At 70.3% G+C, this 42,869-nt stretch carries 30 protein-coding genes and 3 tRNA genes; 17 read left to right on the plus strand and 16 right to left on the minus strand.

The annotated features are described in order from the left end of the window. Positions 1 to 90: 90 nt before the first annotated feature. On the minus strand, positions 91 to 804 hold the full coding sequence (locus ACFXGX_RS31805) for a vancomycin high temperature exclusion protein (RefSeq protein WP_384797981.1): 714 nt from the start codon (positions 802 to 804) through the stop codon (positions 91 to 93). Between the two features lie 210 nt (positions 805 to 1,014). Between ACFXGX_RS31805 and ACFXGX_RS31810 the strand changes: the two genes are divergently transcribed. The 5 genes from ACFXGX_RS31810 to ACFXGX_RS31830 all read left to right on the plus strand — a co-directional run bounded on the left by ACFXGX_RS31810 (position 1,015) and on the right by ACFXGX_RS31830 (position 8,423). After that, positions 1,015 to 1,944 carry a sirohydrochlorin chelatase gene (locus ACFXGX_RS31810; RefSeq protein WP_384797984.1) on the plus strand — a complete coding sequence of 310 codons (930 nt, stop codon included), beginning with the start codon at positions 1,015 to 1,017 and terminating at the stop codon, positions 1,942 to 1,944. An 82-nt stretch (positions 1,945 to 2,026) separates the two neighbouring features. Continuing rightward, positions 2,027 to 3,481 (plus strand): deoxyguanosinetriphosphate triphosphohydrolase, encoded by a 1,455-nt coding sequence (locus ACFXGX_RS31815; protein WP_384797987.1) that lies wholly within the window; start codon positions 2,027 to 2,029, stop codon positions 3,479 to 3,481. Positions 3,482 to 3,574: 93 nt separating this feature from the next. Next, positions 3,575 to 4,840, plus strand: coding sequence for an NAD(P)/FAD-dependent oxidoreductase (locus tag ACFXGX_RS31820; protein WP_384797990.1), 1,266 nt, complete (start codon positions 3,575 to 3,577; stop codon positions 4,838 to 4,840). 136 nt (positions 4,841 to 4,976) lie between these two features. Beyond that, positions 4,977 to 6,881 carry a DNA primase gene (dnaG, locus tag ACFXGX_RS31825; RefSeq protein ID WP_384797993.1) on the plus strand — a complete coding sequence of 635 codons (1,905 nt, stop codon included), beginning with the start codon at positions 4,977 to 4,979 and terminating at the stop codon, positions 6,879 to 6,881. Positions 6,882 to 7,118: 237 nt separating this feature from the next. Continuing rightward, a complete protein-coding gene (locus ACFXGX_RS31830) occupies positions 7,119 to 8,423 on the plus strand; it encodes an RNA polymerase sigma factor (protein ID WP_384797996.1) in 1,305 nt (434 codons plus the stop codon). Between the two features lie 170 nt (positions 8,424 to 8,593). Here ACFXGX_RS31830 and ACFXGX_RS31835 read toward each other — a convergent pair whose 3' ends face one another. The 4 genes from ACFXGX_RS31835 to ACFXGX_RS31850 all read right to left on the minus strand — a co-directional run bounded on the left by ACFXGX_RS31835 (position 8,594) and on the right by ACFXGX_RS31850 (position 14,451). Continuing rightward, complete coding sequence (locus tag ACFXGX_RS31835) at positions 8,594 to 10,522, minus strand: ABC transporter ATP-binding protein (RefSeq protein ID WP_384797999.1); 1,929 nt, start codon at positions 10,520 to 10,522, stop codon at positions 8,594 to 8,596. After that, a complete protein-coding gene (locus ACFXGX_RS31840; RefSeq protein ID WP_384798002.1) occupies positions 10,522 to 12,255 on the minus strand; it encodes an ABC transporter ATP-binding protein in 1,734 nt (577 codons plus the stop codon). The genes ACFXGX_RS31835 and ACFXGX_RS31840 overlap by 1 nt, the downstream gene beginning before the upstream one ends. 169 nt (positions 12,256 to 12,424) lie before the next feature. After that, positions 12,425 to 13,879: an FGGY family carbohydrate kinase gene (locus ACFXGX_RS31845; RefSeq protein WP_384798005.1), complete on the minus strand. Its 1,455-nt coding sequence runs from the start codon at positions 13,877 to 13,879 to the stop codon at positions 12,425 to 12,427. A 266-nt stretch (positions 13,880 to 14,145) separates the two neighbouring features. After that, the gene (locus ACFXGX_RS31850) at positions 14,146 to 14,451 is read right to left on the minus strand and encodes a YtxH domain-containing protein (RefSeq protein ID WP_355765017.1); all 306 of its coding nucleotides are present in this window, start codon (positions 14,449 to 14,451) and stop codon (positions 14,146 to 14,148) included. Positions 14,452 to 14,595: 144 nt separating this feature from the next. Between ACFXGX_RS31850 and ACFXGX_RS31855 the strand changes: the two genes are divergently transcribed. From ACFXGX_RS31855 to ACFXGX_RS31865, 3 genes are all read left to right on the plus strand, one after another. Beyond that, positions 14,596 to 14,668 (plus strand) — tRNA-Asn (locus ACFXGX_RS31855). Positions 14,669 to 14,673: 5 nt separating this feature from the next. Beyond that, positions 14,674 to 14,746: transfer RNA gene (locus ACFXGX_RS31860), tRNA-Asn, on the plus strand. A 165-nt stretch (positions 14,747 to 14,911) separates the two neighbouring features. Beyond that, a tRNA-Ile gene (locus tag ACFXGX_RS31865) sits at positions 14,912 to 14,988 on the plus strand. A 994-nt stretch (positions 14,989 to 15,982) separates the two neighbouring features. On the opposite strand, the gene ACFXGX_RS31870 is transcribed toward ACFXGX_RS31865, so the two are convergent. The 3 genes from ACFXGX_RS31870 to ACFXGX_RS31880 form a co-directional block, all read right to left on the minus strand. Next, positions 15,983 to 16,480 (minus strand): DUF6234 family protein, encoded by a 498-nt coding sequence (locus ACFXGX_RS31870; RefSeq protein ID WP_384798008.1) that lies wholly within the window; start codon positions 16,478 to 16,480, stop codon positions 15,983 to 15,985. Positions 16,481 to 16,907: 427 nt separating this feature from the next. Continuing rightward, positions 16,908 to 21,014 (minus strand): SGNH/GDSL hydrolase family protein, encoded by a 4,107-nt coding sequence (locus ACFXGX_RS31875; protein WP_384798011.1) that lies wholly within the window; start codon positions 21,012 to 21,014, stop codon positions 16,908 to 16,910. A gap of 554 nt (positions 21,015 to 21,568) precedes the next feature. After that, a complete protein-coding gene (locus ACFXGX_RS31880; RefSeq protein WP_384798014.1) occupies positions 21,569 to 22,525 on the minus strand; it encodes a hypothetical protein in 957 nt (318 codons plus the stop codon). A gap of 446 nt (positions 22,526 to 22,971) precedes the next feature. On the opposite strand from ACFXGX_RS31880, the gene ACFXGX_RS31885 reads away from it, so the two are divergent. The 8 genes from ACFXGX_RS31885 to ACFXGX_RS31920 all read left to right on the plus strand — a co-directional run bounded on the left by ACFXGX_RS31885 (position 22,972) and on the right by ACFXGX_RS31920 (position 30,474). After that, positions 22,972 to 23,127, plus strand: coding sequence for a hypothetical protein (locus ACFXGX_RS31885; protein ID WP_369482498.1), 156 nt, complete (start codon positions 22,972 to 22,974; stop codon positions 23,125 to 23,127). A gap of 393 nt (positions 23,128 to 23,520) precedes the next feature. Then, positions 23,521 to 24,048, plus strand: coding sequence for a hypothetical protein (locus ACFXGX_RS31890; RefSeq protein ID WP_384798017.1), 528 nt, complete (start codon positions 23,521 to 23,523; stop codon positions 24,046 to 24,048). After that, on the plus strand, positions 24,041 to 24,478 hold the full coding sequence (locus ACFXGX_RS31895; protein ID WP_384798020.1) for a hypothetical protein: 438 nt from the start codon (positions 24,041 to 24,043) through the stop codon (positions 24,476 to 24,478). The genes ACFXGX_RS31890 and ACFXGX_RS31895 overlap by 8 nt, the downstream gene beginning before the upstream one ends. Beyond that, on the plus strand, positions 24,475 to 25,158 hold the full coding sequence (locus ACFXGX_RS31900; protein WP_384798023.1) for a peptidase inhibitor family I36 protein: 684 nt from the start codon (positions 24,475 to 24,477) through the stop codon (positions 25,156 to 25,158). The genes ACFXGX_RS31895 and ACFXGX_RS31900 overlap by 4 nt, the downstream gene beginning before the upstream one ends. Before the next feature lie 790 nt (positions 25,159 to 25,948). Beyond that, positions 25,949 to 26,536 carry an RNA polymerase sigma factor gene (locus ACFXGX_RS31905; RefSeq protein ID WP_384798026.1) on the plus strand — a complete coding sequence of 196 codons (588 nt, stop codon included), beginning with the start codon at positions 25,949 to 25,951 and terminating at the stop codon, positions 26,534 to 26,536. Then, positions 26,533 to 27,147, plus strand: a complete 615-nt coding sequence (locus ACFXGX_RS31910) for a hypothetical protein (RefSeq protein WP_384798029.1) — start codon at positions 26,533 to 26,535, stop codon at positions 27,145 to 27,147. Before ACFXGX_RS31905 ends, ACFXGX_RS31910 begins: the two co-directional genes overlap by 4 nt. Positions 27,148 to 28,053: 906 nt before the next feature. Beyond that, positions 28,054 to 29,169 (plus strand): WD40 repeat domain-containing protein, encoded by a 1,116-nt coding sequence (locus ACFXGX_RS31915; protein WP_384798032.1) that lies wholly within the window; start codon positions 28,054 to 28,056, stop codon positions 29,167 to 29,169. 183 nt (positions 29,170 to 29,352) lie between these two features. Continuing rightward, entirely contained in the window at positions 29,353 to 30,474 is a 1,122-nt protein-coding gene (locus ACFXGX_RS31920) for a helix-turn-helix domain-containing protein (protein WP_384798035.1), read from the plus strand. A 192-nt stretch (positions 30,475 to 30,666) separates the two neighbouring features. Here ACFXGX_RS31920 and ACFXGX_RS31925 read toward each other — a convergent pair whose 3' ends face one another. The 8 genes from ACFXGX_RS31925 to ACFXGX_RS31960 form a co-directional block, all read right to left on the minus strand. After that, positions 30,667 to 31,446, minus strand: coding sequence for a D-Ala-D-Ala carboxypeptidase family metallohydrolase (locus ACFXGX_RS31925; RefSeq protein ID WP_384798038.1), 780 nt, complete (start codon positions 31,444 to 31,446; stop codon positions 30,667 to 30,669). A gap of 44 nt (positions 31,447 to 31,490) precedes the next feature. After that, on the minus strand, positions 31,491 to 31,904 hold the full coding sequence (locus tag ACFXGX_RS31930) for a hypothetical protein (RefSeq protein WP_384798041.1): 414 nt from the start codon (positions 31,902 to 31,904) through the stop codon (positions 31,491 to 31,493). Positions 31,905 to 31,936: 32 nt separating this feature from the next. Then, positions 31,937 to 32,332 (minus strand): hypothetical protein, encoded by a 396-nt coding sequence (locus ACFXGX_RS31935; protein ID WP_384798044.1) that lies wholly within the window; start codon positions 32,330 to 32,332, stop codon positions 31,937 to 31,939. A 38-nt stretch (positions 32,333 to 32,370) separates the two neighbouring features. Further along, positions 32,371 to 33,711, minus strand: a complete 1,341-nt coding sequence (locus tag ACFXGX_RS31940; protein WP_384798047.1) for a GH25 family lysozyme — start codon at positions 33,709 to 33,711, stop codon at positions 32,371 to 32,373. A 206-nt stretch (positions 33,712 to 33,917) separates the two neighbouring features. After that, entirely contained in the window at positions 33,918 to 34,154 is a 237-nt protein-coding gene (locus tag ACFXGX_RS31945) for a hypothetical protein (protein WP_384798050.1), read from the minus strand. Positions 34,155 to 34,565: 411 nt separating this feature from the next. Further along, positions 34,566 to 35,876: a hypothetical protein gene (locus ACFXGX_RS31950; RefSeq protein WP_384798053.1), complete on the minus strand. Its 1,311-nt coding sequence runs from the start codon at positions 35,874 to 35,876 to the stop codon at positions 34,566 to 34,568. 144 nt (positions 35,877 to 36,020) lie between these two features. Then, positions 36,021 to 37,499, minus strand: coding sequence for a GAF domain-containing sensor histidine kinase (locus tag ACFXGX_RS31955; RefSeq protein ID WP_384798056.1), 1,479 nt, complete (start codon positions 37,497 to 37,499; stop codon positions 36,021 to 36,023). Between the two features lie 53 nt (positions 37,500 to 37,552). After that, complete coding sequence (locus ACFXGX_RS31960; RefSeq protein ID WP_355765043.1) at positions 37,553 to 38,590, minus strand: rod shape-determining protein; 1,038 nt, start codon at positions 38,588 to 38,590, stop codon at positions 37,553 to 37,555. 437 nt (positions 38,591 to 39,027) lie between these two features. On the opposite strand from ACFXGX_RS31960, the gene ACFXGX_RS31965 reads away from it, so the two are divergent. Further along, the gene (locus tag ACFXGX_RS31965; protein WP_384798059.1) at positions 39,028 to 42,663 is read left to right on the plus strand and encodes a S8 family serine peptidase; all 3,636 of its coding nucleotides are present in this window, start codon (positions 39,028 to 39,030) and stop codon (positions 42,661 to 42,663) included. Positions 42,664 to 42,869 lie beyond the last annotated feature (206 nt).

Here is a 42,869-nt window from a genome sequence, read left to right on the forward strand (position 1 = left end):
CGAGCTCTCGGCTCCGCTCGAGCAGGGGGGACCCCCATGACGCCGCCGGGCCCGCCCTCCGGGCGGACGACGCGACTTTGCGGACACGACCTAGCGGGCCGCCGCCAGGGCCCGGCCCACCCCGTGCTCCTTCGGGCCGAGGAAATGCGGATCCGGCTCGAACACCGCGTCCAGCGCGGCTTTGCCCGCCGCGAAGATCTCCCGGGTGTTGCCGTAGTACCAGGTGACGTCGTGCTTGGCGGCCACGCCGATGCCGTACGAGCGCACGCCCGCCGTCCGGCACAGGGCGAGAGCACGCCGGATGTGGAAGTCCTGGCTGATCAGGACGGCCTCGTGGACACCGAAGATCTTCCGGGCGCGGACGCAGGAGTCCCACGTGTCGAAGCCGGCGTAGTCGCTGACGATCCGCCGGTCGGGCACCCCGTGCGCGGTGAGGTAGGCACGCATCGCGTCCGGCTCGTCGTAGTCCTCGCGGCTGTTGTCGCCGGTGACCAGGACCACCTCGATCCGGCCGGCCCGGTACAGCTTCGCCGCGGCGTCCAGGCGGTGGGCGAGATAGGGGGACGGCTCGCCGTCCCACAGCCCCGCGCCGAAGACGATCGCGACCTCGGTGCGCGGGGCGTCCGCCGTCGTCCGCAGCCGGTCGCCCGTCGACACGTACAGCCAGGTCGCCGGGAGCAGCGCCAGCACGCACAGGACCATCAGCGTCTGCACGGCCCGCCGTTGGGCGCGGCGCGTGCGCGGCAGCGGCGGCAGACGGAGCAGTCGCGGTCTGCGCGGGCTCGGACGCTTCAGGCGCGGCATGGTCGATGTCCCCCAGAGATCGTCACACGGACGAAGACGCATCGTAAGGCCGTCCGGTTCACCCCGACGCGCCGACCCCCGGCCGTCCGGCGGGAGAGAGCCGCAGGTGAGGGCCCCTCACACCGTGCCTCCACCGATCCGTGAACCACTGGAAAACACCCGTGACGCCCACGCAACGGCCCGGCAACCTGCCGCCGCCAGGATCGACGCATGACGGCCTCGAACCCCGCTCGCGACGCGTTTCCCCACCGCTTCGGCGGCCCGCCGCCCCGCGGCGCCCATGTCGAAGGCCACATCGAAGGCCTCGGCAGTGCGGCGCAGCTCATGAACCGGATCGCCGGCCAGCTCGGCAGCCGGCTCGCCCTCGTCGCGCCCGACGGCACCCGCCGTCCGGCACCGCCCGCCCTCGTCCTGGTCGCCCACGGCAGCCGCGACCCACGCGCGCTCGCCACCGTACGGACCCTGATCGAACGCGTCAGCGAGCTGCGCCCGCACCTGAACGTGCACCTCGGTCACATCGAGCTGAACGAACCCCTCCTCGCCGACACGCTCGCGGCCCTCGCCGGCCGGCAGGACACGGTCCTCGTGCCGCTGCTGCTCGGCCGCGGCTACCACGTCCGGCGCGACATCCCCGAGACCGCCGCCGCCGTCCCCGGCCTGCACGCCCGCGTCGCCGGTCCGCTCGGCCCCCACCCGCTGCTCGCGGAAACCCTCTACGCCCGCCTGGTCGAGGCCGGATGGCGCACCCGGATGAGCGACACGGCCCGCCGCGCGAGCGCCGTCGTCCTCGCCTCCGCCGGGTCCCGTGCCCCGGACTCGGCCGCCGACACCCGCCGCACCGCCCAGATGCTCGCCGAACGCCTCGGCGTCCCGGTCGTCCCGGCGTATGCCTCCGCCGCCGCGCCCACCGTCACCGCCGCCGTGCGCGCGCTGGCCGCCCGGGGCCGCCACCGGATCGCCGTCGCCTCGTACTTCACCGCCCCCGGCCGCTTCGCCACTCAGGTCGCCGAGGAGGCCCCCTGGATCTGCGCCGAACCGCTGGGCGACCACCCGGCGATGGCCCGCCTCGTCCTGCACCGCTACGACCAGGCCGTGGCCGCCCCCGAGTCCGCCCCGGAGCGCACCCTGATCCCGGCCTGAACCCGGCGCGTCTCCCCACGCCCGGCACCGTGCCGACGGCGCCCCCGCCCCGATTGTCACCGCCTGCGTCTACTGTCGGGGCATGGAAGGCATGGCACCGAGGACCGAAGACACCGCACCGCAGACACACGAGAATCACACGGCCCACGAGAACCACACGCCACACGAGAACCACACGGCCCCTGACGTGTACGACCTGTCCGCCGTCGAGCGCTGGGCCGCCGAGCCCGACAAACGGCCGGGCCGCACCGCCTTCCAGCGCGACCGCGCCCGCGTGCTGCACTCCGCGGCCCTGCGCCGCCTCGCGGGCAAGACACAGGTCGTCACCCCCGGAACCCTTCCCCAGGTGCTCGGCACGGCCGGGTCCGGCGGCGCGCCCATCCAGGTGTGGGACGCCAGTCCGCGCACCCGGCTGACCCACTCCCTGGAATGCGCCCAGGTGGGCCGCGAGCTGGGTGCCGCCCTCGGCTGCGATCCGGACCTGGTCGAGGCGGCCTGCCTCTCGCACGACCTGGGCCACCCGCCCTTCGGGCACAACGGCGAGCAGGCGCTCAACGAATTCGCCGAGGACTGCGGCGGGTTCGAGGGCAACGCCCAGTCGCTGCGCCTGCTCACCCGGATCGAGCCGAAGCGCTTCGTGCGCAGCGACATGGTGACCCCGGCCTCCGCCGCCGCGGGCGACGACCTCGTCAGCGTCGGCCTCAACCTCACCCGTGCCGCCCTCGACGCCGCCACCAAGTACCCGTGGCCGAGAGACGCCCGTCCCACCGATCCGAAGTCGCCGAAATTCGGGGTCTACGAGGACGACCGGCCGGTGTTCGACTGGATCCGCGAGGGCGCCCCCGGCACGCGCACGTGCTTCGAGGCCCAGGTGATGGACTGGGCCGACGACGTGGCGTACTCGGTGCACGACGTCGAGGACGGCCTGCACGCGGGCCACATCGACACCGCCAGCCTGCACGCCGGACCGGAACGCCGGGAGATCTTCGCCGTGGCCGGCGGAAGGTACGCGCCCGAGGACACCGATCCGGCCGAGCTGGCCGAGGCCCTCGACCGGCTCCTCGGCCAGGAGTGGTGGCCGCACGGGTACGACGGATCGGCCGTCGCGCAGGCCCGTCTGAAGGACGCCACCAGCCAGCTCATCGGCCGTTTCTGCCTGGCCGCGGAGGGTGCCACCCGCGCGCGGTACGGCAGCGGACGCCTCACCCGGTACGGGGCGGAACTGGTCGTGCCGCGCGCCGCCAGGCTGGAGTGCGCCGTCCTCAAGGCGGTCGCCGACCGGTACGTGATGCAGCGCGCCGAACAGGAGCGGCTCCGCGCCGACCAGCGGATCGTCGTCGCCGAACTCGCCGAGGCGCTCACCGCCCGCGCCCCCGAGGTCCTGGATCCGCAGTTCCGGGCGCTGTTCGACCAGGCGGCCGACGACCGGGCCCGCAAGCGCGTGATCGTGGACCAGATCGCATCTCTCACCGACGCCTCGGCGCGTTCCCTGCACCTCAGACTCACCACGCGTTCCCATGGGGGCGGAGAAGTGTGACCCTGCGTGGCCTGATCGGGCCACTACCCCTTCCCGCATCACGCTCCGTGCGGGAGGCTCGCATATGGCGACATCCTTACGAGGAGGCATCAAGTGGTCGACGCGGATCAGACATTCGTCATCGTCGGAGGAGGCCTGGCAGGCGCCAAGGCGGCCGAGACGCTCCGAGCGGAGGGCTTCACCGGCCGCGTGATACTGATCTGCGACGAACGCGACCACCCCTACGAACGGCCGCCGCTGTCCAAGGGCTACCTCCTCGGCAAGGAGGGGCGCGACAGCGTCTTCGTGCACGAGCCCGCGTGGTACGCGCAGAACGACATCGAGCTGCACCTCGGCCAGACCGTGGACAAGATCGACCGCGCGGCCAGGACCGTCCGCTTCGGTGACGACGGCACCCTTGTCCACTACGACAAACTGCTCATCGTGACCGGCGCCGAGCCGCGCCGCCTCGACATCCCGGGCACCGGGCTCGCCGGCGTGCACCACCTGCGCCGCCTCGCCCACGCCGAGCGCCTCAAGGGCGTCCTCGGCGCGCTGGGCCGGGACAACGGCCACCTCGTCATCGCCGGAGCCGGCTGGATCGGCCTGGAGGTCGCCGCCGCGGCCCGCGAGTACGGCGCGGAGGTCACCGTCGTCGAACCCGCGCCGACCCCGCTGCACAACGTGCTCGGCCCCGAGCTGGGCGAGATCTTCACCGAACTGCACCGCGAGCACGGGGTGCGCTTCCACTTCGGCGCCCAGCTCACCGAGATCGTCGGCCAGGACGGCATGGTGCTGGCCGCCCGCACCGACGACGGCGAGGAGCACCCCGCCCACGACGTCCTCGCGGCCATCGGCGCCGCCCCGCGCACCGGCCTCGCCGAGGCCGCCGGCCTCACGATGGCCGACCGCGCGGACGGCGGCGGCATCGCGGTCGACGAGCTGCTCCGTACCTCCGACCCCGATGTGTACGCCGCCGGTGACGTCGCCTCCTTCCACCACGGCCTCTTCGACACCCGGCTGCGCGTCGAGCACTGGGCCAACGCCCTCAACGGCGGACCGGCCGCCGCCCGCTCGATGCTGGGCCGCGGGGCGGCGTACGACCGGGTGCCCTACTTCTTCTCCGACCAGTACGACCTGGGCCTGGAGTACTCGGGCTGGGCGCCCCCGGGGACGTACGACCAGGTGGTGATCCGCGGCGACGCCGCCAAGCGGGAGTTCATCGCCTTCTGGGTGAAGGACGGCAGGCTGCTGGCCGGGATGAACGTGAACGTGTGGGATGTCACGGACCCGATCCAGCGGCTGATCCGCTCCCGGGCCCAGGTGGACACGGAAGCGCTCGCCGACCCGCACGTCCCGCTGGAGAGCCTGGCCCCCTGACCGCCTCGCGGGAGCCGCCAGGGCCGGCTCCCGTACCGTCCGCCGTGCCGGGAATTCCGGGGTGTGCCCCCCGGACCCGGCACGGTGGAGGTCCACCTGCCCCGGGAGTGTCGGTGCGGCCCCGTAGAATCACCTCGTGGCAGGCAGGATCAATGACGAGGACGTGAAGGCTGTTCGGGACGCGGTCCCGATCGACGCCGTGGTGTCCGAGTACCTCCAGCTGCGCAACGCCGGCGGCGGAAACCTCAAGGGACTCTGCCCCTTCCACGACGAGAAGTCACCGTCGTTCCAGGTCAGCCCCAGCAAGGGCCTCTTCCACTGCTTCGGCTGCCAGGAGGGCGGCGACACCATCACGTTCGTGATGAAGGTCGACCACCTCACCTTCTCCGAGTCGGTCGAGCGCCTCGCCGCCCAGGCCGGCATCACCCTGCGCTACGAGGAGGGCGGGTACAACCCCGCCCACCAGCGCGGCGAGCGCATCCGTCTGGTCGAGGCGCACAAGGCCGCCGCCCAGTTCTACATCGAGCAGCTCGGCAACAGCCCGGAGGCCGACGCGGGACGCTCGTTCCTCGCCGAGCGCGGCTTCGACCAGGCCGCCGCCGCCCACTTCGGTGTCGGCTACAGCCCCCAGGGCTGGGACCACCTCACCCGCCATCTGCGCGGCAAGGGCTTCACCGACAAGGAGCTGGTCCTCTCCGGCCTCGCCCAGGAGGGCCGCCGCGGCCCCATCGACCGCTTCCGCGGCCGACTCATGTGGCCGATCCGCGACATCGGCGGCGAGGTCGTCGGCTTCGGCGCCCGCAAGCTGTACGAGTCCGACAACGGACCGAAGTACCTGAACACCCCCGACACCGGGATCTACAAGAAGTCCCAGGTCCTGTACGGGATCGACCTCGCCAAGAAGGACATCGCCAAGAGCAGCCGGGCGGTCGTCGTCGAGGGCTACACGGACGTCATGGCCTGCCACCTGGCCGGCATCACCACGGCCATCGCGACCTGCGGTACGGCGTTCGGCGGCGACCACATCAAGATCCTCCGCCGGCTGCTGATGGACAACGGCTCGGCACGGGTGATCTTCACCTTCGACGGCGACGCGGCCGGGCAGAAGGCCGCGCTGCGCGCCTTCGAGGACGACCAGAAGTTCGCCGCCGAGACCTACATCGCCATCGCGCCCGACGGCATGGACCCCTGCGAGCTGCGCCTCGCCAAGGGCGACGCGGCCGTCGCCGACCTGGTCGAACCCCGCACCCCCCTCTTCGAGTTCGCGCTGCGCCAGATCGTCCTGCGCTACGACCTGGAGACCCCGGCCGGGCGCGCCGCCGCCCTCGACGAGGCCGCCCCGATCGTCGCCCGCATCAAGAACAGCGGCGCGCAGCACGAGGTCGCGGTGCAGCTGGCCGGCATGCTCGGCATCCTCGACACCCAGTTCGTCGTCAAAAGGGTTTCCCAGCTGGCTCGTTGGGCCCGCGACCGGGGCGGCATGGGGCCCGCGCCCGCCGGCGGCCGCCCCCAGCAGACCTATGCCGTCGCCGCCCAGGGACGCACCGGCGGCCCCGCCCTCACCCTGCGCAACCCCGTCTTCGCCACCGAGCGCGAACTGCTCAAACTCGCCCTTCAGCGGCCCGAGTTGGTCGCCCCGGCGTTCGACGCCTACGGCATGGACGAGTTCACCGCACCGCCGTACGCCGCCGTGCGCCAGGCCGTCATGGACGCGGGCGGCACGGAGTACGGCGTCGAGGACCCCCAGGAGTTCCTGATCCGGGTCCGCGACGCCGCCCCGGACGACGCCGTGCGCGCGATGGTCACCGAGCTGGCCGTCGAGGCGATCCTGCGCAAGACCGTCGACGAGACGTACGCGGGCGACCAGCTCGTCATGGTCCGCCGCCGCGCCGTCGACCGCCGCATCCGGGACGTCCAGGGTTCCCTGTCCCGCCTCAGCGCGGGCGGCGACCCGGCCCAGCTCGCCGCCGTGCAGAACGAGCTGTGGGTGCTCCAGCAGTACGGCCAGGCACTGCGCGAGCGGGGCGCCGAAGCCCTCTGAGGCGCGGCGACGGCCCTTCCGGCGCATGTTCCGGGAGGGGCCCCGCGAAGCCGCCGGGGCGCGACGGGCGGTCGAAGCGGCCCGGCACATGCCAATCCCGCAGCCGGATCCGCAGGTTTCGTCTCCGCTGAGCTGCGCACTCGTCCGGAGCGGTAACCAGGCGGTCACGGACCGGACGCAAAAAGTCACCGCACGCCCCTCGTGGCGGCGATGTGTCGTACTCCACACTGGGTTCCGGTGCCTGAGTCCTCGGAGCGCGGCCGACCCGCACGCGACGGGTTCCCCATCCCCGCGGTTCCGCCAAACGACTGTGGGATGGACAGCGGCGAGACCGTCGACCCCATCCCCGACACACCGCTGCCGCACGACTCAGCAGCGACATTCCTGGAGGTCGCCCCCGTGCAGACCCAGACCCTCGCTCAGACCGACAACACCACCGACACGGACGCGGATCCCGGCGTCGTCGGGGCGGTCCCCGCGCAGCGGCGTGCCGCGCACCACCCCGAGGGCGGGCCGGAGAGCCCTCCCGAGACCCTCGAAGAGGCTCCCGGGGCGGAGGTCGAGGTGGAGGTGGAGACCGAGGCCCCCGAACCGGTGGAGCCGGCCCGGAGCCGCGCCGCCGACACCGGTGGCCCCTCGTCCGACCTGTTCCGCCAGTATCTGCGCGAGATCGGGCGGATCCCGCTGCTCACGGCGGCCGAGGAGGTCGAACTCGCCCGCCGGGTCGAGGCCGGGCTGTTCGCCGAGGAGAAGCTCCGGCTCACGCCCGACCTGGACAGCCAGCTCGCCATGGACCTGGACAAGATCGTCGTCATGGGCCGGATGGCGAAGCGCCGGCTCATCGAGGCGAATCTGCGGCTCGTCGTCTCCGTCGCCAAGCGCTACGTGGGCCGCGGTCTGACCATGCTCGACCTGGTCCAGGAGGGCAACCTCGGCCTGATCAGGGCCGTCGAGAAGTTCGACTACGCCCGCGGCTACAAGTTCTCCACGTACGCCACCTGGTGGATCCGGCAGGCCATGTCGCGCGCGCTCGCCGACCAGGCGCGCACCATCCGCGTCCCCGTGCACGTGGTCGAGCTGATCAACCGGGTGGTCCGCGTCCAGCGGCGGATGCTCCAGGAGCGCGGCTACGAGCCCACACCCGAAGAGGTCGCGGCGCAGCTCGACCTGTCCGGCGAACGGGTGAGCGAGGTCCTGCGGCTGGCCCAGGAGCCGGTGTCGCTGCACGCCCCCGTGGGCGAGGAGGACGACGTGGCCCTCGGTGACCTCATCGAGGACGGCGACGCGACATCTCCGGTGGAGTCCGCCGCATTCCTGCTGCTCCGGCAGCATCTGGAGGCGGTGCTGTCCACGCTCGGGGAGCGGGAGCGGAAGGTGGTCCAGCTTCGGTACGGGCTCGCGGACGGGCGTCCGCGGACGCTGGAGGAGATCGGGCGCATCTTCGGTGTCACGCGTGAGCGCATCCGGCAGATCGAGTCCAAGACCCTGAACAAGCTGCGGGACCATGCTTTTGCGGACCAGCTCCGGGGCTATCTGGACTGACGGGGCTGGCCGGGGCAACGACCTTCTTCGCCCCCTCCGCCCCTTCCCTCCCCCAAGGTCTCGACTTCGCTCGACCAGGGGGGACCCCCATCGTAGCGGGGGCGCTGCCCCCGGACCCCCGCTCCTCGAACGTCGGAGGGGCTGAATTTGGGGTCCGGGGAGGCGGATGGCTAGTCGACCTCGGCGACCGCCTGGGCGAACTGGGCCTGGTAGAGGCGGGCGTAGGCGCCGCCGGACTCCAGCAGGTCCGCGTGGGCGCCCTGTTCCACGATGGACCCGTTCTCCATCACGAGGATGGTGTCCGCGTCCCGGATGGTCGACAGACGGTGGGCGATCACGAACGAGGTCCGCCCGTGCGCCAGCTTCGCCATCGCCTTCTGGATCAGCACCTCGGTCCGGGTGTCCACGGAGCTGGTCGCCTCGTCGAGCACCAGGATCACCGGGTCCGACAGGAAGGCCCGGGCGATCGTGATGAGCTGTTTCTCGCCCGCGCTGACCCCCGTCCCCTCGTCGTCGATCACCGTGTCGTAGCCGTCGGGCAGGGTGCGGATGAACCGGTCGGCGTGCGCGGCGCGCGCCGCCTCCTCGATCTCCCCGCGCGTGACGTCCCGCGAGGCCCCGTACGCGATGTTGTCGGCGATCGAGCCACCGAACAGCCAGGTGTCCTGGAGCACCATGCCGATCCTCGACCGCAGGTCGTCACGGGACATGGACGTCACGTCGACCCCGTCGAGGGTGATCCGGCCGCCCGTGACGTCGTAGAACCGCATCAGCAGGTTCACCAGGGTCGTCTTGCCGGCGCCGGTCGGGCCGACGATGGCCACCGTGTGGCCCGGCTCCACCTTCAGCGAGAGATCCTCGATGAGCGGCTTCTCCGGGTCGTACCGGAAGGAGACGTGCTCCAGCGCCACCCGGCCGCGCAGTTCCTCGGGACCGGCCGACACCGTCGGGTCCGCCTCCTGCTCGTCCGCGTCCAGGACCTCGAAGACCCGCTCCGCCGACGCGACACCCGACTGCACCAGGTTCGCCATCGACGCGACCTGCGTCAGAGGCATCGAGAACTGGCGGGAGTACTGGATGAAGGCCTGCACGTCACCGATCGACAGCGAGCCCGAGGCCACCCGCAGCCCGCCGACCACCGCCACCAGCACGTAGTTCAGGTTCGACACGAACATCATCAGCGGCTGCATGACGCCGCTGTTGAACTGCGCCCGGAAACCGGCCTCGTACAGCTTCTCGTTCTGCTCGGCGAACTGCGCCGCCGACTCGTCCGCCCGCCCGAACACCTTCACCAGGGTGTGGCCGGTGTACATCTCCTCGATGTGGGCGTTGAGCTTGCCGGTGGTGCGCCACTGCTGCACGAAGTGCGGCTGCGAGCGCTTGCCGATCCGGGTGGCCACGACGAAGGACAGCGGCACCGTGACCAGCGCGACGAGCGCGAGCAGCGGCGACACCCAGAACATCATCGCGAGCACACCCACGATGGTCAGCAGCGAGTTGACGAGCTGGCCCATCGACTGCTGGAGCGTCTGCTGGATGTTGTCCATGTCGTTCGTCGCGCGGCTGAGCACCTCACCGCGCTGGCGCTTGTCGAAGTACGACAGCGGCAGCCGCGACAGCTTCGCCTGCAGGTCCTCGCGCATGCGGTAGACGGTCTTGTTCACGGCCCGGTTCACGAGCCGTGTCGCCACCGCCATCAGCAGGCCGGCCAGCAGGAACGTACCGAGCGCGAGCAGCAGGACGTGGCCGACGGCGGTGAAGTCGATGCCCTGGCCGGGGGTGAAGTCCGTCCCCGAGAGCATGTCGGCGACACCGCCCTTGCCGCTCGCGCGCAGCGAGTCGAGGGCCTGCTCCTTGGTGGCCCCGGCCGGCATCTGCCGCCCGACGATCCCCGCGAAGACCAGGTCGGTGGCCCGGCCGAGGATCTTCGGGCCGACCACCGAGAGGCCCACGCTGAGCACGACGGCGACCAGCATCACGTACAGCGTGGCGCGCTCGGGTTTGAAGTGGGTCAGGAGCCGTCGGCCCGACGCCTTGAATTCCATCGAGCGCTGGTCGGGGCCGCCCCCGGCCATCATGCGCCCCATAGGCCCTGCCATCAGGCGGCCTCCGCTTCCGTGAGCTGGGAGAGCACGATCTCCCGGTAGGTCTCGTTGTCCGCCATCAGTTCGTGATGCCGTCCGGTGCCGACGACCCGGCCCTCGTCGAGGACCACGATCCGGTCGGCCTCCCTGATGGTCGACACCCGCTGGGCGACGATCACCACGGTCGCCTCCGCGGTCTCCTCGGTGAGCGCCGCGCGCAGCGCCGCGTCGGTCGCGTAGTCGAGGGCCGAGAAGGAGTCGTCGAACAGGTAGATCTCGGGGCGCTGCACGAGCGTGCGGGCGATGGCCAGGCGCTGGCGCTGGCCGCCGGACACGTTCGTCCCGCCCTGCGCGATCGGCGAGTCGAGACCGTTCTCGAGCTGCTCCACGAAGCCCTTGGCCTGCGCCACCTCCAGCGCGTGCCACAGCTCCTCGTCGGTCGCCTCCGGGTTGCCGTACCGCAGGTTCGTGGCGACCGTCCCCGCGAACAGGTAGGGCTTCTGCGGGACCAGTCCGACGGTCCTGGCCAGCAGCTTCGGTTCGATGGTCGAGACGTCCACGCCGTCGACGAGCACCTGGCCGTCGGTGGCGTCGAACAGACGGGGGATCATGCCGAGCAGCGTCGACTTGCCGCTGCCCGTCGAACCGATGACCGCGGTGACCTCACCGGGGCGGGCGACCAGGCCGACGGACTTCAGGACCGGCTCCTCGGCGCCCGGGTAGCGGAATCCGGCCTCGCGGATCTCCAGGTGGCCGTGCCGGCGCAGTTCCAGGACCGGCGCGACGGGCGGGACCACACTGCTCTCGGTGGCCAGGACCTCCTGGATGCGCTCGGCGCAGACCTCCGCGCGCGGCACCATCATGAACATGAAGGTGGCCATCATCACGGACATCACGATCTGCATCAGGTAGGCGAGGAACGCGGTCAGATCGCCGATCTGCATGCCGCCGCTGTCGATGCGGTGGGCGCCGAACCAGACCACCGCGATGGACGACAGGTTCACCACCGTCATGACGATCGGGAACATCAGGGCCAGCATCCGGCCGGTGGCCAGCGACGTCTCCGTGAGCTCGGTGTTGGCGCCCTTGAAGCGGTCCTTCTCGTAGCCGTCGCGCACGAACGCGCGGATCACACGGTTGCCGGTGATCTGTTCGCGCAGCACCCGGTTCACGGTGTCCAGGCGGACCTGCATGGTGCGGAACAGCGGGCGCAGCCGGCGCACGATGAGCGTCACGCAGACGCCGAGGGTCGGCACCACGGCGATGAGCACCGCGGACAGCGGCACGTCCAGGCCGAGGGCCAGGATGATCCCGCCCACACACATGATCGGCGCCGACACCAGCAGGGTGAACGTCATCAGCGTGAGCATCTGCACCTGCTGGACGTCATTGGTCGTGCGGGTGATCAGCGACGGCGCTCCGAAGTGGCCGATCTCACGCGCCGAGAAGGACTGGACGCGGTCGAAGACGGCGGCGCGGATGTCCCGGCCCACCGCGGACGCCGTACGGGCGCCGTAGTAGACGGCTCCCACGTTGCAGACGACCTGGGCCAGCGAGATGCCGATCATCAGGGCGCCGAAGGACAGGATGTAACCCGTGTCGCCCTTCACGACACCGTTGTCGATGATGTGCGCGTTGAGGGTGGGCAGGTAGAGCGTGGCGCAGGTCTGCAGGAACTGCAGCAGCACCAGCAGGGCGATGGGTTTCTTGTACGGACTGAGGTGGGTCCGCAGGAGTCGTATGAGCACGCGGGGTCTCTCGGAATCGTGGACGGCGGGGGTGACCGGCGGGTTGTGCATGATGCACGCCCCACCCCCTATCGTCGGACACTCCCCCCGCGTTACCTCAACCGATTAACCCAAGTGCGGTCCAAAAATGGACTCCGCCTCCGTCTTCGGACGTACGTCCGTCAAGGCGTTACGCCCGGAATGCCCCGGGGTGCGTCTGTTCGCGTACGGATACGTACTGCTGCCGTACGGCCTGCCCCACGGCGAGTTCGTCGCCGGGCTCCAGCACCTGGGCGACCGGCCCCTGCCACATCGGCGGGGTCCGCGGGTCGAGCGTGCCCCGCGAGACGCCGAGGGCCCAGGCCGCCTGGCGGGCCGCGCCGAGCGCCGCGTAGTCCGCGGGCTGCGGTACGACGACCTGCGCGCCGAACAGCGCGGGCGCCACGGCCTGGACGGCGGGCAGCTCGGCGGCCTGGCCGAGCAGGAAGATCCGGCGCACGTCGACACCCCGGCCGCGCAGCACGTCCAGCGCGTCCGCGAGCCCGCAGAGCATGCCCTCGAAGGCCGCCCGTGCCAGGTGCTCGGGCTTCATCGACTCCCGGCGCAGCCCGGCCAGCGTCCCCGCCGTGTGCGGCAGGTTCGGGGTCCGTTCGCCCTCCAGGTACGGCAGCAGGACAAGCCCGTGCGAGCCCGGCGTCGACTTCATCGCCAGCTCGGACAGCCCCTCCAGGTCGGACACGCCGAGCAGCTCCGCCGTTCCGCGCAGGGCCCGTACGGCGTTGAGCGTGGTCACGACCGGAAGGTGCATGCCGGTCGCGTCGGCCAGAGAGGTGATCATGCCGGTGGGGTCCGCCAGCGCCTCGGAGTGGACGGCCATCACGGAGCCGGAGGCGCCCAGCGACACCACCGCGTCGCCGAGCCCGATGCCGAGCCCGAACGCCGCCGCCATGGTCTCGCCGGTACCGGCGGATATCAGGAGCCCCTCGGGCGTGGTCCCCGCGGCCTCGTAGGGGCCGAGCACGTCCGGCAGCCCGGCCTGGTGGCCGAGCGCCAGTTCGACGAGGTCCTGCCGGTACGCGCCGGTCGCCGCCGACCAGTACCCGGTCGCCGAGGCCCCGCCGCGGTCCGTGGTCCTGCGTACGGGGCGTCCGAGAAGCTGCCACACCAGCCAGTCGTGGGCCTGCAGCAGCATGCTGGTGCGCCGCGCGGCCTCGGGCTCGGTCTTGCTCAGCCAGCGCAGCTTGGTGACCGGCTGCGCGGCCTGCGGGACGCTGCCCACCGCCTGCGCCCAGGCCTCGCGCCCGCCGAGCGCGTCGATCAGATCGGCCGCGGCGACCTGCGCCCGCTTGTCGCCGCCGACCATCGCGGGGCGCACGGTATTGCCCTGCGGGTCGAGCGGGACCAGCCCGTTCTGCTGGGCGGACACGCCGATGGCCTGGACGCCTTCGAGGAGCCCGCCGCCCGCCGCCTCGCCCAGGGACAGCAGCCAGGCCTGCGGATCCACGTCGGAAGGACGGCCGCCACCCTCGCCGCCGTCGACCGGATGTGGCGCATAACCCTGCCTGAGCACGGCACCCGTGTCCGTGTCGCAGACGACGATGCGAGTGAAATCGGGCGCACTGTCCAGCCCGGCGACTATCCCCATGGCGGAAATTCTGCCGTACGGCGCGAGCCCGTGGCGCCGGGCCGGTACACAGGACTCCGCCGTACGGGGAGTCGGCGGCTCCGGGCGGCCCCGCGGGGCTCCGCCGTACAGGGGGAGCCGGCGGTGCCGGGCCGGTGCGTGGGACTCGCCGTACGGGGGGTCGGTGCGCGCGACTCGCCGTACGGGGGAGTCGGTGTCGCGCGACTCGCCGTACGAGGTAGTTGGTGGCGCCGGGCCGGGACACGGGACCGGCGCGCACCCGATTCCTAGGTGTTGCTGGTGCCCCAGTCGTCCTCGCCGGCGCCGGTCCCGTTCCGCTCGCGCAGGGAACGGACCCGGTCCGTGACCGAGTCGGGGACGCGGTCGCCCACCTTCTCGCTCACGGTGTGCAGCGCCTTGCCCGCGATCTCGCGGCTCTGCTGGGCCGCGGTCTCTGCGGTGTTGCGTACCGCGGGGTTCTGCGCGACCTGGCGCATGGACTTCTTGAGCTGTTCGTAGCGCTCGCGCCCGGCCCGCGTGCCGAGCACGTAACCCAGGGCCAGTCCGGCGACGAACGTGAGCCGGTAGCGCATGACGACCACCCTTCCCTTGCGTCGGCATCGGTGTGGAGGGAACCGATTGGCGGAGCACCCCCCTGCTTGCGCTAATGTATGTGTCGCAGCAAGCGCACGCCCCCTGGCGAATACCCAGGTGGGTGCGTTCGATGCAAAGATCAATCCCCTGTAGCTCAATTGGCAGAGCAGCCGGCTGTTAACCGGCAGGTTACTGGTTCGAGTCCAGTCGGGGGAGCTCGATCTCCTGTAGCTCAATTGGCAGAGCAGCCGGCTGTTAACCGGCAGGTTACTGGTTCGAGTCCAGTCGGGAGAGCAACGAAAGAGGGCCCTTCGGGGTCCTTTTTCATGTCCGCAGGAACCGCCCAGGGCATGCCGAAGGCGTCATGGTCGCGTGAAGCCGACCAGCCGGAGCAGGAGATCGTATGAGCGGCTATGCTGCGGCAGACGGCGCGCACAAATGTGCGCGGCGCGCCGTAACGGGGCGGTAGCTCAGCCGGTTAGAGCAGCGGACTCATAATCCGTCGGCCGTGGGTTCGAGTCCCACCCGCCCCACCACAGAAGTGCCCTGACCTGCGAAAACGTCCCTCGCGAGGTGTCGGATCGTCAACTTCGGCTCAACGGATCGAATCCGCTGCTTGGGACTTCGAAACGCGGCGAGGCTCTTGCTCTCCCGCAGAGCAGATGTCGCGCTGAGCTGCGGGAACGCTGACGGGCAGAGTTTGATCCGGCGAGTCGACAACATCTCCCCGACCTCATTTTTATGATCGTGGGGACATGTTGGGGACGCAAGGTTTCGGTGGGGCCCGGCGGCCACCGCCCGCGGGCAGTCCTTATTGATGTCCGGGAGCCCTCCTGGCGGGACCGCTGACCGGGCTTGACCTCGACTTCGAGGAGCTCGATAGCGTCTGCGCCGGGGCGTGGGGGCTGGTGTGCGCCAAACGGAAACTGCCCGAACTGAAACGGCCCGGGCGTTCCGAGTCGGTGGAGGCCGGAGCGGCGGGCGTGACGGTGGTCACTAGCGTCGGTTCGTGTCACCTGGAGTCGATCCGAGCCGCCGCCCACGGGATACTGCGGCCGGTTGCCGCTTCCAGTTCCCGCAGGGCTGCGCCCCCGGTCACCCGCTTGTGGAGCCGCGTCCTGATGTCCGGGTGCTGAGGTGTTCGGCCGGACGGCGACTACTGCACGTCGCCGCCCGCCTCACCCGCGGCGGTCGACGCCTGCGCTCGCGGATATCCGCGACCTGGCCCTGGAGAAACGAGCTGGCCGCGGCCTTCCACCGCCTCACCGCACTGTCCCGTCTCATCGGCTGACCGGCAACTCCCTGGCCACCCAAGACCCGAAGGACCCGACCGCCACGCCGGGTCTCCATCATGCCCGAACACCCAGAATGCTTCGGCCACCCGACAGTGACCCCTCAACGACGCTTCACCGCTCCAACCGAATTGGCGAGGCCGACAGGCATTACTCGGCCTCGCCGCCCTCTGCTGCTACAAACGGCTCCTCCGCCTCACCGCGTAGGACACGGTCTGAAGACGGACCAGAAGCCGGTTCACCGGCTGCGCCGTACTTGGGGCGGACGGCTGGGGCGGTCGGTAATGCGATCGGTGGTGTGGTGCGAGTAGGGGCCTGACACGGACGCGTCGGCCCGGGCGCTGCGGTGCTCGTCGATCTGCGCGCCGCCGATGGCGACGGCCAGGACGGTGACGCCGACGAGTACCTGCAGGCAGGTGCTGACGACGGCGCGGAGTCGGTAGAGGAGCACTGCGCTCAGCACCATGACGACGCCGGCGATGCCGACGTGGAGCCAGTTGGGAGTAAGGGAGATGTCGGAGTTGTCCGCACCGGGGTCGAACGGCTTCCAGCCGCTGTAGTCGATGCTGAGCAGGAAGGTCGCGACGGCCGCGATGGCGTCGAGAACGAGCAGCCCGACGGCCAGTGCGATGTCTCCGGCAAGGGGCAGCCACCGGTGTCCGGTCCGTGGGGGCGGCACGTTCTCGCCGCGGAACTGTGGCAGGCCGGAAGGCTTCGGGGAGGCGGGGTCGTTCATGGGCACAAGTTTCCCTCGATGGCAGGACCGGGTCCTGAGTACCGGTACTCAGGACCCGGTGTTGTGGGGACGTCAGCCGTGGATCAGGGGCGAGCCGAGGGTTTCCTGGGTGATGGCGCCCTTGCCGTCGCCTTCGATGTCGTAGACGGTCGTCGAGTCCGTTGATCACCACAGTTCGCCGCCGTGGAGCACGGACGGTGCGGTGCAGGTGTTCGCGGGCTCCACCAGGAACCATGAGCAGTTGTCGTTGACGAGTCCGGTCAGGCTGAAAGCCGGAGGTGCCCGCCGAGGCCAGCGCGGCGGCCAGGGCGACGAGTGCGAGGGCGGCGGCTCCACCGGCGGTGGACAGAGACCCCTCATGGCGAGGTATGTCCGTTCCGACCGGGTGGGGCCCCGCGGAGAGCGGGGCCCCTGAGGGACAGCGGGGTTACAGGCCCATGTCGATGAAAGTGCGCTCCAGGGAGTCGGCGTACAGACGGGCGCCGCCGATCTTCGGGTGGAACGACTGGGCGGACAGACCGTAGTTCTCGAGGATCGGGTAGTCCGTCTTCGGCTGGTCCGAGTCCACCAGCGTCTTGACGATGCCGTGGACGGACTCGGGGTCACCGCAGACCGCCTTGCCCGCGAAGTTCTGCTTCGGGTTGGAGAACCATGCCTGGGCGCCTGCGGCCTTGGCGGCGTTCACGGACTGCTGCATGGCGGCCGAGAGCGTGTCGGCCACACTGTTGAGCCAGTCGGAGGAGGACGCGGACAGACCGATCTGGCCGACCCCGGGCACCGTGATGCTCAGGCACTCGCCCCGGTGCTCGATCAGCGGCGGGTACCCCATCAGTACGATTTTCGCCTTGGGGGCCTTCTCGTGAATCTCCGCCAGGACCTTGGCGATGTCCGGCCGGACGATCTCGTCGATGATGCCGGCCACGGCCTGTTCGAGGGGCTGGCCGATGAACTTGCGGTCCCGGCCAGCCAGTTGGTTGTCGGTGTCGCCGTCCTCGAAGGTCTTGTCCTTGCAGTTGCCGCCGTTCATCACAACCAGGCACTTCTGGATGATGGCGGAGAAGCGGGCGTCGTTGCCGCCGATGGAGAGGGTGACCAGGGTGGTGTTCTGATCCAGGTAACCCTTGTCGATCTGCGGCTTCTCACCGCCGTTGCCTTGCACGATGCCGTTGTGCAGCATGTGGTAGGTGCGGGCGCCGGAGCAGGCGATCAGGTGGTAGTCCATGGCGCTTCCGTAGCCGTCGGCCAGGGTTCCGATCGACGCCGACCGGCCCGGGAGCCTCGCCTGGCGCGACCACGCCTGGGTGGAGCGATGGCAGGCGTCGCGGGTCTTGTCCTCCTGCTTGTCCAGGTAGTTCGTCTCCGGGTAGTAGTCCCGGTTGCCCTCGGAGGCACCCTCACCGGAGGAGTACGAGTCGCCCATGGCGACGACGAAGTCCTTCGGCTTGGCCGACAGCGGCTGGAAGGCCACCGAGTCCCAGGCGATGTCCTCGTCCCCGGTGCCGTCCTGGGTGTCGGTGTCGAGGGTCACCGACGGCGTACCGGTGAAGTTGAACACGCCCAGGTCGACCCACTTGTTCTGACCTATCCGCTGCGGGTGCACACGGACGGGTGAGAGCGAGTCGGTGCCGCCCACCTTGTAGGCGGCCTGCCGGGTGTGGGCGCCATGGTCGGGCATGTGCACGAAGACGCGCATCCAGCCGCGCTGGCCGCCGCTCAGCGTCCACTTGCCTGAGACGTTCAGCCGCTTGCCGTCAGCGGTCGCCAGCCAGCGGGTGTGCCCCATCCAGAAGTGGTTGTTGTTGCCCGCGCCGACCTGGTGCAGGTCCATCTTGGAGGGGTACTTGTTGTTCTCGCCGGCGAAGGTGAACTGGAAGGAGCCGTTCGAGCTCACCGTGCAGGTGCGCCCCGAACTGCCAGCAGGGACAGTGCCGTTGGGCAGATCGTCCACGATCAGGGATCCGGACGGCAGGCCGGTGTTGCAGCGCGGGGGGTAGGAGTTCTCGTCGGGCTGCTCGGGATAGGTGTCGTCGAACCGGTGGACCGGATTGCCGCACCGGGCCTCGGTGGTGCAGTTCTTCCAGCTGGCCGGCTGGTTCCACCAGCACTTGAGGTACAGCGGGTTGTCGCTGTGCGGGTCACCGGGCAGAGCGCACGGCCCCTTGCCGTCGTCGTTGGAGGCGCCTTCGCTGATCTTCGAGGGCACGCAGTCGTTCTGCGGACCGCAGAAGGTGAAGATGGGCGGCTTGGCGGAGGTGCGGGCGTCGTTGGAGTTCCACCACGCGGCACGGTAACCCGCCTGCATGTCGCCCGGCTTGAACATGGCGGAGATCGGACGGGCGGCCCAGCCGATCACCTTCTCCTCGTACGGCCAGTCCTGCGGGTGCGCGGCGTGACTGTAGTCGTCCTTGCCGTCCGCCTTCTCCAGGAAGGGGGTCCGGTTCTCCTTCCACAGCGGGTTGGCCGGGTTGTTCGTCCAGCCGACACCCCACTTGCCGTTCTGCGGAGCCGACTTGGGGTAGTACCCCGCGTTGTACGCCCACAGCGCGTAGAACCAGTTCTCGATGTACTTCGGCTGGCCCTCGTTGACGGTCAGGCCGTCCTTGCGGGTGTCGTTCCACTTCCCGATGAGTACGTTGACACCCGCCGCGATGTTCGCGGCGTAGTCGAGCGCGACGGCTTCCTGCTGCGCCGTGGTCTTGGGCTGCTCGCCCTCCTTCTCCTTGCCGTGCATCCGCATGCCGTCGGTGACCTGTGCGATGCCGTATCCGCAGTCGGCCTTGGCGAAGTCGATCGCCCAGGGATCCTGCTGCTGGCCGTTGGCGGCGAACTTGACGCCGTAGAAGTTGCCGATCAGCGAGTTGGCCGTGACGCCGGGCACCGCCAGGCGGGTGGCCTGCCACATGTTCGACTCCTGCGCCGTGATGCCGAGCATCACCTGCGCGGGCACGTGCCAGTCCTCGCCGGACCCGCCCGCGAGCGACGTCAGCGGGAAGAGCGTCTGCGGGGCGTAGGCCGCCATGCCGGTGTTCTTCCAGTTCGCCGGACGCGTCGCGCCCTTGTTGAGCTTGCCGACGACGGCCTGGTCGACCGCCCACTCGACCTGGCGGGGAGTGGGCTGGAACGCCTGTTTCTTGGGGTCGTTGCGCGCGACCGAGCAGTAACGGTCGTCCTCGACCGGGTCGTTGGCCGCCACCATGGGGCCGACCCGGGTCCTCGCGCCCTGCGCGAGCAGGACCGGGCTCGTCTGTATTCCCTGCGTCACCGCGCGCTGCCCGCCGATGTTCCCGGATCCGGGATAGGCGTCCAGGACGACGGTCTTGCGGGTGTCCAGGGCCTTCACCGTGGTACGGACGGTGCGGGCTTCCAGGGCCTCCTGCGGGCGTATCCGGGAGTCCTTGCCGTCCGCCCAGCGGGCGGTGACCACGGCCTGGCCCCGGCTAGAGACGTGGGCATCCTTGTCGATGCCGCCGGGGTTGCTCAGCCCGTTGTCCGCGGCACGCGGGGTGGAGACGGCCTCGCCGGTCACGTACACCTTGCCCGAGGGCGTGGTGGTGAGGTCGAACTCGTCGAGCTTGCCCTGCGCGAGCCCGGCAGGCCGGCTTCGGCCGTCGGCCTTCTTGATCTGTCCCGCGCTGACGCGGGAGACCGTGGCGGTGTTCTGCGCCGCCGCGGAGCTGAGCGCCTTCGACGGCCTGGGCGCCGGGTCGATGAACGTGACGCCGCCGTCGGAGTCGGCCTTGAGCTGGAACGGCGTGGCCTTCGTGGTGGCGATGTCGTGGGTTTTGCCGTCCTTGACGCTCACGATGTGGTTACCGGCGGAGGCGACGATGCCCTGGTCGGTGGGCACGGCCGAGGTCACCTGCCCGGTGACCGTCTGCTTCGTGCCGGCCTTTCCGGTCTTCGCGTCGACCGTGACCAGCCGGGTCTGGTTCTTCGCCGACCCGTCGTCGGTCAGTGCCGTGAACACCGCCTTCTCGCCCTGGCCGCAGCCCGGGGAGAAGTAGCCCAGTGTGGCCTGGAAGGGCAGCTTCGTGACCTGGCCGTCGGTCAGGTCGACGACGGCGGTGAACGCTCCGCGCGTCATCAGTTCGGGGTTGTTGGTGAAGGTACGGGGCGCGTAGGCGACGGCCGCGTACTTCCCGGACTCGGTCAGGCAGGCGTTGCCGATCCAGGTGTCGGTGTCGAAGCCGGGCTCGGACAAGGTCGCCGCCGTCTTCCAGGCGTATCCCTGCTTCTCGTCCGCGACGAGGACGTGGAAGCCGGTTCCGTCACCGGAGGTGGTGAAGGCACGGTCGGACGACTTCCCGTAGTCCTTGCCGAGGACGTCCGCGCGTCGGTCGGCCGGGACCGCGGCGGGCCGGTCGCCGGACTTGGCACCCGGGTCCTGGGCGGCCGGTGCCGACCAGCCCTTGGCCTTTCCCTGCGGGCCGGCCGCAGCGTAGGCCTGCGTCGTGGCGACACCGGAGGACAGGGCCAGGGTGAGGACCGCCGTCACCGGTAACTGAACACGCCTCAGCATGGTGTTGCGTCTCAAGTGAATTCTCCTTCTGCGGAGTTGCGCTTTCGAACTGCGATAAACGAACGGTGCCGTCGGCGAAGGAGGGAGCGCGGCGGTCACACGGATCGAGCAGTTGCGTGGTCACCGGCCGCGTCGGCCTCAGGCGCGACTGCACACTGCGGCGGCAAGGTGACACACGAAACGTGACAAGACACAGCGCAGCATTCCCCCCATTGAAAGCGCGCGTTGGGAACCGGTGTTCGGTTCCGTGGTCACTCGGAATTTATCAGTGCGTGACGATAAGTGTCACCAACAATCTTCACAGCGGACTCATGTGCGACATGAGTCACACGACTTCCAGTCGGCCGAAAATTGTCGCCGGACATGGTTGCGGCGGGCATTGACGAGTTGGATCCGCGCGTTCACCGACTCGATCGTGTTCGTCGTACAGACGACGCGCCGGATCTGGGTGTCGAAGGCGGATCACCGGCCGGTACCGAGACCTCATTTTGCAGCGATCAGTTAGCCGCAAGTCCGGAAAACGATACCCGCACGGTCGTTACCTGTGGCTGCCAGGTGCGGGAAGCGGTTCAGCCGCCGGTGAAGTACGAAGGCGTGCGCACACTCATGGTGCCGGCGAGCTTACGGAGAACGGTGTCGCTCACTGGAGGGGTGCGGGCCTGGATGACTGCGACGGTGTTTTTGACCCGGGTGAAGTACTCGACGTAGTCGTACTTCGACCATCGCCACACTCCGGGAGCCACCGGGTTGCAGGCGGGTGACGGCACCGGGTAGACGCTGGTGAGCGCGGCACAGTGGGAGGGTGGGGTGAAACCCGGCTGCAGGGGGCCGACGGTCACCTGGATCTCTTGTCTGAGTTCGTCCATGGTGTCCGCGCCGCTCAGGCTGTCGGGTGAGATCCGGTAGTAGAAGGTGGCCTCGCCTTCGGCCGTCGATCGGTTGGTACCGACGCCGTTCAGGTGGTAGCCCGCGGGCAGTTGCGGCCCGAGCAGGGGGATATGTGCCCGGGCCAGTTCGCTGTCCTGCCCGCTTTGGACGTGCTGTGTGGTGGCGAGCGAATCGAGGGGCATCAGCAGGGCCAGGGCGAGGGCCACGACTGCTCGCGGCCACAGTGGCCTGTGGGGCTGGGTGATCCAGGCCGCGAGGGCGAACGCCGCCACGCACAAGGCGGGTTGGACATACTGAGCGCCGCCGGGAAACCACTGAAGAGTTTTGATGTTCCGGACCAGGTACCAGCCGATGCCGGTGCCGATCAGCGCGGTGAGCCAGGCCGGCCGGACTCTGAGGAGGCGCAGAGCCGGCCAGGCGAGGAGGAAGTTCAGAAAAGGCAAGACGTACAACCACAGGACGGCGAAGCCGAGACAGCCGTAGTCCGGCGCATTCCGGCAGGCACTGGAGTCCAGGACCAGCCACGTTGCGAGTGTGGAGACGGCCACCGAGGCGAGCCCGGCTCCAGCAGCCTGTGCCGCGCGCTTCACATACCGCGGCCGTTTCACGGCTGCCGGTTCGACCAGCGCAGTGCCCATCCCGTCTTCCCCCGATTCGCGCCAGAAGGTAGTGGATCAACCGCCGCCGTGGCGGCCGGCCACCTCATCATGCAAGACACGATAAGAGTTTCGAACGGAGACGCGACCGGACTCCCGGGAGCGGGGCTGGGATCCAAGGGGGCTACTTTCAGCCGATTTGATGCGAGGCGATGTCCGGGTGGCCCTTGCTCTTCACGGGGAATCCTCTGTGACTGCGGCAGGATCGTGATGTCGGCTGGCCGGTCGATGTATCGCTTTCGAGCCACAGGAGAGAGACGATCTGCCGATTTTCTCTTGCGTCTCAGGGTTATCGCCTGTCTACAGTTGTCTCGCTCGCCTCGAACGCGTCTGACCAACCGTTCGAAAAAAGGGGGGTATTGGCGCGGACATGGGGGAGCCGCTTGCCTCTTCGTGTGATTTCCCCTGTCCGAAAGGGAGGGGTGCTGATGGCTGACGAGATAGTGCTGCAGCCGCAGGAATTCGTCAACGCGTCTTATGGCAACCGCATCGGCATGACTGTCAAGGAGGACGGGGCGTCCGCCGACCCCTTCCAGCCGGACAGGTGCCGGGCCGCGCAACGGCTGGCTCGCCGCCAAGCCTGACCTCCGTACCCGGCCGACAAGCGAGGACCCGCGCTCCGGGCCTCCGGCCCCGCCGGGCTTCCCCAGGATCCTGTGGGGCCGACTGCGCCCGCTCCTGGCTTCGATCCTGCCGGGCCTGTTCCCGGAGCCCGCGGGCCGCGGCATGACGGAACCCGACCGGAATGCGCGGACCGTTCGGTCTGCGCGCAAGAGACCGGTGTGCCGGTCAACCGCCGGAAACGCGTAAAGCCCGGCTCCGGCTGCTCCGCCGGTGAATGAGGCGTCCTTCGTGCCACATCACCCCAAGACATCCGTCCCGGCCCGCGTCTTGGGCAAGCACCGCTGCTTGGACGGTCCAGGTCCCGGCGGCGGGGGCTTTTCGAACTTGCCTGTCCACCAACAAAGGAAGTGCTGATGCGTCACCTGCTCACGTCTGTCGGATCGATCGGCGCTGCCGTGGCCGCCTGCATGCTGCTGGCGGCCCCGGCATCCGCCACGGACCAGTTCTCCCGTTCCCAGTTCGATGTTGTCTTTCCCGGTCATAAACCCGCGACGACCTACTACGTGCAGAACACCGTCGGGCTGAAGGACGGGCTGATTTCGGGCAAGTCGACGGCGAGCTGGCAGATCATTGACGATCAAGCCATCGACCTGTCCAAGCGGTTCACCAGCTTCAAGATCACGACAACGCTGGAGGAGCGTCTGTCCAAAACGAGTGAGGACCACGTCGTCACGACCAAGACGTGCGATCTGACCCGACTCGTCAACGACAACTACACCTGGTTCCTCGACGAGCCGGTCAACAACTGCCTGGCCCCGTCCACGCTTTACGACGGTGAGGTGTGGTGGTCGGCGGACTCCGCCGTCGTCTACGACATCGAGGGCGACGACAAGGCCGCCATCACCAAGGACCTGCAAGGCTCACCTCTTGTCCATGGCTGACCCGTCGCATGCCGAGGCCAGGAAGAGAACCCTGCCCGCGTTCCTGCTGATCGCCGCCGTCCTGCTCTCGGGATGCAGCACAGAGACCTCACCGAAGAGCGATCCGGCGACTGCGGGCGGTCAGCCTACGGCCAGCACGTCTTTGGCCAGGAGCGACAGCGACCTGGCGGCACGCTACCGAAGCGCCGGCGGATACCGGGACGTGTACGGCCTCAAGTACGTGAAGAACCGGGCCGGTGTGCCGACCCTCACCGTGTGGACCCGTAAGAAGTCCGGCTACGGAAGCGAATTCGACGAATTCGACAAGACGTTGACGTCCTTCCTGACCGGAACAGGCGTCAACCTCCAGCAGGGCTACGTCCTCACTGTTTACGGCCCCGACGGCGCCATATTGCACCACTACGACACCACATCGGAGAACAATCCTTGATATCCAAATCCCTTGCTTCCGCGCTCCTCTGCACCGTCTCTGCAGGTGCCCTCCTCCTCGGCACCGGGCCGTTGGCGCACGCCGACGAACCCGTCCCGGAACCGTCGGTCACCACAACCCCGGCCTCGGGCGAAGAAGGGCCGACGGAACCGGTGAAGCCGGTGATCGCCGACTACCGGGGACAGAAGATCGACCTCTCCTCGTCATGGGAAGGCGCCAACATCTGCACCGAACTTCCCGACGGCGAAGTCCATTGCTACGACACGAACGAAGAATCCCTGGCAGATCCGGATCTGCCTGCGAAAGTCCGAGAGGACACCCTCAAGGCCTCGAAAACCCTGGCTGCTTCGGACCCTCGCGACAACTGCGCGTCCGACTACTGGTGCCTGTACCAGGACGCGAACTACAAGGGCAGGCGTCTGCAGTTCTCCAGCAGCGGCAAGAAGAATCTCGGTGACTACGGATTTCGGGACAAGCTCAGCTCGGTCTACTACTGGGTCGCCCGTTGGCCGCTCAACTACGGATTCGCGACCATCTGGGACTCACGTTCAGGGGTGCTGCACGACCGGCAGCGCGAACTCGAGCCTCCGCACGGCTGGGCGAACTTCAAGAACATGGACTACCCCGGTGGCGGCAACTGGAACGACAAGGTCGACGTATTCCAAGTCAAGCGTGCATGACAGGCACCGCAGACGTCCGCAAAGAGGTGACGCTTCCTGTGCGCAGGCACGCCACCGGGGATGACGTCCCAAGCCCCGTCGAACCGGAGCTGGTTGTAGGGCCGCGCCGAACCGGATGAGTTGATCGCGGTACGCGCAGCTGTATCCCGGACAGGGGCGAAGCGTGTGCGACCACAGCTCCCGCCGTGGTCGCCGAACTGCAACGATCCTGCCGTGACCTTCGTCGAATCCTGATCGAACGGTCTGTGGTCTTCTTGTGGCAGGGGAAGGCCATCGGCAGCCGTGAGCCTCACCCGTGCCGCCCTTGGACGCACTGACAGCTCGTCAGGACGGGGTGGCACGGGCGGCCCCGGCATCGACCCGGGCAAGGGCCGTACGGAGGGTGACCACCAGGATCCCCGAACAGATACCAGGCACCTCGCTACGGCGCGGGCAAAATCGTCCACCGCGAGAAGACCCTTATAGCCGTACAACGGCTGAAAGGGTAAATGAAAAGTTGAGATGTGAACAGAGGTTTTCCCCTACCTGCGGGGCAGGGGCCCGGCGCGTATCTCAAGAGCTAGGTCGTGGGTGGTGAGGTGGTGGGCGAACCTGGTGAACCCTTTCCCCTGGAGCAGGTGGCGATCGCGCGGGGGCGACTCGCGCGGAGTGTGTACTCACGACAGGCTCGTGCTCCGTATCACGCCTGCCGATACAGCCCGAGCCTGAATCCGCCAGGGGCTGTAAGAGATCCGGCCCGGCCGGACATCTCCCGGTTGACAGTCGTTGACGGGCGGAACACGGAGGTGCTGTGAGACGACGACGAACAACCGCCGGGGAGTTCGGTGACCCGGCCGGACACCGGGCCCTGGAGGCTCTCTATACGGCTCATGCCGATCGGGTCCTGGCGTATCTGCTGCACCGTACGGACCGGGAGACAGCACAGGACATCCTGTCGGAGACCTTCGTGCTGGCCTGGCGCAAATCCGGGTCCGTGCCCGACGATGCCCTGCCGTGGCTGCTCGCCTCGGCCCGACGGCTGCTCGCCAACCGCGTGCGGTCGGACCAGCGGCACCGTGCGCTGACCGTGCGCTTGGCGGTGATGGCCGACCGGACGGGGGCCACGGAGATCGGGGACGCGATAGGGACACGGGCCGAGGTGGCCGCTGCGCTGTCGGCGCTTTCCGAACAGGACCGGGAGGTACTCGTGCTGAGTGCCTGGTACGGACTGACCGCCAAGCAGGCGGCCGTGGTCCTGGGCTGTACGGCCACTGCCTTCGCTGTGCGCCTGCACCGGGCGCGCAAAAGGTTCAGGGCGGCGCTGCCCCGTTCAGACCGTGCACAGCCGGTCCATGGCGCTCTTGCCCAGGCCCACTTCACCCAAGGGGAGTCAGCATGAAGCAGACCGTCACCAAGCGCAGCCAGGCGTCCGACCTCGACGCCGTCCGCGCCCTGCGCCCCACCGGCGACGGCACCGACGGCTGGGCGGCGTCCGAGGACGGCCAGGCCGTCCTGCGGGAGGTCCTGCGACGTACCGGGCAGCCGCGTGGCACGGCCGGTTCCGGGAGGCGCCGGCACCTGTTCATGGTGGGTGCGGTCACGGCCGTCCTCCTGGGGGGCGCCACCACGGCTGCCGTAGCCACATTCGGGCCATGGGGCGAGGACGGGCGCAATGTCATGTGCGCTCGCACGCTGTCGCCCGAGGCGGACCTGAGCCAGTTGCCGCTCAAAGCCATGAAGGATTTCGATCCGCAGGACGCGGCGCGTTCCTGCGCGGCGGCCTGGGACCGGATGTGGAAGCGGCCCACACAGGGCACAGGGCCACAGACTCCCAAGCCGACCCGGTTCGCGGCCTGCTATTTCCCCGACGCCCAGCTCGACAGCGGCGAGTCCTCCGCCACCGACGGCCATGGGGAACTCGGCGGGCCGGTGATCTACCCGGCGGACGGCTACCCCACAAAGGAGGCAGCCTGCGCAGCCATCGGCTCCAGGCCCGTGGCAGGCGGTTGAGGCCAACGGTTTAAGCCAGTTGACGTTTAACGGCGATCCGGGGCGCTCCTGGTGGCGGAGCCCGCTAGCCATCGCTCGACCAGGTTCAGCCAGGATGAGCCGGCCGGCGTGAAGTGCAGGGGGAACCGGGGCGTACCAGACCCTTTGAGCCCGCCCCAACTTTGGACCTGCCCTCTGGTGCGTGTATTGAGTCGTGATGAATCGGTGGTCCGGGTGAGATCTCTGATGCAGAACATCGAGGCTCGTAGGTGGAGGCTGCTGAGGTAGCTGTCCGGGGTTTGATGCCCCTATGGACGTCAAGCAACGATGCTGGCGGTCTCTGTCTGGTCAGCGGGAGTAGTCGCGGGGATGACCTGCCCCACCTCTCAGGTTCCGGTTCTGGTGGCTAACTGGCGGCGTGGATGGTTCCTGGGGCGGCAAGCTCCACGTGAACGGGGCTGAGCTCTGCGTAGACGCCCGGCCTGCGGAAAGGCCACAGAGGCTCCGCCTCGGTTCAGGGGTGGAGCCTCTCTGCGTTGGAAGCGGAATCCGCTGCGGGCGAGTTCGACCGCTGAGTCCGACCTGCCGGGATCCTTCCCCAGGTACTGGAGTCCGTCCCCGCGGGGACGTGTTGGGGACGCGTTGGGGACGCAAGGACAGGAACTGACTGACAAAGGCTGCTGAGCATGAGCACGCTGCACGCGCTCTGAGCAGGAAAAACGTCAAGGACGAGCGTAGAAAAGCAAGGGCCGCCAAGATCTTCGAAGGACTCATAATCCGTCGGCCGTGGGTTCGAGTCCCACCCGCCCCACCACTCGCCATGCGAGGAGAGGCCGTCAGGCCCACGGCAGGCGTCGACGGCTGCCGGAGGCGCACGGAGTCCGTCCGACTCCTTCCCCGGGATTCCCCCGCGCGCGAGACTGCGGCATGGCATCAGCGGGACGACCGTCTCCACCCAATCCGCGCGGGCCGGTCATCGGCCTCACCAACCATCGCAGGGCCGTGAACACGGTGGCGTTCAGCGTGGACGGGCGGCTGCTGGCGTCCGGGAGCGACGACCGGGCCGTGATCCTCTGGGACTTCACCGACGCGGCTCGTCCGGCCCCTGTCGCCGAACTCACGGGCCATCGCAGGGCGGTGAACGCGGTGGCGTTCAGCCCGGACGGGCGGCTGCTGGCGTCCGGAGCGGGCGACTGGACCGTCATCCTCTGGGACGTCAGCGACCCGGCCCGGCCCGCCCGGTGGGCGACCCTCGACCATCCACGCCCCGGCCCGCTGATGCGTGACGGCCGGCGGCGAGGCGGTGTCCACGCCGTGGGGTTCGGTCCGGACGGGCGGTCACTCGTCTGCGGCGTCGACCGGACCGTGGTCCTCTGGGACATCGGCGACGCGGCGCGTCCGGTCCGGTGCGCCGTCGTCACTCACAACCGCCGCCTGTGGCGGTCGGGTCCCGTCGGAACGGTGATGTTCAGTCCGGACGGACGGCTTTTGGCCACGGGCTGCTCCGGCGAGAAGAACACCGGAGTCCTGTGGGACGTCGGTGAGCCGGAACGTCCGGTCCGGACCGCCGTCGTCCGGCCGCAGGCCCGTGACTGGCCGAAGGCGTTGACCTCGGGAGGAGCGCCCGCCGTCCATGCGGTGGGGTTCAGCCCGGACGGCCGGTTGCTGGTCACCGGAAGCGGGGATCTGGGCGTGGTCTCCGGCACGTACGGGTCGTGGCGGCAAGGAGCCGTCACGGTGTGGGACGTCGGCGACCCGGCGCACCCGGTGAGGACGGGCACGGGGACCGTCCCCCTGGCCCGCGGTGGGGACACGGCGCAGGTGTACGCGGTGGCGTTCCGCCCCGACGGGCGGTCGCTGGCCTCCGGGTGCGAGAACGCGACCGTCACCCTGTGGGACGTCACCGACCCCGCGCACCTGGCCGCGACCGCCACACTCGTCGGCCACCGCGGCGCCGTACGGGCTCTGGCCTTCCACCCGGACGGACGGCTGCTGGCCGGCTGCGGCGCCGGCAGGACGGTCACCGTGTGGGACACGAGGTGACGCGCTTTCCGCCACCTCGGCAGCCCCGCCCATGGAAGGTCCGTCGGTGACGAATGGTGACGGCCTTTCAAATGGCGTCATTTCAGAGGTCGTTGACGATCGCATTCCGGCACTCAAAGAGCGCGCACAGTTTCCGCGGTGTAGCTTCTACCCGTCAGTAGAGGCTTCAGCAAGGGTGGATACGTGGCTGACCCTTCGCAAATCGAGAAGTTCGCCGCCTGCCTTCGGATGCTGAAGGACCGCAGTGGCCGGGGCTACGACCGCCTCGGCAAGGAAGCGGGCGTCAGCGGCTCCAGTCTGCATCGCTACTGCTCCGGCCTCAGCGTGCCGGGCGACTACCGGGTCGTGCACTCCTTCGGCAAGGTGTGCGGGGCCAGTCCGGAGGAGCTCCGCGAACTCCACCGGCTGTGGGCGCTGGCGGACACCGACCGGAACGTACCGGCCGTGACGACCGCGACCGACCCGACCGTCGAGGGCGAACCGGAACCGAATCCGGAACGGGCGCCGGTGGAGGACGTTCCGGCCGCGTCCGCGGGGACGGAACCCGGACCGGGCGACGCCGTCCCGCCGGATCCCCTCCCCGCCGGGGCCGGGCAGCCGCGACGGCCCCGGCTGCCCGAGAAGCTGTCCTCGCGTTTCGCGGTCCTGGCCGGTGCGGTCGTGGTCGTGATGGGGCTGGTGGCCGGCTTCGTATGGATGCCCGCCGACGCCCCGCCGTCGTCCGAGGACGGGCTGCTGCACTCCTCCGCGTGCAAGTCGGTGAGCATGGGCCAGCACGACGAGTGCGTGCGGGAGGTCCAGACGCTGCTGGTGCGGGCCAAGGGAAGGCTCGCCGTCGACGGCGACTTCGGGCCCGAGACCCTGCGCAGACTCACCGCGTTCCAGGTGCTGGCGGGCATGCCGGCCAGCAGCGTGGTCGACGAGGGGACGAAGAAGGCCCTCTACGCGCGGAAGGTGAGCATGGCCACCTGGTCGTCGGACCGTGTGGCGAAGCGGATCCGTGAGGTGTTCGCCGAGGACCCCGGCACCGCCGTGGCCATCGCCCGCTGCGCCTCCTTCCTCGACCCGCTGTGGGTGCTGCCCAACACCAACGGCAGCCGCAACTGGGGCGTGTTCCAGATATCCGACGTCCGCCTGCGGGAGCTCGGAGGCACCCCGCGGCGGGCGTTCGACCCGGAGTGGAACATCCGGGCGGCCCACCGGTTGTGGAGCGTCCGGCACGACTTCCACGACTGGCCCTCCTGCGAGGCGGCGCTGAAGGACTCGAAGGACTCGAAGGGCGTGAAGGACACGGCGAAGAGCTGAGGCCGGAAAGGCCGCACCGGAACCGGAGAGGTGGAGCACGGAGGTCCCGGGTACTGCCCCGCGATACCCGGGACCTCCGCGTTCCGGATCACCGGGACCCGGAACCCCGGGCCGCCGACCTCGGAACTCCGGTTCGCCGGGACCTCCGTGCTCCCGATCACCGGGACCCCCGGCTCCGGGTCACCGGGAGCGTCAGACCGTGCCGCTCTCCCACCACCAGTCGCGGCCGAGGTCGGCCCGGCTGTCGACGTGCTGGTGGTCGACGGTGTACCGCTCCAGGCCGGAGAACCCGCAGGTCTCCGCCTTCTGGTAGACGGTCTTGGTGGCCACGCCGGGAACGTCGAGGTCGGCCGCGGTGCCGTACAGGTGCATGCTGTCGCTGGCCCCGCCGATGTCGGCGTTGTGCTCGATGCTGCGGAAGCCGGAGTTGACCGTGATCGGCTTGTCGCCGAGCTTCTTGCGCAGCGCCTCCAGCTTGTACATGCAGCGCCGGGCGTTCTCCTTCGCGGCCGCCGCGCTCACCTTGCCGCCGTTGAAGTTGCCGTTCGACTGGTCCACGAACTCACTCCAGTTGAAGTGGGTCGTGGAACCGTCCGACTGCTCCAGGGCGTTGAGCTTCGCCTGGGTGTTCGGACCGGCGACCCCGTCGTCGTCGAGGCCGTACGCCGCCTGGAACCGCTTGACCGCCGCGGCCGTGCCGGGACCGAAGTCGCCGTCCAGGCCGACCCGGGTGTGGCTCGCGCTGTCGGCCGCCCAGCCCGAGACCCGGATCTGCAGCTCCAGCACGTCGGCGCCGCTGTCGCCCTGCTTCAGGGTGCGCGACCACGAGTAGGCCTGCGCGGTACCGGAGAGCAGCAGCGGGCCGAACGCCAGGCCGGCACCGACGGCCAGCGTGCCGCGCAGCATGCTGCGGCGGTCGAGCGGGCGGCTGCCGACGGAGCGGCCGGCGGTGGAACGGAAGAGGAAGGTCATCGTCGTCCTTTCGGAACGGTGGTGCGAGAAGGAGCGGAAAGAGGTCAGTAGGCGAGCTGGAAGTCCACGTTCTGCGCGTCGGTGTCATAGGGGCCGACGCGCAGGACGAAGCGGGTGCCGTCCTTGACGTCGGTGGCGACGGTCGCCCACGGGGTGCCGTGGAGGGAGTACTTGTCGCCGTGGTTGCAATCGTCGGTGTGGTCGACGAACACCACACAGGCGTACAGGAAGCCCCCGTCGTCCGTGGTGAGCCGCATGTTGATGTCACCGCACCGCGAGGACGTGGTGAAGGGGCCGAACTCCCTGGGTCCCGCCTGGTAGCGGTAGTTCAGGGTCTTCGCGCCGCCGTAGCAGCTGGTCGCCGCGGCCGAGGAATGTGCGGCGGCGGGCGCGGCACCCGCTCCCAGCAGTGCGGCCACGGTGACGAGAGCCGAGGCGAGCGCCCTGGTCTTGGTCATGGTGGTCTCCGTTCGGTGAGGTGGGTGAGAGGTCAGAAGGCGATCTGGAAGGTGGCGGAACTGCCTTCCAGGTCGACGCCGTTGGGCACGGTGAACCTGGTTCCGTTCAGGACGTCGGTGGCGATGGTCGTCCAGCTCCGGCCGATCTTGGTCCAGTAGTTGCAGGCGCCGGCCCTCGCGAACTGCACGCAGGCCCAGCCGAACTCGGCGTCGCCGCCGGTCATCCGCATGTTGATGTCCGTGCAGCGGCTCGTGGTCACGTACGGGCCGAAGTCGCGCACCTCCCCGTAGTGCACCGTGACCGCTCCGCCGTAACAGCTCGTGGCGGCTGTGGCGGTTGCTGTGGCGGCCGAGGCGGGCGCCGGGACGGTGAGGCCCAGGGTGGCGAGCAGGGCGACGAGGGACGCGCGGGCGAACCGGGCGGTCATGGGGACGCTCCTCGGTACGGCGACGGTGGCGGCCGGGGTCACCGGTTGGCCAGCCGGTCGAGGTCGGCCTGGGTGCCGTTGAACACGTCCCCGGTCGCCGGCGCCCGGACGCCGGGGAAGATCGCGGCGTCGGTGTACTGCCACATCGACCAGGTCGTCGAGCCGTTCGGCACCGGCGGCTGGGTGATCGACTGGCGGTAGTCCGCGAGTTGCAGCGGATACCGGGCGAAGGCGGTGGTCGACCCCATGCAGTCGTCCAGGAAGGACTTCTGGGTGTAGATCATCGGGACCCGGCCGAAGGCGTTCTCCACCCGGTCGAGCCAGGCCTTGGCGTCGGCCACCGTGCCGTAGGTGGGACAGCGTCCGCTGCCGTCGTCCATGCGCTCCAGGTCGAAGATCGGCGGAAGGTCGCCCGCCCGCTTCCCCGTGTAGCCGGTCGCCCGCACGGCGGCGATGAACCGGTCGGCCTGCGCGGCACCCGTGTCGGCCGCCGTGCCCGTGTAGAAGTGGTACGGCGCCACGGCCAGCCCCGCCGTCCTGGCCCCTTCGAGGTCGGTGGCGAGGTATTCGTCGGTGACGTTCATGCCGCGGGTGGCCTTGACCGTCGCGAACTCGGCGCCCGAGGCCCGTACGGCCTTCCAGTCGATGGGCGCGCCGCCGGGGTGCTGGTACTTGGCCGTGTCCAGGCCGTCGATCGGGTGGCCGGCGGGGTGGGGCGGCGTGCAGTACGCGTTACGGCTGGACCAGTCCACCAGCTTCGCCCAGGTGTTGGGGCCCACGGTGCCGTCGGCGCCGAGGTTGGCGCAGTGCTGGAGCTCGATGACCCGGTCCTCGGTGCCGCCCCCGAAGTCGCCGTCGATGGTCAGCGGCGGATAGTGGAACGGCTCCATGGCCAGGTTCAGCCGGCACTGGACCTCCTTGACCTCCTCGCTCTTCGCGCCCTTCTTCAGGGTCGGGCGCGCGTCGGTGTGGCCGCACACGGTCGCCTGCGCCGTCCCCGCCGTGCCCTGGGTCGCGCAGGTGTGCGGCTGTGCGGCCCAGGAGTTCAGCGCCGCCCAGGTGTTCGGGCCGAGCACGCCGTCCGCGCTCAGCCCGGCGCACCGCTGGAACTCCTTGACCCGCGTCTCGGTCGCCGCTCCGTACGAGCCGTCCGCCGCGATCGGCGTGTACCTGCTCGGCTTCGTCGCCAGGCCGAGTTCGCACTGCGCCTCGACCGTCGCGTCCCCCGTGGATCCCTGCTTCAGCGTGGGCTGCTCGCTCGTGTGCCCGCAGACCGCGACCGCGGCGGCCGGCGCCGCCTGCACCGCCGCCGGCCCGCACAGGGGCAGGACCGCTGCCACGGCGAGGGTCAGACCCCGCAGTAGCGTCCTTGTTCCCATCTGGTGTTCCCCCTCTGATCAGTGGCCGGGAAACCTCCGGCCGCCGATCAGGCTGGCAGCGCCTGTCCCGCGGCGGATCCTCTTGATCCGGATCGGGACGACGGGACAGTCCCACCCACGTGACCTGCGGGAACGCGACACCTCTGGGACGGGCATGGGACATGGGCGGTGACGCCGGAGCCCGATCCGGCCCGCGGGAGGCACGGTCAGCCGTCCGCGGACCGCTTCCCGGCGAGGAAGCCCACCACCTCCCCGGGCACGATGTGCCCGGCCTCCGGTTCCTCCCACTGGACGGGATGGATGCCGTGGTCCGCGAGACTCCGTACGAACCGCTCGGGCAGCCTGTCGCCCTCGACCAGGTGGAGATCGAGGACTGCCTTCCGCGCCGAAGGCTCCAGTGCTTCCCACCACTGCGTGAGGCGCGCGCTGTGTGTGCTGTTCATGAGCCCAGGTGAACACGGACGATCAGCCGCGAACAACCGAAAGCGCCGTTTGCGTGTCCGGCCCGGCCGGGGCAGGGGGTCACCGCGGCGGAGCCGTGACGGAACATGCTGCTCGGAGGGTAGGAGGGGCGCATCCGTGGGCACCATGCGTCTATGCGCGTCGACGAGGACGCCGGTCTCATCAGTCATGAGGAGGGGTCATGAACCGTCAGATCCGGATTCGCGTCAACCGTCGGCCCGCCGCTCCGCGCGAGATGCCGATCGACCGCAGGACGCCGTCGGGCCGACTGCTGCCGTACTGACGCACGCGCCCCGACTCACCCGCACCGACGCGTCCGCCGGTGCGAAAGCAACGCCCCGCCGGGTGGATTCCCGGCGGGCCGTGTCCTGTCCGGACGGTGTGTCCGGTCGTCAGTCCCGGGCCGCGCGGCGGCGGCGTACGACGAGGATCGCGCCCGCACCGGCGGCGAGGGCCGCGGCGGCCGCGCCCGCGAGGGGGAGGGCGGAACCGGAGCCGGTGCTCGCGAGGTCGCCGCCGGTGGCCGAGGAGCCGGAGGACCCGGTCGCCGCCGAGCCACCCGTGGAGCCCGAGCCGCCGGTGGAGCCCGAGCCGCCGGTGGAGGCGCCGCCGGAACCGCCCGTGGTGGACGTGGAACCGGAACCGCCGGTCGAGCCGCTGCCGCCCGTGGAGCCGGAGCCGCCCGTCGAGCCGCCGGCACCGTCGACGTCGACCACGATCGCGGCCGAGTCGTTCTTCTTGTTCCTGTCGTACGGGCGCTTGTCGGCGTCGAGCGTCACCGAACCCCTGGCCCCGGCCACGGCCTTGTCGATCCGCAGCTTGAACGGGTAGGTGGCGACGGTGTTCTCGTCGATCCAGGCGTTGCCGAAGCCGCAGCGGTAGCTGCCGGCGGCCACCTTCGAGCAGGCGCCGGACGCCTTGGTCACCGTCGTACCGGCGGGCATCCTGATCAGGACGTGGGTCACCGGGGCGCCCAGATCTCCGAGCACCCAGGCCGGACCCGCGTTGGTGAACTTCGCCGTCATGTCGACCGTGTCGCCTACGCGGCCCTTCAGTTCGGCGCCCGTCACCTGGAAGTCGGCCGTGTTCTCCGCGGTGACCGGCACGGTGACCCCGTCCCAGTCCGGGTGCGCCGGATCGCCGTCGCCCACCGGGGTGTCCGAGGGCAGCTCGGTCAGCTTCACCGCGGGTCCGGTGCCCCGGACGGTCTCCTTGGTCCCGTCTTCGGGACCGGAGTCGTACGTGGCCACCGACACGCGGAGGGTGTCGTACAGCGCGTGGTCGAGGACGTTCAGCGACAGCGCCTTCTCCGGCGCGTAGACGGCACCGGCCTTCACCGTCTGGTCGAACTCGCAGACCGCGTCCGAGTGGCTCGGGGCCTCGTCGAAGGCGACGACCTCGTAGCGCACGCAGTTGGACGGCAGTTCCTGGTGGGCCAGCCCGCGGGTGACGGAGTAGGACAGGTAGACCTTGTCGAGATCCGTGGCGCCCTTGTTCGCGAAGGTGCCGGGCAGCTGGAAACTGCCGCCGGGCTTCACCCCGTCGATCGAGGTCAGCGGAGCCAGCGCCAGACCGGTGGGGGAGCCGTCGGCGGAGGCGGGCGCGGCGGCCAGCGTCATCAGGCCGAAGACGCCGATCGCGGCGGCGGTGACCGTGGCCGTGGTCCTGCGCGGCGGGCGGCGGTCGAATGCGGTCCGGAGCATGGGGGGATCCCTCGGAGTGAATCGGCGGATACGTACGGACGAACGACAGGGGAACGGTGATTCCCGGACGTCAGACGTCTCCCCCAGCAGGAGGGTTGTACGCCCCGGACGGAAATCGAGGCCCGCCCTCCACGGCCCTGGCTGTCACAGGGGTGACTGCCAGGTGACGTCCGGGTCCGCCGAGGCGCCGTTCGGGGTGCCGTCGTCGTGGACGGTCAGGCGGACGCCGGGGCGGCCGTCCGGCAGGGTCACCGTCACATCGACGGCGACCTCGATCCGCGACACCCCGGACCGTCGCGAGGCGCCGGCCAGGGCGCGCCGCAGCACGGAGAGCAGCCGGCCCGCCACCGGGTCCGTGATCCTGTTCTCCACCGGGCCCGTGAACCGGGTGGACGGCTGGACGCCGAGGACCGCCGCCGCGCCGGCCGTCTCGCGCAGGACCTTGCCGCGGAACGTGGTGGGGGCGTCGGCCGGCGGCTGCTGCAGCGCGAAGATGGCGGTGCGTACCTCCTGGACCGTGGCCTCGAGTTCGTCGACCGCCCGGCCGAGGGTCGCCGACACCTCCTCCGCCTGCCCGTCGCCGCCCTCGTTCGCGGCGTTCCTGCGCTGGGTCGACTCCAGCATCATGCCGGTCGCGAAGAGGCGCTGTACGACGAGATCGTGCAGGTCACGGGCGATACGGTCCCGGTCCTCGTAGACCGCGAGGAGTTCACGGCTGTGCCGGGCGTCGGCGAGGACCAGGGCGAGCGCGACCTGCGAGGCGAACTGGGTGGCCAGCAGACGTTCGACCTCGGTGTACGGGCGGTCGCCCCGCCCGCGCGGCAGCGCCAGCGTGCCGATGAGCCGGCCCTCGGTCTGGAGGGGCAGCATCATGCTCGGCCCGAACCGGGACCGTACGGGCGTCGTCATCCGCGGGTCGGTCGCCGAGTCCTCGATGAACACCGGCTCCCCGCCGAGGAGTTGTTCGAGGACGGGACTGCCGGGCGCGATGGTGGTGCCCACGATGCCGGCGGGGTCCCCGGGGGTGGAGACGACCACGATCTCCATGCCGCCCTCGGCCGTGGGCTTGAGGATGATCCCCGCCGAGGCTCCCGCGAGGACCCTGGCGTGTTCGGCGACCGTGGTCAGCGCGTCGGCCGCCGTCCCGCCGCTGAGCAGGGTGGTGGTGACGGCGGCGGCGCCCTCGATCCAGCGCTCCCGCTGCCGGGCCGTCTCGTACAGCCGGGCGTTGGCGATCGCGATACCGGCCTGCGCGGCGAGCAGACGCACCACCTGCTCGTCCTCGCGGGTCACGGGCCCGGTGGACTTGTCCGCGAGACAGAGGTTGCCGAACACCTCGTCGTCGACCCGGATGGGAACGTCCAGACAGATGTCGACTTCACGCGGCTCACGCCGACCGGGGGAGGGGGACTCCTCGGACGGGGGGCCCGTCTCCGGGAAACGCGGACTCGCCGTGCGGATCCGTACCAGCCCGTCCCGCGCCGGGTCCCGCATCCCCAGCACCGCGTACCGGGCCCCGGTCAGTTCGGCGGCGGCGTCCACGATCCGCTGGAGGGTCGCGCGCAGTTCGAGTTCGGTGCCGACGCTGAGGACCGCCTCCAGCAGGGGCGGGAGTCCGGGCACGGGGTCGGTCGTACGATGCCCCTCGGACACCGGTTCGCCGGTTCGCCCGTGCGTCAGTTGGCCAGGGGGTTCAGGATCATCGGCTCGATCTTGCCCTCCAGCATGTAGCCGAGGCCCTGGACGGCACAGAGTTCGGGCCGCTCGGCGATGTGGACGGGCACACCGGTCGCCTGCCGGAGCATCTGGTCGAGCCCGGGGAGCAGCGCGCTGCCGCCGACCATCATGATCCCGCGGTCGGCGACGTCCGCCACCAGATCGGGCGGGCAGGACCGCAGCACCTTTCCGATGCCGTCCAGTACGGCGGTCAGCGGCGTCTCGATCGCCATGCGGACGGCGGCGGTGTCGACCTTCACGGAACGCGCCAGCCCGGTCGCCACGTCCCGCCCGTGGATCTCGGTCAGGGCCGGCCCGTGCGGGGTCAGCCCGTTCCCGGAGAGGGCGAGCTGCAGGGGCCGCACGGCCTGACTCGGCAGCATCAGCTCGTGCTGGTGGCGCAGGTGCTGCACGATCGCGTGGTCGACGGCCTCACCGCCGACCGGGATGCGCTCGGCGGTGACGATCGAGCCCAGCGACAGCACGGCGAGCTGGGTCGCGGCGGCCCCGCACACCATGATCATGGTGGCCTCCGGACGCTCGACGGGCAGTCCGCAGCCGACCGCCGCCGCGATGAGGGTGTCGACGAGCTCGACCCGCCGCGCCCCGAGCCCGACCAGCGTCTCGATCGTGGCGCGCTGGGCCAGCGGGCCCGCGTCGTGCGGGGTGCAGGCCGCGGCCCGCAGCCGGGGCTTGCGGCGCAGGGTGCGCCGGACCTTGTCCCCCAGAAGCTGGCGCAGCATCCGCTGGGCCATGTCGATGTCGACGACGGTGCCGCCGGACACCGGGCGCACCACCCGGATGTACTCGGGGGTGCGGCCCGTCATCCGCTCCGCGAACTCCCCGACCGCGATCAGCGCGCCCGTCTTCGTGTTGATCGCCGCGACGCTCGGCTGATCGACGACCAGGCCCGCGCCCCGCACCCAGACACGGGTCCGCGCCGCGCCCAGGTCGACGGCGAAGTGACAGCGGCGAAGCTGCTCCAGACTGGCGGTCATGGCAGGTCCTCCCGAGAGCGCAGACCGTGGGGCTCCGCCGGGCGGCGGTCCTTAACACGCATCCTGCGTGCGCGGCCCGGTCCGCGCCCCTTTTGGACCGCCGGGCGAGGTGCCGCCGGACGGGTGGTCCGAGGGAGCCGTGACGCGCTCCGAGCCGCCCGCCGGGCTCGGACCCACGGAGCCGGGCCCCGGGCCTCCGTCGTCGAGCGCCCGGAGCGCCGGGCCGTCAGCCGACGCAACGGCCTTGCCGTTCAAGCCACTTGAAGCTGTCCCGGTTTCTGCGGCTCCTACCGGCATGTCCTGGCGGGAAGCCGCCAGGGCGCCTTCCCGCCAGGCTCCGTCAACGCCACGGCAACACAAGCCCCCCGACACTCTTCGCAAGTACCGGGCGCCACCCCCTGCCCGGTGCGCGTACGGCCGACGAAGAGAGGCCATGAATGACCAGAGGACCACTGATACGACCGGCGGCGCTGCTGTCGGCCGGGCTCGTGTTCGCGCTGCTGCCCACGGGCCGGGCCGGCGCACTGGCCGCGGCCGGCACCGCGGACACCACCGCCGCCCCGGCCGCGACGAAAGCCGCCCGCACCGCGCACACCGTCACCCTCGTGACCGGGGACAAGGTCACCGTCGCCGACGTCGGCGACGGGAAGAAGACCGTCTCCGTCGTACGTCCCCGAGGGGCCACCGGGGCCGTGCGCACCCAGGTCGCGAACGCCACCGTCACCGTCGTACCGGACGAGGCGCTGCCGTATCTGCAGGCCGGCACCCTCGACCGGCGGCTGTTCGACGTCAGCGAGCTGATACGGCAGGGGCTCACCGACGGGCAGACCGGTGAGCTGCCGCTGATCGTGACGTACGACCCGAAGGCACGCACCACGGTCCCGGGCGGAGCCGAGCGGACGCGATCCCTGCCGAGCATCCGCGGCGCGGCCGTCGACGCGGACAAGGGCCGGACCTTCTGGAAGGCGATGACCCGGCAGGCCGGGATCGGCAAGGTCTGGCTCGACGGACGCGTCAAGGCCGACATGGCCGAGAGCAACGCGCAGATCGGCACCCCGAAGGCATGGGAGGCCGGGCTCACCGGCAAGGGCGTGACCGTCGCCGTCCTCGACACCGGCGTCGACACGAGCCACCCCGACCTCGCCGGCCGGGTCGCGCAGACCAAGAGCTTCATCGACGGGGAGGAGGTCGCCGACCGCAACGGGCACGGCACGCACGTCACCTCCACCGTCGGCGGCAGCGGCGCCGCCTCCGACGGCCAGGAGAAGGGCGTCGCCCCCGAGGCCACGCTCGCCGTCGGCAAGGTGCTCAGCGACCAGGGCTCGGGCAGCGAGTCGCAGATCATCGCCGGCATGGAGTGGGCCGCGCGCGACGTGCACGCCAAGGTCATCTCGATGAGCCTCGGTTCGACCGAGCCGAGCGACGGCACCGACCCCATGGCCGCGGCCGTCGACACCCTCTCGAAGGAGACCGGCGCCCTCTTCGTCATCGCCGCGGGCAACACCGGCGCCCCCTCCTCCATCGGCTCGCCCGGCGCCGCCGACTCCGCCCTGACCATCGGCGCGGTCGACTCCGCCGACGAGGCCGCCTACTTCACCAGCGCCGGACCCCGCTACGGCGACAACGCGCTCAAGCCCGACCTCTCCGCGCCGGGCGTCGACATCCTCGCCGCCCGCTCCCAGCTCGTGAGCGGCAGCGGCTACTACACCTCCATGAGCGGTACGTCGATGGCGACCCCGCACGTCGCCGGCGTGGCCGCGCTGCTCGCCCAGGAACACCCCGACTGGACCGGCGCCCGGCTCAAGGACGCGCTGATGTCCACCTCCGAGGAACTCGACGCCTCCGCCTACCGGTTGGGCACCGGCCGGGTGAGCGTCCCGGACGCCGTCGAAGCGAAGGTCACCGCCACGGGCAGCGCCGACCTCGGCTTCGTCGGCTGGCCCTACGAGGACGACAAGCCCGTCACCAAGACGATCACCTACTCCAACTCCTCCGACGCGGCGGTGAAGTTGACGCTCGCCGCGGAGGGGGCCGGCGAGGGTGTCGCCACCCTCGCCGACACCACGCTCACGGTGCCCGCGCACGGCACCGCCTCCACCACGCTCACCGGCGACGGCCGGAAGGCGCCCGTGGGCCAGACCTCGGGGCGGATCGTGGCGTCGGTGGACGGCACCCCCGTCGCGCACACCGCCTTCGGGCTGGTCAAGGAGGAGGAGCGGTACACGCTCACCGTCCATGTGAAGGACCGGGACGGCGGCCCGAGCGCGGCCTACCTCGTCGTGCAGCAGCTCGCGAAGGATGTCGACGCGTACTCCACGGCCGTCGACGACTCGGGCACGCTGAAGCTGAGGCTGCGCCCCGGCACGTACAGCCTCACCTCGTTCCTCGACGTGCGCGGCAGCCACGGCGCCGACTCCCTCGGCCTCGGATTCCTCGCCGCACCCCAGATCGCTCTCGACCGGGACCGCGAAGTCACCCTGGACGGAAGGGCGTTGCGGGAGATCAGCGCCAAGGTCGGCCGGCGCACCGAGACCCGGCAACTGATCATGGAGTACGACCGCGCCGGCGGCGGCTCCGACCTGTTCGACGCGGTCCAGCTGCCCATCAAGTACGACAGCGTCTTCGCCGCCCCGACCAAGAAGGTCACCGAGGGCACCTTCGACTACCGGACCGTGTGGCGGCTGGGGAAGCCGCTCCTCGAGGTCGCGGGCGTCAAGGAGACGGTCGTCCAGCCGGGAACCACGCTGACCGAGGGCCGCACCAGGCTGCCGCTGGTCGACGTCGGAAGCGGACCGTTCACCGGCGTGAGCGGCAAGGCCGTGCTCGCGAGACTCACCGACGGCGTCTCGCCGGCCGCGCTCGCTCAGGCGGCCCAGGACGCGGGCGCCAAGGCCCTGTTCGTCACCGACGACTCGCCGGGACGCCTCAACGCCTGGTTCGGCACGGACGCCTACGAGGACCGGCCGCTGCAGGTCGCCACGGTCGACGCGGCGGACGCGGCACGGCTGCGCGCGAAGCGGACCGTCGACATGACCGGCACCCGCAACTCGCCGTACGTGTACGACCTTTCGCGCGGCTACACGGGAGCCGTCCCGGACCGGAGCCTCGCCTACGAGCCCGGCAGCGGTGAACTGGCCGTGCTGGAAACGAAGTTCTACGCGGTGAAACCGGTCTCGGGCAGCGAGTACCGCTACTCGATCGTCGACCCCTTCCCCATCGGACTCGGCTTCCAGGAGCGGATCGACTACCCGGCCGAGCGCACCGACTACGTCTCCACCGGCACCGGACAGACCTGGTCGGAGTCCGTGAACGTCGGGGCGGGCGCGCTGGAGGAGCGCAGCGGCCTGGTCGCCTACCGGGGCGGCACCCACCGGACCCTGAACTGGTTCAAGCCCGTCTGGCACCCCTGGCTCGGCACCGGACTCGGCTGGGGCCAGCAGCGCGCGGGCAACGTCATCCAGTTCAACACGCCCGGCTGGGGCGACTCCGGGCCCGACCACACCGGCTTCGGCGACGTGTGGAGCGACGACACCGGGATGACGCAGTTCACCGAGGTCTACCAGGACGGTGCCCTGCTCGCCCGGCGGCAGAGCTCCGCGGGATACGTCTGGGACGCGCCCGCCGACGAGCACACCTACAAGGTCGTCACGGACACGACCCTCGCCCCCGAGCGCTGGAAGCTCTCCACCAAGGGTCACACCGAGTGGACCGTCCGCTCGGCGGCCACCCCCGACGACCGCTGGACCTTCCTCCCGCTCGTCAACCTCGGCTACGACGTCGACACCGACCTCGCGGGCGATGTGCGCGGCGGCCGGGTGCCGGTGAGCATCCACGCCGAGTACGTGAAGGGCGCGCCGGACACCGGCACCCTCGGCGGCGGAAAGCTGGAGGTGTCCTACGACGACGGGGCCACCTGGAAGACCGTCCCGCTGAGCGGCGGCGGCACGGCCCGCTGGAAGGGCACGCTGAACGTTCCGCGCGGCGCCGCGTACGTGTCGCTGCGGGCCTCCGCCCACGACGACCGGGGCGGCTCGGTCCGCCAGGAGATCATCCGGGCGGTGGGTGTCCGGTGACCGGTCGCCGGGTGGCGGGCCGCCCCGGGGGGGGGCCCCGCGCCCCGGGGGGGTCCGCCCGGGCCCCCCCCGCGGGGGGGGCCGGGGGGCGGGTCCGGCGCGCGCCACACCCCCGGCGAGTTGTGGGCGGGGGGGGCCCCGGGAGGGCCGCCGAGCAGGGCGAGGACCTGCGCGTCGGCGTCGGTGAGCACCTGCCCGGGCCGATG

The sequence above is a fragment of the Streptomyces sp. NPDC059371 genome (genome assembly GCF_042751995.1).
In the GTDB taxonomy this organism is placed as follows: Bacteria; Actinomycetota; Actinomycetes; order Streptomycetales; family Streptomycetaceae; genus Streptomyces.

Coding starts and splice junctions, on each gene's coding strand:
- ACFXGX_RS31805 (WP_384797981.1), bottom strand. CDS start 804: ATGCCGCGCCTGAAGCGTCCGAGCCCGCGCAGACCGCGACTGCTCCGT.
- ACFXGX_RS31810 (WP_384797984.1), top strand. CDS start 1,015: ATGACGGCCTCGAACCCCGCTCGCGACGCGTTTCCCCACCGCTTCGGC.
- ACFXGX_RS31815 (WP_384797987.1), top strand. CDS start 2,027: ATGGAAGGCATGGCACCGAGGACCGAAGACACCGCACCGCAGACACAC.
- ACFXGX_RS31835 (WP_384797999.1), bottom strand. CDS start 10,522: ATGGCAGGGCCTATGGGGCGCATGATGGCCGGGGGCGGCCCCGACCAG.
- ACFXGX_RS31845 (WP_384798005.1), bottom strand. CDS start 13,879: ATGGGGATAGTCGCCGGGCTGGACAGTGCGCCCGATTTCACTCGCATC.
- ACFXGX_RS31850 (WP_355765017.1), bottom strand. CDS start 14,451: ATGCGCTACCGGCTCACGTTCGTCGCCGGACTGGCCCTGGGTTACGTG.
- ACFXGX_RS31870 (WP_384798008.1), bottom strand. CDS start 16,480: ATGAACGACCCCGCCTCCCCGAAGCCTTCCGGCCTGCCACAGTTCCGC.
- ACFXGX_RS31880 (WP_384798014.1), bottom strand. CDS start 22,525: ATGGGCACTGCGCTGGTCGAACCGGCAGCCGTGAAACGGCCGCGGTAT.
- ACFXGX_RS31885 (WP_369482498.1), top strand. CDS start 22,972: ATGGCTGACGAGATAGTGCTGCAGCCGCAGGAATTCGTCAACGCGTCT.
- ACFXGX_RS31890 (WP_384798017.1), top strand. CDS start 23,521: ATGCGTCACCTGCTCACGTCTGTCGGATCGATCGGCGCTGCCGTGGCC.
- ACFXGX_RS31895 (WP_384798020.1), top strand. CDS start 24,041: ATGGCTGACCCGTCGCATGCCGAGGCCAGGAAGAGAACCCTGCCCGCG.
- ACFXGX_RS31910 (WP_384798029.1), top strand. CDS start 26,533: ATGAAGCAGACCGTCACCAAGCGCAGCCAGGCGTCCGACCTCGACGCC.
- ACFXGX_RS31915 (WP_384798032.1), top strand. CDS start 28,054: ATGGCATCAGCGGGACGACCGTCTCCACCCAATCCGCGCGGGCCGGTC.
- ACFXGX_RS31925 (WP_384798038.1), bottom strand. CDS start 31,446: ATGACCTTCCTCTTCCGTTCCACCGCCGGCCGCTCCGTCGGCAGCCGC.
- ACFXGX_RS31930 (WP_384798041.1), bottom strand. CDS start 31,904: ATGACCAAGACCAGGGCGCTCGCCTCGGCTCTCGTCACCGTGGCCGCA.
- ACFXGX_RS31935 (WP_384798044.1), bottom strand. CDS start 32,332: ATGACCGCCCGGTTCGCCCGCGCGTCCCTCGTCGCCCTGCTCGCCACC.
- ACFXGX_RS31940 (WP_384798047.1), bottom strand. CDS start 33,711: ATGGGAACAAGGACGCTACTGCGGGGTCTGACCCTCGCCGTGGCAGCG.
- ACFXGX_RS31945 (WP_384798050.1), bottom strand. CDS start 34,154: ATGAACAGCACACACAGCGCGCGCCTCACGCAGTGGTGGGAAGCACTG.
- ACFXGX_RS31950 (WP_384798053.1), bottom strand. CDS start 35,876: ATGCTCCGGACCGCATTCGACCGCCGCCCGCCGCGCAGGACCACGGCC.
- ACFXGX_RS31960 (WP_355765043.1), bottom strand. CDS start 38,590: ATGACCGCCAGTCTGGAGCAGCTTCGCCGCTGTCACTTCGCCGTCGAC.
- ACFXGX_RS31965 (WP_384798059.1), top strand. CDS start 39,028: ATGACCAGAGGACCACTGATACGACCGGCGGCGCTGCTGTCGGCCGGG.